Source organism: Pseudarthrobacter sp. PH31-O2 (assembly GCF_030063265.1).
Taxonomy (GTDB): Bacteria; Actinomycetota; Actinomycetes; order Actinomycetales; family Micrococcaceae; genus Arthrobacter.
Genome location: NZ_JASIST010000011.1, coordinates 57,672 through 113,773, shown reverse-complemented (window position 1 = coordinate 113,773; position 56,102 = coordinate 57,672). Strand labels below are relative to the sequence as shown.

Annotated in this window: 54 protein-coding genes and 3 pseudogenes (2 of these 57 cut by a window edge); 21 read left to right on the top strand and 36 right to left on the bottom strand. The window is 64.0% G+C overall.

What is annotated here, in order from left to right; translation table 11 throughout:
• The 3 genes in view from QMG72_RS15650 to QMG72_RS15640 are tightly spaced (at most 11 nt apart) and all read left to right on the top strand, a layout consistent with a single transcriptional unit that may run on beyond the window.
• On the top strand, nt 1–792 hold the 3' portion of the coding sequence (locus QMG72_RS15650) for a magnesium transporter MgtE N-terminal domain-containing protein (protein WP_226776114.1). The gene continues 492 nt to the left of window position 1, outside the view; only the last 792 of its 1,284 coding nucleotides appear in the window; its start codon lies beyond the left edge, outside the window; its stop codon occupies nt 790–792.
• Nucleotides 773–1,555 carry a DUF1003 domain-containing protein gene (locus QMG72_RS15645; RefSeq protein ID WP_226776113.1) on the top strand — a complete coding sequence of 261 codons (783 nt, stop codon included), beginning with the start codon at nt 773–775 and terminating at the stop codon, nt 1,553–1,555. The genes QMG72_RS15650 and QMG72_RS15645 overlap by 20 nt, the downstream gene beginning before the upstream one ends.
• Before the next feature lie 11 nt (nt 1,556–1,566).
• Nucleotides 1,567–2,736, top strand: coding sequence for an Mrp/NBP35 family ATP-binding protein (locus QMG72_RS15640; protein WP_283480988.1), 1,170 nt, complete (start codon nt 1,567–1,569; stop codon nt 2,734–2,736).
• On the opposite strand, the gene QMG72_RS15635 is transcribed toward QMG72_RS15640, so the two are convergent.
• The 3 genes from QMG72_RS15635 to sigE form a co-directional block, all read right to left on the bottom strand.
• The gene (locus QMG72_RS15635; protein ID WP_226776111.1) at nt 2,729–3,121 is read right to left on the bottom strand and encodes a twin-arginine translocase TatA/TatE family subunit; all 393 of its coding nucleotides are present in this window, start codon (nt 3,119–3,121) and stop codon (nt 2,729–2,731) included. The genes QMG72_RS15640 and QMG72_RS15635 overlap by 8 nt on opposite strands.
• Before the next feature lie 80 nt (nt 3,122–3,201).
• Entirely contained in the window at nt 3,202–4,317 is a 1,116-nt protein-coding gene (locus QMG72_RS15630; protein WP_282359645.1) for a hypothetical protein, read from the bottom strand.
• Nucleotides 4,318–4,325: 8 nt separating this feature from the next.
• Entirely contained in the window at nt 4,326–4,961 is a 636-nt protein-coding gene (sigE, locus tag QMG72_RS15625; protein ID WP_253032303.1) for an RNA polymerase sigma factor SigE, read from the bottom strand.
• 305 nt (nt 4,962–5,266) lie between these two features.
• Between sigE and QMG72_RS15620 the strand changes: the two genes are divergently transcribed.
• On the top strand, nt 5,267–5,899 hold the full coding sequence (locus QMG72_RS15620) for an O-methyltransferase (RefSeq protein ID WP_282359646.1): 633 nt from the start codon (nt 5,267–5,269) through the stop codon (nt 5,897–5,899).
• A 109-nt stretch (nt 5,900–6,008) separates the two neighbouring features.
• Here the strand turns inward: QMG72_RS15620 and QMG72_RS15615 are convergent, their stop codons facing one another.
• The 4 genes from QMG72_RS15615 to QMG72_RS15600 form a co-directional block, all read right to left on the bottom strand.
• The gene (locus QMG72_RS15615) at nt 6,009–6,176 is read right to left on the bottom strand and encodes a DUF3117 domain-containing protein (protein ID WP_160664543.1); all 168 of its coding nucleotides are present in this window, start codon (nt 6,174–6,176) and stop codon (nt 6,009–6,011) included.
• A gap of 232 nt (nt 6,177–6,408) precedes the next feature.
• Complete coding sequence (locus tag QMG72_RS15610; protein ID WP_502934667.1) at nt 6,409–7,656, bottom strand: putative hexosyltransferase; 1,248 nt, start codon at nt 7,654–7,656, stop codon at nt 6,409–6,411.
• Nucleotides 7,657–7,724: 68 nt separating this feature from the next.
• The gene (locus QMG72_RS15605) at nt 7,725–8,075 is read right to left on the bottom strand and encodes a DivIVA domain-containing protein (RefSeq protein WP_226776107.1); all 351 of its coding nucleotides are present in this window, start codon (nt 8,073–8,075) and stop codon (nt 7,725–7,727) included.
• Between the two features lie 47 nt (nt 8,076–8,122).
• Nucleotides 8,123–9,043, bottom strand: coding sequence for an LOG family protein (locus QMG72_RS15600; RefSeq protein WP_282359648.1), 921 nt, complete (start codon nt 9,041–9,043; stop codon nt 8,123–8,125).
• A gap of 225 nt (nt 9,044–9,268) precedes the next feature.
• On the opposite strand from QMG72_RS15600, the gene QMG72_RS15595 reads away from it, so the two are divergent.
• The 4 genes from QMG72_RS15595 (at nt 9,269) to QMG72_RS15580 (ending at nt 12,521) form a co-directional block, all read left to right on the top strand.
• Nucleotides 9,269–10,024, top strand: coding sequence for an amino acid ABC transporter ATP-binding protein (locus QMG72_RS15595; RefSeq protein ID WP_226776105.1), 756 nt, complete (start codon nt 9,269–9,271; stop codon nt 10,022–10,024).
• 59 nt (nt 10,025–10,083) lie between these two features.
• Entirely contained in the window at nt 10,084–10,971 is an 888-nt protein-coding gene (locus QMG72_RS15590; RefSeq protein ID WP_253032297.1) for a glutamate ABC transporter substrate-binding protein, read from the top strand.
• Between the two features lie 90 nt (nt 10,972–11,061).
• Entirely contained in the window at nt 11,062–11,712 is a 651-nt protein-coding gene (locus QMG72_RS15585; protein ID WP_226776103.1) for an amino acid ABC transporter permease, read from the top strand.
• A complete protein-coding gene (locus QMG72_RS15580; RefSeq protein ID WP_226776102.1) occupies nt 11,709–12,521 on the top strand; it encodes an amino acid ABC transporter permease in 813 nt (270 codons plus the stop codon). Before QMG72_RS15585 ends, QMG72_RS15580 begins: the two co-directional genes overlap by 4 nt.
• Nucleotides 12,522–12,602: 81 nt before the next feature.
• Here QMG72_RS15580 and dapE read toward each other — a convergent pair whose 3' ends face one another.
• A complete protein-coding gene (gene dapE, locus QMG72_RS15575) occupies nt 12,603–13,757 on the bottom strand; it encodes a succinyl-diaminopimelate desuccinylase (protein WP_282359649.1) in 1,155 nt (384 codons plus the stop codon).
• Between the two features lie 136 nt (nt 13,758–13,893).
• Between dapE and dapD the strand changes: the two genes are divergently transcribed.
• Both dapD and QMG72_RS15565 read left to right on the top strand, forming a co-directional pair.
• The gene (dapD, locus tag QMG72_RS15570) at nt 13,894–14,904 is read left to right on the top strand and encodes a 2,3,4,5-tetrahydropyridine-2,6-dicarboxylate N-succinyltransferase (protein ID WP_226776100.1); all 1,011 of its coding nucleotides are present in this window, start codon (nt 13,894–13,896) and stop codon (nt 14,902–14,904) included.
• Nucleotides 14,905–14,973: 69 nt separating this feature from the next.
• A complete protein-coding gene (locus tag QMG72_RS15565; protein WP_226776099.1) occupies nt 14,974–15,825 on the top strand; it encodes a hypothetical protein in 852 nt (283 codons plus the stop codon).
• Between the two features lie 42 nt (nt 15,826–15,867).
• Here the strand turns inward: QMG72_RS15565 and QMG72_RS15560 are convergent, their stop codons facing one another.
• The 5 genes from QMG72_RS15560 to fdxA form a co-directional block, all read right to left on the bottom strand.
• The gene (locus QMG72_RS15560) at nt 15,868–16,479 is read right to left on the bottom strand and encodes a hypothetical protein (protein ID WP_226776098.1); all 612 of its coding nucleotides are present in this window, start codon (nt 16,477–16,479) and stop codon (nt 15,868–15,870) included.
• Nucleotides 16,480–16,536: 57 nt separating this feature from the next.
• Nucleotides 16,537–17,175, bottom strand: a complete 639-nt coding sequence (locus QMG72_RS15555; RefSeq protein ID WP_226776097.1) for a TetR/AcrR family transcriptional regulator — start codon at nt 17,173–17,175, stop codon at nt 16,537–16,539.
• Nucleotides 17,176–17,350: 175 nt separating this feature from the next.
• Nucleotides 17,351–18,634, bottom strand: coding sequence for a citrate synthase (locus QMG72_RS15550; RefSeq protein WP_226776096.1), 1,284 nt, complete (start codon nt 18,632–18,634; stop codon nt 17,351–17,353).
• A gap of 228 nt (nt 18,635–18,862) precedes the next feature.
• A complete protein-coding gene (dapC, locus tag QMG72_RS15545) occupies nt 18,863–20,011 on the bottom strand; it encodes a succinyldiaminopimelate transaminase (RefSeq protein WP_226776095.1) in 1,149 nt (382 codons plus the stop codon).
• A gap of 11 nt (nt 20,012–20,022) precedes the next feature.
• Nucleotides 20,023–20,349 carry a ferredoxin gene (fdxA, locus tag QMG72_RS15540; RefSeq protein ID WP_226776094.1) on the bottom strand — a complete coding sequence of 109 codons (327 nt, stop codon included), beginning with the start codon at nt 20,347–20,349 and terminating at the stop codon, nt 20,023–20,025.
• A 167-nt stretch (nt 20,350–20,516) separates the two neighbouring features.
• Between fdxA and QMG72_RS15535 the strand changes: the two genes are divergently transcribed.
• The gene (locus QMG72_RS15535; RefSeq protein ID WP_226776093.1) at nt 20,517–20,768 is read left to right on the top strand and encodes a putative acetyltransferase; all 252 of its coding nucleotides are present in this window, start codon (nt 20,517–20,519) and stop codon (nt 20,766–20,768) included.
• A 150-nt stretch (nt 20,769–20,918) separates the two neighbouring features.
• Here the strand turns inward: QMG72_RS15535 and QMG72_RS15530 are convergent, their stop codons facing one another.
• The 3 genes from QMG72_RS15530 to typA all read right to left on the bottom strand — a co-directional run bounded on the left by QMG72_RS15530 (nt 20,919) and on the right by typA (nt 24,368).
• On the bottom strand, nt 20,919–21,728 hold the full coding sequence (locus QMG72_RS15530; protein ID WP_226776092.1) for a type IV toxin-antitoxin system AbiEi family antitoxin domain-containing protein: 810 nt from the start codon (nt 21,726–21,728) through the stop codon (nt 20,919–20,921).
• A 299-nt stretch (nt 21,729–22,027) separates the two neighbouring features.
• The gene (locus QMG72_RS15525; protein ID WP_226776091.1) at nt 22,028–22,405 is read right to left on the bottom strand and encodes a hypothetical protein; all 378 of its coding nucleotides are present in this window, start codon (nt 22,403–22,405) and stop codon (nt 22,028–22,030) included.
• Between the two features lie 34 nt (nt 22,406–22,439).
• Entirely contained in the window at nt 22,440–24,368 is a 1,929-nt protein-coding gene (typA, locus tag QMG72_RS15520) for a translational GTPase TypA (RefSeq protein WP_226776090.1), read from the bottom strand.
• Between the two features lie 269 nt (nt 24,369–24,637).
• On the opposite strand from typA, the gene QMG72_RS15515 reads away from it, so the two are divergent.
• Nucleotides 24,638–25,528: an SGNH/GDSL hydrolase family protein gene (locus tag QMG72_RS15515; RefSeq protein WP_283480978.1), complete on the top strand. Its 891-nt coding sequence runs from the start codon at nt 24,638–24,640 to the stop codon at nt 25,526–25,528.
• A gap of 81 nt (nt 25,529–25,609) precedes the next feature.
• Here the strand turns inward: QMG72_RS15515 and QMG72_RS15510 are convergent, their stop codons facing one another.
• From QMG72_RS15510 to QMG72_RS15490, 5 genes are all read right to left on the bottom strand, one after another.
• Entirely contained in the window at nt 25,610–27,322 is a 1,713-nt protein-coding gene (locus QMG72_RS15510) for a dipeptide ABC transporter ATP-binding protein (RefSeq protein WP_283480976.1), read from the bottom strand.
• 11 nt (nt 27,323–27,333) lie between these two features.
• Entirely contained in the window at nt 27,334–28,323 is a 990-nt protein-coding gene (locus QMG72_RS15505; RefSeq protein WP_283480974.1) for an ABC transporter permease, read from the bottom strand.
• Entirely contained in the window at nt 28,313–29,242 is a 930-nt protein-coding gene (locus QMG72_RS15500) for an ABC transporter permease (protein ID WP_226776086.1), read from the bottom strand. Before QMG72_RS15500 ends, QMG72_RS15505 begins: the two co-directional genes overlap by 11 nt.
• A 219-nt stretch (nt 29,243–29,461) precedes the next feature.
• Nucleotides 29,462–31,099 (bottom strand): peptide ABC transporter substrate-binding protein, encoded by a 1,638-nt coding sequence (locus QMG72_RS15495; RefSeq protein ID WP_282359654.1) that lies wholly within the window; start codon nt 31,097–31,099, stop codon nt 29,462–29,464.
• 249 nt (nt 31,100–31,348) lie between these two features.
• Nucleotides 31,349–33,178, bottom strand: a complete 1,830-nt coding sequence (locus QMG72_RS15490; RefSeq protein ID WP_226776084.1) for an ABC transporter ATP-binding protein — start codon at nt 33,176–33,178, stop codon at nt 31,349–31,351.
• Nucleotides 33,179–33,257: 79 nt separating this feature from the next.
• On the opposite strand from QMG72_RS15490, the gene QMG72_RS15485 reads away from it, so the two are divergent.
• On the top strand, nt 33,258–33,887 hold the full coding sequence (locus QMG72_RS15485; protein WP_282359656.1) for a PH domain-containing protein: 630 nt from the start codon (nt 33,258–33,260) through the stop codon (nt 33,885–33,887).
• 39 nt (nt 33,888–33,926) lie between these two features.
• Here the strand turns inward: QMG72_RS15485 and QMG72_RS15480 are convergent, their stop codons facing one another.
• The 6 genes from QMG72_RS15480 to QMG72_RS15455 form a co-directional block, all read right to left on the bottom strand.
• Nucleotides 33,927–35,015, bottom strand: a complete 1,089-nt coding sequence (locus QMG72_RS15480) for an ABC transporter permease (RefSeq protein ID WP_226776082.1) — start codon at nt 35,013–35,015, stop codon at nt 33,927–33,929.
• Nucleotides 35,012–36,553 carry an ABC transporter permease gene (locus QMG72_RS15475; RefSeq protein ID WP_226776081.1) on the bottom strand — a complete coding sequence of 514 codons (1,542 nt, stop codon included), beginning with the start codon at nt 36,551–36,553 and terminating at the stop codon, nt 35,012–35,014. The genes QMG72_RS15480 and QMG72_RS15475 overlap by 4 nt, the downstream gene beginning before the upstream one ends.
• Before the next feature lie 180 nt (nt 36,554–36,733).
• Nucleotides 36,734–38,518, bottom strand: coding sequence for an ABC transporter family substrate-binding protein (locus QMG72_RS15470; protein WP_282359657.1), 1,785 nt, complete (start codon nt 38,516–38,518; stop codon nt 36,734–36,736).
• A 523-nt stretch (nt 38,519–39,041) separates the two neighbouring features.
• Complete coding sequence (locus tag QMG72_RS15465; RefSeq protein ID WP_282359658.1) at nt 39,042–39,710, bottom strand: SDR family NAD(P)-dependent oxidoreductase; 669 nt, start codon at nt 39,708–39,710, stop codon at nt 39,042–39,044.
• 508 nt (nt 39,711–40,218) lie between these two features.
• Nucleotides 40,219–40,374, bottom strand: a complete 156-nt coding sequence (locus tag QMG72_RS15460; protein ID WP_226776078.1) for a hypothetical protein — start codon at nt 40,372–40,374, stop codon at nt 40,219–40,221.
• 31 nt (nt 40,375–40,405) lie between these two features.
• Nucleotides 40,406–40,567 carry a hypothetical protein gene (locus QMG72_RS15455; RefSeq protein ID WP_282359661.1) on the bottom strand — a complete coding sequence of 54 codons (162 nt, stop codon included), beginning with the start codon at nt 40,565–40,567 and terminating at the stop codon, nt 40,406–40,408.
• Between the two features lie 449 nt (nt 40,568–41,016).
• Between QMG72_RS15455 and QMG72_RS15450 the strand changes: the two genes are divergently transcribed.
• Nucleotides 41,017–41,379, top strand: coding sequence for a DUF488 domain-containing protein (locus QMG72_RS15450; RefSeq protein ID WP_282359662.1), 363 nt, complete (start codon nt 41,017–41,019; stop codon nt 41,377–41,379).
• A gap of 396 nt (nt 41,380–41,775) precedes the next feature.
• Here the strand turns inward: QMG72_RS15450 and QMG72_RS15445 are convergent, their stop codons facing one another.
• Nucleotides 41,776–42,219: a hypothetical protein gene (locus QMG72_RS15445; RefSeq protein ID WP_283480968.1), complete on the bottom strand. Its 444-nt coding sequence runs from the start codon at nt 42,217–42,219 to the stop codon at nt 41,776–41,778.
• A gap of 1,126 nt (nt 42,220–43,345) precedes the next feature.
• Between QMG72_RS15445 and QMG72_RS15440 the strand changes: the two genes are divergently transcribed.
• The 4 genes and pseudogenes from QMG72_RS15440 to QMG72_RS15425 form a co-directional block, all read left to right on the top strand.
• Complete coding sequence (locus tag QMG72_RS15440) at nt 43,346–43,759, top strand: hypothetical protein (RefSeq protein ID WP_282359664.1); 414 nt, start codon at nt 43,346–43,348, stop codon at nt 43,757–43,759.
• A 64-nt stretch (nt 43,760–43,823) separates the two neighbouring features.
• Nucleotides 43,824–44,015, top strand: a complete 192-nt coding sequence (locus QMG72_RS15435; RefSeq protein WP_282359665.1) for a hypothetical protein — start codon at nt 43,824–43,826, stop codon at nt 44,013–44,015.
• A gap of 170 nt (nt 44,016–44,185) precedes the next feature.
• Nucleotides 44,186–45,507: pseudogene (locus tag QMG72_RS17865) on the top strand (ISL3 family transposase).
• A gap of 27 nt (nt 45,508–45,534) precedes the next feature.
• Nucleotides 45,535–45,807: pseudogene (locus QMG72_RS15425) on the top strand (transposase); the annotation flags it as partial.
• Nucleotides 45,808–46,438: 631 nt separating this feature from the next.
• Here QMG72_RS15425 and QMG72_RS15420 read toward each other — a convergent pair.
• From QMG72_RS15420 to ychF, 5 genes and pseudogenes are all read right to left on the bottom strand, one after another.
• Nucleotides 46,439–46,828 (bottom strand): hypothetical protein, encoded by a 390-nt coding sequence (locus QMG72_RS15420; protein WP_282359666.1) that lies wholly within the window; start codon nt 46,826–46,828, stop codon nt 46,439–46,441.
• Between the two features lie 846 nt (nt 46,829–47,674).
• A pseudogene (locus tag QMG72_RS15415) lies at nt 47,675–48,220 on the bottom strand (transposase); the annotation flags it as partial.
• 423 nt (nt 48,221–48,643) lie between these two features.
• Nucleotides 48,644–49,093, bottom strand: a complete 450-nt coding sequence (locus QMG72_RS15410; protein WP_282359668.1) for a hypothetical protein — start codon at nt 49,091–49,093, stop codon at nt 48,644–48,646.
• 25 nt (nt 49,094–49,118) lie between these two features.
• A complete protein-coding gene (locus QMG72_RS15405; RefSeq protein WP_348774699.1) occupies nt 49,119–49,385 on the bottom strand; it encodes a DUF6507 family protein in 267 nt (88 codons plus the stop codon).
• Between the two features lie 309 nt (nt 49,386–49,694).
• A complete protein-coding gene (ychF, locus tag QMG72_RS15400; RefSeq protein ID WP_282359670.1) occupies nt 49,695–50,780 on the bottom strand; it encodes a redox-regulated ATPase YchF in 1,086 nt (361 codons plus the stop codon).
• 91 nt (nt 50,781–50,871) lie between these two features.
• Here ychF and QMG72_RS15395 point away from each other — a divergent pair, with 91 nt between their 5' ends.
• Nucleotides 50,872–52,152 carry a DNA recombination protein RmuC gene (locus QMG72_RS15395; RefSeq protein ID WP_282359671.1) on the top strand — a complete coding sequence of 427 codons (1,281 nt, stop codon included), beginning with the start codon at nt 50,872–50,874 and terminating at the stop codon, nt 52,150–52,152.
• A 21-nt stretch (nt 52,153–52,173) separates the two neighbouring features.
• On the opposite strand, the gene QMG72_RS15390 is transcribed toward QMG72_RS15395, so the two are convergent.
• Together QMG72_RS15390 and QMG72_RS15385 are read right to left on the bottom strand one after the other, a co-directional pair.
• Nucleotides 52,174–53,265, bottom strand: a complete 1,092-nt coding sequence (locus QMG72_RS15390; RefSeq protein WP_226776073.1) for a 4-hydroxy-3-methylbut-2-enyl diphosphate reductase — start codon at nt 53,263–53,265, stop codon at nt 52,174–52,176.
• 9 nt (nt 53,266–53,274) lie between these two features.
• Complete coding sequence (locus QMG72_RS15385) at nt 53,275–54,153, bottom strand: hypothetical protein (RefSeq protein WP_282359672.1); 879 nt, start codon at nt 54,151–54,153, stop codon at nt 53,275–53,277.
• Nucleotides 54,154–54,388: 235 nt separating this feature from the next.
• Here QMG72_RS15385 and xseA point away from each other — a divergent pair, with 235 nt between their 5' ends.
• A complete protein-coding gene (gene xseA / locus QMG72_RS15380) occupies nt 54,389–55,675 on the top strand; it encodes an exodeoxyribonuclease VII large subunit (RefSeq protein ID WP_282359673.1) in 1,287 nt (428 codons plus the stop codon).
• Between the two features lie 96 nt (nt 55,676–55,771).
• Entirely contained in the window at nt 55,772–56,008 is a 237-nt protein-coding gene (locus tag QMG72_RS15375; protein WP_226776070.1) for an exodeoxyribonuclease VII small subunit, read from the top strand.
• 15 nt (nt 56,009–56,023) lie between these two features.
• Here the strand turns inward: QMG72_RS15375 and QMG72_RS15370 are convergent, their stop codons facing one another.
• Nucleotides 56,024–56,102, bottom strand: the end of a protein-coding gene (locus QMG72_RS15370) for a PPK2 family polyphosphate kinase (RefSeq protein ID WP_226776069.1). The gene runs 776 nt beyond the window's last position; 79 of the gene's 855 nt are visible here — the last part of the coding sequence; the start codon falls outside the window, past its right edge; the stop codon is at nt 56,024–56,026.

Genomic DNA, 56,102 nt, shown 5'->3' with positions numbered 1-56,102 from the left:
GAACCCCAGGCAGCAACCCAGTTCGTCGCGACCCACGAGGACCTCAAGCCTGCCGACTTTGCCGAGGCGCTCCAGGAAATGAGCGACAAGCGCCGCTTCGAGGTCGCCAGCGAACTTCAGGACGAACGGTTGGCCGACGTCCTCCAGGAGATGCGCGAAGGCGACCAGGTCGAGATCCTCTCCGCCCTTGACGTGAACCGCGCGGCAGACGTGCTGGAGGAAATGGACCCGGACGACGCCGCCGACCTCCTCGCGGAGCTTCCCAGCGCCCAGGCCGAAGAACTGCTGCAACTGATGGAACCCGAAGGCGCAGAAGACGTCCGGCGGCTGCTTGAATACGACGAGGACACCGCCGGCGGCCTGATGACCCCGGTCCCGGTCATCCTGCCTCCCGAAGCCACCGTCGCGGAAGCCCTCGCCCATGTGCGCCGCGAAGAACTCTCACCCGCCCTGGCGTCGTCGATCTTTATTGCCCGGCCCCCGTTGGAGACGCCTACGGGCCGTTTCCTGGGCGTCGTCCATATCCAGCAGCTGCTCCGCTTTCCACCGCCCGAACCGCTGGGCAACCTCGTGGACAAGACCCTGGAACCGGTCTCGGACCTCGCGCACATCAGCGAGGTGGCCCGGACGCTGGCCACCTACAACCTCAACTCGCTCCCCGTTGTTAACAGCGACGGTCGGCTTGTAGGGGCGGTGACTGTTGACGATGTGCTGGATCATCTGCTGCCCGATGACTGGCGCGCCCACGAGGACGATGTCCCGATAAGGAAGCTTGGAGGCCGCATTGGCTGATATCAGCGCAGCACGGAACCCCCAGGCACGGCCGGGCAGCAAAGCCGACAGGGGCGGCCTCGATACGCCCCTGAGCGGCCGCCAGCGGATCCTGCCGAAGTTCTCCCCCAACCCGGACGCCTTTGGCCAGACCACTGAAGGGTTCGCCCGCTTTATGGGCACCCCGCAGTTCCTGGTCTACATGACGGTGTTCGTCGTCATCTGGCTGGGGTGGAACACATTCGCGCCCTCCGAATGGCAGTTCGACTCCCGGGCCCTCGGGTACACCCTGCTGACCTTAATGCTTTCACTGCAGGCCTCCTACGCCGCGCCGCTGTTGCTGCTGGCCCAGAACAGGCAGGACGACCGTGACCGCGTCTCCCTGCAGCAGGACCGCCAGCGGGCAGAGCGGAACCTCTCCGACACCGAATACCTGACCCGGGAACTCGCTTCGCTGCGGATCGCCCTGCGCGAAGTCGCCACCCGCGATTACGTCCGGGCCGAGCTGCGGAGCCTGCTGGAGGACATGCTGGAAGCACAGGAGGAACTGCGCACCCACGATCCGTCCGCAGGTGTTCACGAGTCGCCGCGGGACAAGGTCAAGGAAAAACTGAAGGAACGCCGCGACAAACAGCGCAGTCCCCGGACCCAGCAGATCCCCCGGGTCCGGTCTGAGAGCAAGCCCAGGGCAAATAAGAAGTCCGGCGCCTTGGCCGAACAGCAGAACAACGCCGGCGCGGACCATGCCGGCGCGCCGGCGCCCCCCGTACTCCCCGAGAACTGAGCACTTACCGCATGAACTTCAGCCAGGACAGCACCACCCCGGGCAGCGTCCCGGACTCCCCGCTGGCCGGGGCAGTGCAGGCCGCACTCGCCACCGTCATCGATCCCGAGCTCCGCCGTCCGATCACTGAACTGGGCATGGTGGAAGCGGTGGAGATTTCCGCGGCCGGGCAGGTACGGGTCGCGGTGCTCCTGACCATTGCCGGCTGCCCGCTGCGCGGAACCATCACCGCCGATTGCGAGTCGGCGGTGTCCGCCGTGCCGGGCGTCACCGGCGTCGAAGTCGAGCTGAAAGTCATGACCCAGGAACAGCGCGACGCCCTCAAGGACCAGCTCCGCGGTGCCGGCGGCCAGCGCGGCATCCCGTTCAACGACCCCGGATCGTTGACCAAGGTATACGCCGTCGCGAGCGGCAAGGGCGGCGTCGGCAAGTCCTCAGTGACGGTAAACCTCGCCTGCGCCCTCGCGGCACGTGGCCTGCGGGTGGGGATCGTCGATGCCGACGTCTACGGTTTCTCCGTCCCGGCGTTGATGGGCATCACCCAGTCCCCCACCCGGGTCGATGACATGATCCTGCCGCCGGTCGCCTACGGGGTCAAAGTCATCTCGATCGGTATGTTCGTCACCGCCAACCAGCCTGTCGCCTGGCGCGGGCCCATGCTGCACCGGGCGCTGGAGCAGTTCCTCACCGACGTCTACTTCGGCGATCTCGACGCCTTGTTCCTGGACCTTCCGCCCGGCACCGGTGACATCGCCATCTCCGTGGCCCAGCTGCTGCCCCAAGCCCAGATCCTCGTGGTGACCACTCCCCAGGCCGCTGCTGCGGATGTGGCCGAGCGGGCGGGTGCCCTCGCGACCCAGACCGGCCAAGTCGTCGCCGGTGTTGTGGAGAACATGTCCTACCTTGAAATGCCCGACGGCGGCCGGATGGAGCTGTTCGGCAGTGGCGGCGGCGCCATGCTGGCCGAGCGGCTCTCAGCGACTGTGGGAACTGATGTTCCACTGCTGGGACAGATTCCGCTGGACATTCTCTTGCGGGAGGGGGGCGACACCGGTGTCCCGCTGGTGCTGGGCAGGCCCGAAACTCCCGCCGCCGCGGCGCTGCTGGACATTGCCGGCAGAATCGGTGCCATCCCGCGCGGGCTCAACGGAAAGTCGCTGGGCCTGCAGCCAGTTAAGTAGCCTCCGAGTCGAAGGGCGCCTGCTCGCCGTCCGGGAGCCGCTCGACAATTCGGTCCGGCCGGGGAACCGACGCAGCTGCCGCAACGGTGGCTACTGCCGCCGCCGGGGCGCCGCCGCTGACCGGCTTGGTGTCATCGTCAAGCAGCGCCTCTTTGATGATCCGGCGCGGATCGTACTGCCGGGGATCGTATTTCTTCCAGTCAACGTCGTCGATGTCGATGCCGACTTCGTCCTTGATCTGCTCTCTGGCCCCCGACGCCATCCGCCGGACTTCCTTAACGATGTTGGCAAGTTTCTGAGTGTATTCGGGCAGCCTGCTGGGGCCAATCACCAGAAGGCCGATGATCAGCAGAAGGAGGAACTCCGGTCCATTGATTCCAAGCATTGTACGAAGATTACCCTCTCACGCGGGGCCGCGACGATTCGGCCGGAATACCCGGCGCGTGACCCCACCAAATCCGCACGTCACGGTGCCAGCAACTCCAGAATCCTGCCCATGCCCCGTTCCATCCGGCTGATGAAATCGTGCCCGGGCCCGGACTCCGGACCGCCGACGTCCGCCGTCGCAGGGCCGTGGATCGTTCCCTGCGGTTCCTGGCCCTGGCCGGCGGCCGTTCCGACGGCCAAGTTACGGGCCCGGACCAGGGCGGCCACGGCCTCGCCTGTCCGCTCCGCGGGCTGGTCCGAGACGTAGGTGAAGGTAGTTTGGTCCGCCTTGTAGATGGCAGCGAAGGGCGCGGCATGATTTACCCAGAGGCTGCCTTGGCTCGCGCCAACCCCTGGCTCCACGCCCGCTGCGGCGTTCCCCGCAGGCAACACCGCTGAGGTGAAGCCGTCCAGTGGTGCCGGGTGGCCCGTGAGCGGGTTCAGTGGCGGGGCGGTTTCAGGAAAGCCGGACTGCCCTGCCGGGCCGCGCTGCCGGTCCGGAGCGCCGTGCTGTTCGAGGATGGTGGTGAAATGCCGGCCGTCCGTGAGGCGCAGCTCCACAACGTCGCCGCCGGTCAGCACCCGGCCCCTGGCCCAGATCAGGTGGTAGCCGAGTTCACGGAGCACGGGGCAGGACCACCCCTCGGAGCGCAGCATGGTCAGCTGGGCCGTGCTCAGCGAGCCGGCCGGAGTGAAATCGGGTTCGCCGGTGAGGCTCCAGCCCGCTGGCGCGCCGGACGCTCCGTCCATGGCATCGGCCCCGAAACCAGCAGGATCCTGCTGGAAAAACGCTGTGGCGGGCGCGACGCCGGGCCGCTGGGCAGGGTCGGCGCCCATCAGATAGGCCGATCCGCCGAGCAAGGCCGCGGCGGCCGCAGCACTGCCGGCCGCGATCGCCGAGGCACGCAGCACGGGGCGGCGGCCAGGGACCGTTGACGGCGGACGGCGGTCCGGCTGCTCAGCGCTGGCGAGTTCCGCGGTGCGCGCCAGCAGTCGTGCAGTGAGGTCGCTGCTGGCCACGGGCACGTCCGCTCCGCGCAGCCGCTCCAGGTACTGCCGTTCCCGGCGCTTCTGCAGCTGGCAGTCCGGGCATGAGTCCCGGTGCCGGCTCCGACGCTTGTGCGGAAAGCGGAGCAGTCGCTGGAGCAGACGCATCGCCTGGTTCAGAGGAGGCCGGCAATGCGCGGCATCTTCAGCCGCGGCTTCAGCGACGCCTTGGCGGACTGCGGCGGCCTCGGGTCACGGTGGGCCAGCTTCTCCCGAAGCATGGTGCGCCCGCGGTGAATCCGGGAGCGGACGGTACCGAGCTTGATGCCCAAAGCGACGGCGACCTCGTCATAGGAGAGCCCCTCAAGGTCGCAGAGGACGACGGCGGCACGGAAGTCCGGCGGGAGTTCCTCCAGGGCAGCCTGCACGTCGACGTCCAGGTTGTTGAATTCAAAGCTCTGTTCCGGGCCGGGCTCTCGGCCGGGCAGGCGGGATTCTGCGTCGTCAGCCAGCGCGTCGAAGCGGATCCGGCTTTTGCGCCGCGCCTGGTCCAGGAACAGGTTCGTGGTGATCCGGTGCAGCCAACCGTCCAGGGTGCCCGGTTTGAAGTTCTCCAGCGAACGGAAGACCCGGACAAATACTTCCTGGGTAAGGTCCTCGGCGTCGTACTTGTTGCCGGTGAGACGATACGCGAGCCGGTACACCTTGGCGGAGTGGTTGGTCACCACTTCCTCCCAGGTGGGCCGGACCCATACGGCCTCCGCCGCGGCCTGGGACTCTTCAGCTACAGGGACAGCTGCCACTACCGACATTGTCCGCTCCCCTCGTGGATGGTGCTTACGCCGTGGACGGTGCTTGCGGCTGCAAGCTCCGGCATCCTTGATTCGGCGCCGATCACCACGCGGATGAGCGGATATCCATCTTTTCAAAATTTTCTGGGAATTTCCTGACGCCGGCCACCCTTCCGCCCTCGGCAGAACCGGCGGCCCGCGCCGGCCGGCCGTGCCCACGGCGGCGAGTGCACTGTGACCGCGCCAGCGGTGGCGCCTGCCTGCCGGGTCCCCCCTGACCCAGTACGCTGGAGGGAACTATCCCCTGCCGCCCAGAAAGCGAATCCATGAGCGCCGATAAGTCTACGAGCTGGTCCTACGCAGAAGATCTGCCTGCCGAGGATGAGGTCCTGTTGCACGCGCGCGAACGGTCCTTCGAATTGGGAGTCACCCCGGTCGGCCCCGGCGTGGGTGCTGTCCTGACCGTCCTGGCTGCCGCTTCCAAGGCCCAGACCGCCGTCGAAATCGGCACCGGCGCAGGGGTCTCCGGAGTCTGCATCCTGCGCGGGCTGGGTCCGCACGCCGTCCTGACCACCATCGACGTCGACGTCGAACACCTCAAGGCCGCGCGGGAGGCGTTCCAGGAGGCCGGCAGCCCGGCTAACCGGACACGGACCATCTCCGGCCGCGCCCGCGACGTCCTCCCCCGGCTGACAGACGGCGCCTACGACCTGGTCTTTATTGACGCCGACAAACCCAACTACCCCGGCTATGTGGAACAGGCAGTCCGGCTGCTCAAGTCCGGCGGATTGCTGATCGTCAACGATGCGCTGGACAAGGACCGCGTCGCCAACCCTGCCGCGCGTGAGGCCACCACCGTGATCCTCCGCCAGGTGGGCAAGTCCATCCGTGAGGACGACCGTCTCGCCTCAGCCATGCTCCCGACCGGCGACGGCCTGCTGGTCGCAGTCAAGAAGTAGCAGGGCAGCTCCACGGTTACGCGGCCGGCAGGTCCCGCACCACAACAGCGGGCGGGGTCCGCAGCCACCCGGCTGCGGACCCCGCCCGTTGTCAGAGCATTCAGCGAAGCTATTCGGTAACGCCGACGAGGCATTCCTTCAAATTGGCAGCTTCAGCGGAGTTGAGTTCGACCACGAGCCGTCCGCCGCCTTCGAGCGGCACACGCATGATCAAGCTTCGTCCTTCTTTGGTAACTTCCATCGGGCCGTCGCCGGTGCGTGGTTTCATTGCCGCCATAAGGAATATCCCCTCCATTAGTCCAGTGACATACCAGCCCGGCCGGGCTGCGTCCGCTTAGTCAATCAAGCTGCCCGGCAGCCGTGATGGGTACCACCAGGGCCACATACTCAGTTTGCTTCTTGTCCTTGCTTACCAGCTATTATCGCGTAACAACGCGGCTGTAGCTAATCGCTGGACTTTCCGACGCGCCGCGCCGCACCGGGCCGGCTGCGCCCAAAGGTGCTCCGCGTCACGGCGGATAGTCCCCTCCGCCGGGCAGTGGCGCCCAGGCCCACAGCCACACGATCCAGACCATCTGCAGCAGCAGGAACATAATCACCAGGGTGCCGCGGTAAGCGCGGGACCGGGAGATGAAGGCCGCGCTGAGGGCCAGCGGGAAGAGCGGCAGCAGCATCCGGAACGTACTGGTCTGGGGGTGCAGGAAGACCAGCAGGTAGCCCAGGTAACAGACACACCACAGCCGCAGTTCAGCGCCCAGCGCACGCACGGGGCGGGACATCATGGCCGCCGCGAACAGCGCAACGAAAGCGAAAGGCGCCAGCACCCCGATAACCGGGCCGAAGAGCAGAATTCCGGTGTCGAACCAGGGTTTTAGCGGCACCAATTCCTCGCCGCGCCAGACGGTTTCAGTTTTTGTATAGGCCTGCAGGTCGCCGGTAACGTACCAGGCGATTGCCGGCCAGGCGAGGGCGGCGATTCCGCTAACCGCCGTCAGCCCGCCGAGCGACCAGAGTTCGGTCCTGCTGTGGGTGGCCGCCAGGGACCGCGCCGCGGCGCCGGTCCCGGGACCATCCCCGAGGGCCGGCCGGCGGGTGCGGGGGTGGTGCTGCCACACCCGGAGGAGGAACAGCATCCCCAGCATCGCGGCGAACGGCACCCCGGTGGGCCGGGACAGGCACATCAGTACGACGGCCGGCATGGCCCACAGGTAGCGGCGCTCCATCACCAGCAGCAGGGCGGTGGACAGCAACAGCAGGTTCAGCGACTCGGCGTAGGGCACCTGGAGCACCGGCGACACCGGGAAGGTGGAAACCAACACCGTTCCCCACAGCGCGGCGCCGGGTGTGGCCCGGAGCCGGAAGAGCCGGTAGATGACAAGTGCCGCACCCAGACCGCAGAGCATGGCAATAAGCGTCAGGGCGAACGCGGGGGTCATTCCGGTCAGCCCGGCGACCACCCGGCCCAGCATGGGAAAGAGCGCGTAGAACGCCCACGCGTTCTCCTGAACGTTTCCGGCACCGTCCGTCGGCAAGACGTCCGGGTAGCCGTTTTGGAGTGCTTCGCCATACCAGCGGGCGTCCCAGATATTTATGAACGACCAATAGTCCGGCTTCGCCGGGAACCAAGGATTGGGGCCCTGGTGCAGGGCGGCGGCCGTAAAAATGCAGGCACTGATGAACCGGGCGGCGGCGTAGAGCCCGGCCACCTGGGCCCACCATGGCCAGCCCGCCAGCCGGGCAGCCAGCCCGACAGCCAGCCCGGCTACACCCCGCCTGGCCGGAACATGCTCGGCCGCCGGCGCCCGGGCCTGCGGCGGTTCACTTCTCACGGTTCCCGCCGACGGCGTGCGAGTTCAGCGCCAAGATCCGCGATGGTGCCGTCTTTGGCGGCGAGCTGGTCCCGCAACTCATCGAGCACCTCGTCCACCTGGTCCATCCGGTAACCGCGAAGGGCCACAGCAAAACGCAGCCGGTCGACGTCGGACGGCACGGCCTGGGCCGGAAGCAGCACCGGCGGAAGGTTGGCAACCGGCTGGTCGAAGCCGTCATCGAGGGCGTGCAGCTCGCCGGAGTCTGTGCCCCGGCGGCCGCGGAAGATCTTCGACGCGTTGCCGGTGCCAAGGAGGAACGCGGCGCCGGTCAGCGCGACCGCAAGAAGGACCAGGAAAAAACTCACTCTCCCATCGTGCCAGACGGGCGCTCCTCCGGCGGGCGGGCGGGCGGTCAGCCGCGCGTGCCGCCGGCTGTTTCTGGGCCGGAGCCGTTTACCGTTCCGCTGGAGGTGCTTGTCCCGTTGGGATTCCGGTGCCGTGCGGCGCCCTCCACAACCAGCGCGACCGCCAGGGCCGGGTCGTCCACGACCTGCAGCAGGTCCAGATCCTCCGCTGACATCATTCCCTCGGAGACCAGCGTGTTTTGAATCCACGCCAGCATCGGCGCCCAGAAGTCTGAGCCGATCAGGACAATCGGGAAGGAGGTGACCTTCCGGGTCTGGACGAGGACCATAGCCTCGAAGAGTTCATCAAGTGTCCCGAGGCCGCCCGGGAGCACAATGAACCCCTGGGCGTACTTCACGAACATGGTTTTGCGGGCGAAGAAGTAACGGAAGTTGATACCCAGGTCCACCCACTGGTTCATCCCCTGCTCGAAGGGCAGTTCGATGCCGAGCCCCACAGACACCCCGTTGCCCTGCACTGCGCCCTTATTGGCTGCCTCCATCGAACCGGGGCCGCCGCCGGTGATCACGGCCAACCCGGCTTCTGCCAGCTGACGTCCCACTTCGACGGCGAGTTCGTAGTTAGTGCTGCCGGGTACGGTCCGGGCCGAGCCGAATACGCTGACCGCCGGGCCCAGGTCCGCCAGCGCACCGAACCCTTCGACAAACTCGCTTTGGATCCTGAGGACACGCCACGGGTCGGTGTGGACGAACTGGCCCGGACCCTTCGTATCCAGCAGCGTGCTGTCGGACATCGTGACTTTGGCAGCTTTGCGCCGCAATTCCAGCGGACCCTTATGCCGGATCCCGGCGACCGGCGGCGCCTCACCAACGCTGGCTGGCGGCTGTCCGGCGCCTGCGCCGGGTGTGTTGCCGGCTGTCGTTGCGGCGCCGGCCGGCTGATCGTGCTGCTGCGAATCTGTACTCATGCCCACAGGGTAGCGCGGATGCCCCGGCCCACAGGGTAGCGCGGATGCCCCGGCCCACCGGCTCAGCCCGCGGGGACACCGCTGCGCGCAGTGCCGGTCCGCAGCGCCGGAGGTTACCCGAGGTTGCCCCAGAGTCTCTGACCTGCAGGTATCTCTTCAATTACGATCCGTAGGAAGTAGGAGTGATTGCGGTCATATGCCGCCGATGTTCGCTAGATTCTTCTTATGACTACTCAAGTGCCCGGCGATGCTCTCGTCTCCCTGAATGCCGTCAATAAGCACTACGGCCAGTTGCACGTGCTGAAGGACATCAACCTGAACGTCCGCAAGGGCGAGGTTGTTGTTGTCATCGGACCGTCGGGATCCGGCAAGTCCACGCTCTGCCGTGCCATTAACCGCCTCGAAACGATCGACGACGGCGTCATCACCATTGACGGGAAGGAACTGCCCGCCGAGGGCAAAGACCTCGCCAAGCTGCGGGCCGACGTCGGAATGGTGTTCCAGTCCTTCAACCTCTTCGCGCACAAAACGATCCTGGAAAACGTCACGCTCGGGCCGATTAAGGTCAAGGGCGAGTCCAAGGCGCAGGCCGACAAGGAAGCTATGACGCTGCTGGAGCGCGTCGGCGTCGGACATCAGGCCCCAAAACTCCCCGCCCAGCTTTCCGGCGGACAGCAGCAGCGCGTCGCGATCGCCCGGGCCCTGGCCATGAAACCCAAGGTTATGCTCTTCGATGAGCCCACCTCGGCCCTTGACCCGGAAATGATCAACGAAGTCCTCGACGTGATGGTCCAGTTGGCGAAGGACGGCATGACCATGATCGTGGTAACGCACGAGATGGGATTCGCCCGCAAGGCAGCGGACCGCGTGGTGTTTATGGCCGACGGTGAAATCATCGAGGACGCCACGCCTGAGGAGTTCTTCACCAATCCCAAAACCGACCGCGCCAAGGACTTCCTGTCCAAGCTGTTGACCCATTAGCCGACCATACGATTCGCATCCTGGCCGTCCACCAATGGCCCTCCAATGAAAGGAATGCCATGAAGGCATTTTTGACCCGTAGGAAATCCCTGTTGATCGCAGCATCCGCTGCAGTAGCCCTCGGCCTGAGCGCTTGCGGCGGCAGCAGCAGCACCACCACCAGCGCCCCGCCGGTCGCCGAGAAGCCGAGCTTTGCAGCCGACACCACCATGGCGAAGCTCTCCTCGGCAGGCAAGATCACCATTGGCACCAAGTTTGACCAGCCGCTCTTCGGCCAGAAGGGCCTGGACGGCAAGCCGGTGGGCTTCGACGTCGAAATCGGCAAGGCCATCGCCGGCAAGCTGGGCATCCCCGCCGACAAGATCGAGTGGGTGGAAACGGTGTCCGCCAACCGCGAGGAATTCATCAAGCAGGGCAAGGTCGACATCATCGTCGCTACCTACACGATCAGCGACAAGCGTAAAAACGAGGTCGACTTCGCCGGACCGTACTACGAAGCCGGCCAGGCGCTGATGGTGAACAAGGACAACACCTCCATCACCAAGCCCGAGGACGTCAAGGGCAAGAAGGTTTGCTCCGTGACCGGCTCAACACCGGCCGGCACCATCGTGGAGAAGTACGGAGCTGAGCTTGTCCCGGCAGCAACCTACTCCGCCTGCCTTGAGCCGCTGCGCAACAAGCAGGTTGAAGCCATCACCACCGACAACGTGATCCTCGCCGGATTTGTCGACAAGGAGCCGGAGGCCTTCAAGCTGGCTTCTGACCAGACGTTCACCAAGGAGCCTTACGGCATCGGCCTGAAAAAGGGCGACACCGCCTTCCGCGGCTGGATCAACGACCAGCTCGAAGCGTTTGCCAAGGACGACACCTACAAGAAGGCTTGGGAAGGTACCGCGGGCAAGGTCATCAAGACCGTCCCGGAACTCCCCGCCATCAACCGCTACTAGCCGGTGTGGCGGCGGCAAGTGCCTTGACCGGCGCGGGCCGCCGCCATTTCCGTCTTCCGCCTGGCCCCCTCAACGCAGCTGAAGGACCCTATGGACGTCATCATTGAAAACCTCCCGGCGTATTGGGACGGATTTCTCAGAACCCTTTTTCTTGCCGTCGTTTCCGGCATTATCTCCTTGATCGTCGGTACCCTGCTGGCAGCAGCCCGCGTCTCCCCGGTGGCGGCGTTGCGGGGGTTCAGCATGTTCTATGTCGAAATTGTCCGCAATACCCCCCTGACCATTGCCTTCTTTTTCGCCGCCATTGTGCTGCCGCGGTTGGGTGTGACGTTCCAGCAGTTCGAAGTTGCCGCGATCATCGCCCTGAGCGCTTACACCTCCGCTTTTATCGCCGAGGCCGTCCGGTCCGGTGTAAACAGCGTTCCAGTAGGCCAAGCTGAAGCTGCACGCAGTATCGGTATGGGTTTCGGCCAGGTGCTCTCCCACATTGTCCTGCCGCAGGCCCTGCGCACCGTGATTCCACCGATGATCAATATCCTGATCGCCCTCGTGAAGAACTCCTCGGTTGCCGGCGCCTTTTTTGTCCTTGAACTCTTCGGCGAGGGCAAGCAACTGGCGAACGCCAATGGTGACAAGGTTCTTTGGGTCCTTGCCGGAGTCGCTTTCTTCTACCTCCTGATCACTATCCCGCTCGGCATCTTTGCCGCCCGCGTTGAACGAAAGGTGGCGATCGCCCGATGACTTCCGTTCTCTACGACGTCCCCGGGCCCAAGGCCCGCCGCATCTCTTTGATCGCTTCTGTCATCGGTGCGCTCCTGATCGCCGGGCTGCTGGCCTTGGCTATCGCCACCCTTGCCTCGCAGGGGATCTTCGAGGCGCGCCGCTGGGAAATCTTCGGCAATCCCGACGTCTGGAAACTCATTGGCGACGGGCTTGGCGCCACCCTGACCGCAGCGGCCGTCGCTGCCGTCATTGCCTTCCCGCTGGGCCTGGTCATTAGCCTGCTGCGGATTTCCTTGGTACCGGCGATCCGGATTCCGATCCGGGTTGTCCTGGAATTCCTGCGCGGCATGCCAGTGGTGCTGATGATGTTCTTTGTACTGCTGGTGTTCGGGACCAGTTCCTACGTCGCCGTCGTTGCAGGGCTCGTGCTCTACAACGCTGCGATCTTCGCGGAGATCATCCGCGCCGGCGTCCAGTCGCTGCCTAAGGGCCAGCGTGAAGCAGGCCTGGCCATCGGCCTGACCAGCTTCCAATCCCGTATGTTCATTGAATTGCCGCAGGCGATCCGCCGGATGCTGCCCTCGCTTGTAGCCCAGCTTGTTGTGCTTCTTAAGGACACCTCGTTGGGGTACATCGTGGCGTACGGTGAGCTCCTGCGCGCCGTGCAGGTCATGGCGGACTTCCTCGGCCCGCAGTTCCTCTTCCCCATCTTCTTTGTGGCCGCGGCGATTTACATCCTGATCAACCTGGCAGTATCCCGGTTGGCCATCTGGATCGAACGCCGTGGCTCGAAAAAAGCAGCCGGCGGTATGGCCAAGGCCAGGTAACCGTCGACACCAAATAGTTCGCTCGCAGCACGAAAAAGGTCCGGAACCAGGGTTCCGGACCTTTTTTGCTGTTTGGCGGTGCTAGCCGGCGAGCCAGCTCCGCAGCGCACGCAGGCATTCGCGGATCGCATCGGCCTCGACATGCTCGTTGTCCTTGTGCGCCAGCAAAGCGTCCCCCGGGCCGAAGTTCACCGCGGGGATGCCCAACTCACTAAAGCGGGCGACGTCGGTCCAGCCGTATTTTGGTTTCGGCTCCCCACCCACGGCAGCCACGAAGGACGCGGCGGCCGCGTGGTTCAGCCCGGGCCGGGCGCCCGCTGCAGCGTCGGTGCGAACGACGTCGAATCCCGCCAGCAGCTTCCTGACGTGCTGTTCGGCGTCGTCCGGGGATTTGTCCGGGGCGAAGCGATAGTTGATTTCGACAACGCAGCGGTCCGGGATGACGTTTCCGGCGGTTCCGCCGTTGATTTTCACCGCGTTGAGGCTCTCGCGGTAGTCCAGCCCGTCCACGTTGATGGTGCGGGGTTGGTACTCGGCGAGCCGGGCAAGGATTGGCGCGGCTGCGTGGATTGCATTGCTGCCCATCCAAGCGCGGGCCGAATGCGCCGCTTCGCCAACGGTGGTCACCTCGAAGCGGATCGTGCCGTTGCACCCGCCCTCGACCGTCCCGTCCGTGGGTTCCAGCAGGATCGCGAAGTCCCCGTCCAGCAGGCCGCCGTGGTTACGGACCAAGCGGCCCAGTCCGCTCTTGACGGCCTCAACCTCTTCGTGGTCGTAGAAGACGAACGTCACGTCCTTGTCCGGCTCCGCGCCTGCGTCGAACAGCCCTGCCGCGAGGGCCAGCTGAACCGCGACGCCGCCCTTCATATCGGTGGCACCGCGCCCGTAGAGAATCCCCTTTCCGGGCGCGCCCGAGGGCCAGTAGGACGGTACGGTACCAAGGGAGCCGTCCGTCGCGGGCAGCGGCACCGTGTCCAGGTGCCCGGCCAGGATAACCCGTTCGGCCCGGCCCAGATTGGTCCGGGCAATGATTGCGTCACCGTCGCGGACCACGTCCAGCCCGTTGATGGCACGCAGGGCATGCTCCACCGCGTCGGCCAGTTCCCCCTCAGCGCCGGAAACACTGTAAATGTCGATCAGCTGCGCTGTCAGCAGGGCAACGTCCTGGTGCAGGTCCAGGCGGGCGGCAGCGTGGGTGCGGGCGTTTGGGTGCAGGTTCGGGTCCGGGGCAGTCACCCTCCCACTTTATCCGCTGGCCTCCCTGGCCGTCCCGCGTATGCGGCATTCCGGGTAACCCCGTCAGCGTCAACCACCCGGTCATGTGGAAGGTGCCGGTTTCGGCCACCGCAGCCGCCGTCGATACACTGGGAACATGACTGAAACCGCTTCTTCCGCCGTGCCCGCCGACGCCCGCTCCGCCTACGGATACGGCGTTGCCACGATCGCGACCGGCAACGGTGCAGCCACCGTGCTGGATGTCTGGTTCCCGGCCCCGGCCCTGGGGACTGCGGCCGAGAGCCTCCGGGATGTAGCCAACGCGGACCAGGCGCTCCTCGAGATCGCCTCGACCGGCGCTGACGCTGACCGCGGCACCGAGCAGAAGGTCGTGTTCGTCCAGATCCACCTTGACGAAGCGCCCGCCGATACCGCAGACGCCTACTTGCGCCTGCATCTGCTCTCCCACCGCCTGGTCAGGCCGAACAGCATCAACCTGGACGGGATCTTCGGCAAGCTCCCCAACGTTGTGTGGACCAGCTTCGGGCCGGCCGCCGTTGAGGGCTTCGAACTGACCCGCGCCCGGCTGCGCAGGCGCGGCGCCGTCACCGTCTACGGCGTGGACAAGTTCCCCCGCATGGTCGACTATGTTGTCCCCTCCGGCGTGCGGATTGCCGACGCCGACCGCGTCCGCCTCGGTGCGTACCTGGCTGAAGGCACCACAGTGATGCACGAAGGATTTGTGAACTTCAACGCCGGTACGCTCGGCAGCTCGATGGTCGAAGGCCGTATTTCGGCCGGTGTGGTCGCCGGTGACGGGTCCGACGTCGGCGGCGGCGCCTCGATCATGGGGACCCTGTCCGGCGGCGGCAAGGAAAAGATTTCGCTGGGCGAACGCGTACTGCTGGGCGCCAATTCCGGGGTGGGCATCAGCATCGGCGATGACTCCGTCGTAGAGGCCGGCCTGTACGTGACGGCCGGCACCCGCGTCCGCGTGGTCGGCGCCAATGACGCCGACGGCGAAGACACCAGCCGGATCGTCAAGGCCGTTGAGCTCTCGGGTGTGCCCAATCTACTGTTCCGCCGCAACTCCTCCACCGGCGAGGTTGAGGTCCTCCCCCGTAAGGGCCAAACCGTTGAACTCAACGAGGCACTTCACGCAAACTAGGCCGGGGTGCGCAAAGATAAAACCGTCGGCAGAATACCGCGGCCCCGGCAGGGCCTGAGGGAGTAGTTCGTGGCACGCAGAGGCAGCTTGCGCCGTCGGCTTGTGCTGCTGCTGACCCTCGCGCTGGTCGCCGGCGGGATCTACACGGCCGTGACCTTCCTGCAGCGCTCGGAAGTCCTTATCACCGAACGTTGTACAGCTGTGGGTGGCAGCAGCGATGATCTTGCCGCGGATCAGGCCGCCAATGCCGGCTTGATCGCGGCCGTCGCCGTCCGGCGGGGCCTCCCGGCCCGGGCGGCCAGTATTGCCTTGGCCACGGCAATGCAGGAGTCCAAGCTCCGGAACATCGGCCACGGCGACGAAGCCGGCCCGGACTCGCGTGGCCTCTTCCAGCAGCGCCCCTCGCAGGGCTGGGGCACAACGGATCAGGTGATGGATCCCCACCATGCGAGCAACGCCTTCTACGATGCCCTGGTGAAGATCCCGGGCTTCCAGAACATGGCCATCACCGACGCCGCGCAGCGCGTCCAGCGATCGGCCTACCCGAACGCTTACGCGGCGCATGAGCCGATGGCCCGTGCTTTCGCCTCCGCACTGACCGGACAGACCCCCGCGGGCCTCGACTGCACCCTGCGGGACCCCGATGCGGCGGGCGACCCGGCCGCCGTGCAGGACAGGCTGACCGCCGACTTTGGCGCAATTCCTGCCACCACGGAGGCCCGGAGCCTTGTACTGGAAACCGAAGGTGCCCAGGCGTGGGCCGTCGCCCAGTGGGCGGTTGCCAACGCCAAGGTCCTCTCCGTCACGGAAGTCCAGGTCGACGGGCGCCAATGGAGCAGGCAGAAGCGCAACGGCTGGCAGCCGGCGGAAATGCCGGCCGGGCTTCTCAGGATCACCGTCGCCGAAGAGCCGGCGCGCTAAGCGGTGAGTTCGGTCCGCATGCAGTGCACGGACCGGCGGAACTCAGACCAGCAAATCCACCACGGGCTGCACAAAGCTGCGGAACAGCTCCGGCTGGGAGAGCAGCTCAGAGCTCATCACGATCTTGTCCGGCTCCAGATACCAGGCCCGGGGTTCTGCAAGTGGAAGTTCAATGATGGTCAGGGTGAAATCCCTGGCGGCCCGGCCCACCTCGAGCAGCCTGTCATCCACCATGTCCTGCAGCAGCTGCACCGACCCAGCGACTTCACGTTCAGCTTCCAACGTCAGGTACTCGCCGCGGCGTTCCCGGGCCCAGGACAGCGCAGCTCCAAAATGCGCCTGGAGTACCCGCCGGAGGGCAGGGGAATTGCCGAAGTCACGGAAGCCGGGCGGACCCAGTTCCGGCGACATCTCGGGATGCGCTTTCAGGAGTTGTTCCCACCACGCCTCCCATTCCGTCCTCAGCGCGCTAACCCCGCCCACCTCCGCGATGAGGTGTGTGTGGTCAGCGGGCCGGATTTTCGGCGCCGCGTGGCATAGGGCTGGATGCCCGGCGCCGTCCAGCCCGGCCGCGTCGCGAAGGTACAGTGCAATGAGCATGGGACCCGAAGTATCCATGGTGATCCGCCAACCCGGCCCGCCTGTGTGGTGCATCCAATTGCCTCCTTGGCACGACGTACGACTCCAGTGTATTCCTCGCGTCAGCCCAGGTTAATGGCTGCCGGGGTGGCTGCCCAGTCCGGTGAGATGGGCCTCCAGCACGTCGCTGCATACCTGCGCGGTCATCCATTCGGGCTGCAATAACGCGTGCATGGTGAGGCCGTCGAGGGTGGCCAGCAGCCGCTCAGCTTCGGTGACCAAACGCTGCTCGTCCTGGCTGGCGTCGGTTCCGGCCGCGGACGAAAGATCCATCACGAGCCGTCCGACGATCGCGGCGACGGCCCGGTGGCTCCGGTCTGCCTCCGCGGCGAGGAAAGGCTTGGTCCGCGCTGCGTTCTTAAAAGCCATCCAGACGCAGGCGTCGACAGCGCGTTCCTCGTCGAGCGGAAGGAACTCGCCCAGCAGGGTTAACACGCCCCGATGGTGTTCCGGGGTCCCGGGCCGGGTCCCGGCGAGGCGCTCGTCGGCGGACTCCAGCCTGCCGACGACCCGGTCCACAACCACTCCGAACGAATGGGCCAAAAGTTCGTCGCTGCTGGCGAAGTAATGGCGGACGGATCCGACAGCCAGTTCGGCCTCGTCTGCGACTTCGCGCAGCGACGCCCGTTCAAGTCCATCGGCTGCGACAATCCGGAAGACCGCTTCGACAACTTCCTGGCGCCGGATTGCGGCGTCGACAAATTTGGGCATTATTCCTTTTTAGCACGAATGTGCCCGCACGACGCCGGGGCGCACCGGCAACCGGCGTCCCACCTCGGCAAATGGTCACCACCGGACCCATGGGCACCATCCCGAGGAGAGATATATACGACGCCGGCCGCTCACCTCGTGGGGTGAGCGGCCGGCGTCGTACTTCTTGAGTGCATTACACGGAGGGGTAGTTGCGCTCCGGCTCGCCGATGTAGAGCTGCCGCGGACGGCCGATCTTGGTGTTGGGGTCACTGATCATTTCACGCCACTGGGCGATCCAGCCCGGCAGACGGCCGATCGCGAAGAGCACGGTGAACATCTTCTCGGGGAAACCCATGGCCTTGTAGATCAGGCCGGTGTAGAAGTCCACATTCGGGTAGAGCTTGCGCTGGATGAAGTAGTCGTCATTCAACGCCTTCTCTTCCAGGCGCAGGGCGATCTCGAGGAGTTCGTCGTTGCCGCCGAGCTTCGTGAGGATCTCGTGCGCCGTCGCCTTCACGATCTTGGCCCGGGGGTCGTAGTTCTTGTACACACGGTGTCCGAAGCCCATCAGCCGGACGCCGTCCTCCTTGTTCTTGACCTTCTCCATGTAGTCCTCGGGCTTGGTGCCGTCGGCCTGGATCTGGCGGAGCATCTTCAGTACGGCCTCGTTGGCGCCGCCGTGGGCAGGGCCGAAGAGGGCGTTGATGCCTGCGGAGACGGAGGCGAAGAGGTTGGCGTTGGAGGAACCAACGAGCCGGACCGTTGACGTCGAGCAGTTCTGCTCGTGGTCCGCATGCAGGATCAGGAGCAGGTCCAGTGCCTTGGCGACGACCGGGTCCACCTCGTACTGCTCGGCGGGCAAGCCGAAGCTCAATCGCAGGAAGTTCTCCACTAGGTTGTGCGAGTTGTCCGGGTAGAGCATTGGCTGGCCGATGCTCTTCTTCAGGGCGTACGCGGCAATAACCGGCATCTTGGCCAGCAGCCGGTAGGTAGAGACCTCCACCTGCTCGGCATTAAAAGGATCCAGCGAGTCCTGGTAGAACGTGGAAAGTGCGGACACCGCGGAGGACAGTACCGGCATCGGGTGGGCATCACGCGGGAAGCCGCTGAAGAAGCCCTTGAGCTCCTCGTGGAGCAGGGTGTGGTGGCGGATCCGCTGGTCAAAGGCTTCCAGCTCAGTGGGGGTCGGCAGGTTGCCGTAGATCAGCAGGAAGGAAACTTCCAGGAAGCTGGAGTGCTTGGCGAGCTGTTCGATCGGGTAGCCGCGGTAGCGCAGGATTCCGGCATCACCATCGATGTAGGTGATGGCGGAGGTGGTTGCCGCAGTGTTCATAAAGCCGGGGTCAAATGCAACGGCACCGGTCTGCTTCAGCAGCTTGGAAACGTCGTAGCCTTCGTTTCCTTCTACAACCTGGATGCGCGGGAGTTCAAGCTCTCCGCCGGCGTGCCGCAGGGTTGCGCTGGTGGTCTCAGTCATGGAGTCTCCTCTGAGGCCTCGGGGCCCCTGTAGAAAGCTGGTCCAACTTCTGGTGAAGCTGCCCACGGAACCTGTTTTAGCCACGGATTCCAACGGCTGCGCTGCCTTCTTGTGGAAAGCCACCATTGATAGTCAGTTAAAAACTACCGGCAGATCCCGGGTGGCACTAATCCAAGGCCACCAGGGACCGACCTAAACGCACCGGATGTGGCACGTGTCACAGCATTCCTACGGCCCCACGGCCAAACGGGCGGCCGCCGCGTCGATCCGTTCGTCACTTGCCGTCAGCGCAACCCGGATAAATCCGTTGCCCGCGTCACCGTAAAACACGCCCGGTCCCACTACGATTCCGCGGTCAGCGAGACGGCCGACGGTCTCCCAGGTGGCCTCTCCGGCGGTCGCCCAGAGGTAGAGACCTGCCCGGGACTCGTGGATCGCCAGCCCAAACCGTTCCAGTGCTGGCACAATGCGTTCACGGCGGCCGCGATAAAGGTCCTTTTGCGCCTGCACATGGACGTCGTCGCCGAGGGCGACGCGCATGGCTTCTTGGACCGGGTACGGAACGATCATCCCGGCGTGCTTGCGGCTGTTGACCAAGTTCGCCACGATGGCGGGGTCGCCAGCCACAAAAGCCGCGCGGTATCCGGCCAGGTTGGACTGTTTGCTCAGCGAGTACACAGCCAGGAGTCCCTCATGGGAGCCCTCCGCAACCTGGGGATCCAGGATACTGGGGACCGGGGAGCCCCCGCGCTGAACGTCCCATTCGCCCCAGCCGAGTTCGGCGTAGCACTCGTCCGAGGCGACGACGGCGCCGAGTTCGCGGGCCTGGCGTACGATGCGGCGCAGTGATTCGGCATCGCGGACGCTGCCGGTGGGGTTCGCCGGCGAGTTGACCCAGACCAAGCGCACCCGTGCCCGGGTTCCGGCATCGAGTTGATCGAGGTCGTCGGCCGGGACGTGCTCTGCCCCGGTAAATGTGGCACCGATATCGTAGGTGGGGTAGGCGACTGTGGGTCGGACAACGACGTCGCCCGGCTTCAGGCCGAGCAGGAGCGGGAGCCAGGCCACGAGTTCCTTGGAGCCCACCGTGGGCATAATGTCCTGTGGATCCAGGCCGGGGACGCCGCGTCGGCGTTCGAACCATGCCGCGATGGCTTCCCGGAGCTCTGCGGTGCCGTGGACTGTCGGGTAGCCGGGAGCGTTTGAGGCTGCACGCAGTGCTTCCTGCACCACCTCGGGAGTGGTGTCCACCGGGGTTCCGATGGACAGGTTGGCGACTCCCCCGGGGTGTTCTGCGGCCCTGGCCAGATACGGTGCCATGGCCTCCCACGGATAGTCGGGCAGGCTGAGACCGAAGTTTCGCAGCGCAGGTGCCACCGGGAACCGCCTTAGTTCTCTTGGTTCTGCGGAGGCAGGACAGCGATCATCGGGTGGTCCGTGTGGGTATTTCCGACCTTTGCGGCCCCGCCCGGGGACCCCAGCTCATCAAAGAATTCGACGTTGGCCTTGTAGTAGTCCGCCCACTCCTCGGGAGTGTCGTCCTCATAATAGATGGCTTCGACGGGGCAGACCGGCTCGCAGGCACCACAGTCCACGCACTCATCGGGGTGGATGTACAGGGAGCGTTCACCTTCATAGATGCAATCGACTGGGCATTCTTCAATACATGCCTTGTCCTTGACATCTACACACGGCTGCGCGATTACGTAGGTCACGTCCCTGGCCTCTCCACGTTGGTTCCGGCGGCTGCCGGATTACTGCTCCCGGCCTGAGCGCCGGGCTGCTGACTTCTGAGCCTATTATCTCCCAGCCGGTTCCCGCGAACCTAGCCGGGCGTCACACGGGCCCGTCCGATTGAATCAAGCCACCCTAGGATGAACAAGTGAGTTCACCGATGCCTTCGCCCCAAGAGTTCCTGGCCACCGCCGAGCCCGGCACCCGGGTGGTGGTCCGATACCGGATTGAGGGCGGATTCACAGATGCCCTGGGCGAGCTCATTGCGCGCGACGACGACGCGTGCACCGTCCGGACCCGCCGTTCCGACGACGTGATCCCCTTTCGGTTGGTGGTGGCCGCCAAAGAGGTCCCCCCTGCACCGCCGCGCCGGACCCCAACCGGACATGCCCTCCCGTGACCGTGGCCACTGGACATATCACCACTATGCCCACGACGCGCCGCCTCCAGTGGACATGCCCACCGGTTCGGCCCGCGAAAAGTGCACATGTCCTCCGCTAACCCGACCGCACTTGGCCCGCACAATTCCCCAGGCAGGGCATGTCCATTGCTAGGCGGCGACGGACGACCTGTTCAACGCGTCCCGAACCATGCCGATGAATTCCTCGGGCCGGTTCAGGAGTAACGAATAGCTGACGACAAGGATCGGTATGCCCCGCCGGGTCATCACGTTCCACCGACGCCGGTCCTCCTCGAAGCTTGTCCGGTCCATGTGGAAGCCAGCGCCGTCCGTCTCAATGCCAAGCTTGCCGTCCACCATAAGATCGATATGACCCATTCCGGGGATATTGACCTGGGACTCGACATGGAATCCGGCGCTCCGCAGCCAGTACCGGGCCATGCATTCGATGATGGACTGCGACTGCGGGACGATGGCGGACACGATTCGGCGCTCCCTCTCATCGTTTCGGCCACTCAGCCTGAGCCGCAGCCCGGACAGCGGTACGCCTTTGAGGGCGACGGCCGACTCCGCAATCACCAGGCCGTCAAGGTCCGGCAGGCATCGCAGGCTTTGAACGACAGTGTCCACCAAAGTGGGCGGCGCAGCGGACCGGTGGCATACGAAACCGGAGTAGCTGCGGCTATGGGGAACCGCGACATGAGGAAGCACTGGCGTCTTAAGAACCCACAGACCATGGAACTGCGCGGCCGTTGCACACGCAGGCTCGGCCGGCAGCGACCGAATGGCGATAAGCCGGGCATCGGCGGTGGTAAGCGCGTAAACGCCGCGGGCCACCCGGGATACGGCACCCGAGCCGAGCGCAGACTCGAGCTGAAAGCTCGAGACACCGGCGGCAGCGAGGTGTTTGGCGCGGGCGACGCCGTCGTATTTTGCCAGAACATCTATGGCAGTGACCATAAAAAAAGCGTGGCACCCGAGCGAACGGTCGGAACAGTGCCGTTCAACGCCATGTGCAAAAGAACGGGTCAAGCGTTCCGGGCAATTGCCGAACTTGTTCTGCGGTCAAGAATGAGCATGTCCGCAGCCGAAGGGGTGCCCAAGGGGTACCGAAGGATGAGCATGTCCGCCGCCGCGGACGACGGATGGATATAGTGCCCTCATGCGCACGCGTGGCACCGAAGAATGGGCATGTCCGCCGCAGAAGGGCACCGAAGAATGGGCATGTCCGACGGGCGAGAGGGTGCCGAGCAGCGGGCCTACCCCTGGATGCGCCGGTAGCGCAGACCCCACACCAGCATGCCGACGGTGACCACCGCGATGCCGTAGATCCAGAGGCTGCCGGCCAGGTCGCCAATGATCAGCCGCCTGCCGTTCTCCAGGGTGGACCACCAGCCCGTCAGCGCGTAGCAGATGACTCCGCAGACCGCCGTCGGAAGGGCGGAACGAAACCTGGCGCTGAGCCACAGCTCGACGGCGCCAAGCAGGACCAGCGCCGCAACCGCGCCCCACGGCACCTCGACGCCGCCCACCAGGATGTCCTGCCCATGCAGCGCGGTGCCCGCGAGGGCAACAAAAAGAGCTGCCGGCACGGCGGCGGCAATACCGCCTGCCATGCCGGCAGCTCCATTATTCACAAACCATCCTTCGTGACAGCGACGGGCGCTGTGACTAGACCTTCGCGCGTGCCCGGTTGGACTTGGCGCGCTGGTTGACGTCCAGGATGAGTTTCCGGATACGGATGGATTCCGGCGTCACCTCGACACACTCGTCTTCGCGGGCGAATTCGAGGGACTCTTCGAGGGTCAGGTCGCGCGGCGGCGTCAGGTTCTCGAAGGTGTCGGAGGAAGCCGCACGCATGTTGGTGAGCTTCTTTTCCTTGGTGATGTTGACGTCCATGTCGTCGGCCCGGGAGTTCTCGCCGACGATCTGGCCTTCGTAAACCTCGGAGGTGGGGCGGACGAAGAATGATCCGCGTTCCTGCAGGTTGATCATGGCGAACGGTGTAACAACACCTGCGCGGTCAGCGATCATCGAACCGTTGGTGCGGTACTCGATCGGACCGGCCCAAGGCTCGTAGCCCTCGGAGATGGACGCCGCGATGCCGGCGCCTCGGGTGTCAGTGAGGAACTTGGTACGGAAGCCGATCAGGCCACGGGCCGGAACGATGAATTCCATCCGGCACCAGCCGGTGCCGTGGTTCGCCATGTTCGTCATGCGGCCCTTACGGGCGGCCATGAGCTGGGTGACGGCGCCGAGGTACTCTTCCGGCACGTCGATGGTCATGTGCTCCATCGGCTCGTGCACCTTGCCGTCGACGGTCTTCGTGACCACCTGCGGCTTGCCGACGGTCAGTTCGAAGCCTTCGCGGCGCATCTGCTCAACCAGGATGGCCAAGGCGAGCTCACCACGGCCCTGGACTTCCCAGGCGTCCGGGCGCTCGGTCGGGAGCACCTTGATGGAGACGTTACCGATCAGTTCCTTGTCCAGACGGTCCTTGACCTGGCGGGCCGTGACCTTGGCGCCCTTGACCCGGCCGGCCAGCGGCGAGGTGTTGATACCGATGGTCATGGAGATGGCCGGATCGTCAACAGTGATCAGCGGCAGCGGCTGCGGGTTGTCCACGTCGGTCAGGGTCTCACCGATGGTGATCTCCTCGATGCCGGCGACGGCGACGATCTCGCCGGGGCCGGCGGACTCGGTCGGGACACGGTCCAGGGCCTTGGTGGCCAGCAGCTCGGTGATCTTGACGTTCTTCATTTCACCGTTCGCGCGGGCCCACGCAACGGTCTGGCCCTTGCGCAGGGTGCCGTTGTAGATACGCAGCAGTGCCAGGCGGCCCAGGAACGGGGAGGCATCCAGGTTGGTGACGTGCGCCTGGAGGACACCGTTCGGGTTGTACGTCGGCGCCGGAATGTGCTCAATGATGGCCTTGAACAGCGGCTCGAGGTCTTCGTTCTCGGGAGCCGAACCGTCTGCGGGCTGTTCGAGGGAGGCGCGGCCAACCTTGGCAGCGGCGTAGACAACGGGGACGTTGAGGATCTTGTCCAGGTCCAGGTCCGGAACTTCGTCGGCGAGGTCTGAGGCCAGGCCCAGGAGGAGGTCCATGGATTCGTGGACAACTTCTTCGATCCGTGCGTCAGGACGGTCGGTCTTGTTGACCAGGAGGATCACGGGCAGGTGGGCCGCGAGCGCCTTGCGCAGGACGAAGCGGGTCTGCGGCAGCGGGCCTTCAGAAGCGTCAACGAGGAGGACGACGCCGTCAACCATCGACAAGCCGCGCTCAACCTCGCCACCGAAGTCGGCGTGGCCGGGGGTGTCGATGACGTTGATGGTGATGGTCTCGCCGTTGGAGGACGGTCCGTTGTAGGCCACCGTGGTGTTCTTGGCCAGGATGGTGATGCCCTTTTCGCGCTCGAGGTCACCGGAGTCCATCACACGGTCTTCGAGGTGGTTGTGTGCGGCAAAGGAGTTGGTCTGCTTGAGCATGGCGTCGACCAGAGTGGTCTTGCCGTGGTCAACGTGGGCCACGATCGCGACGTTGCGCAGGTCACTGCGCGATGCAGTGGCTACCGCGGTGTTGGTGGTGGTTTCAGACATGCGTAATTGCTCGATTCAGTGGTGAAGTCAGCTGTTGTATCGCGACATTTCCAACCGGAACGCACGACGGATGCGCCCCTTTGGCACAGGGCACCTTCTTCCATTCTAAACGCTTGGGCATTTATTGGCCTAAAAACCGTCATTCCGGCTGGAAGGCCGGGTCAGGCACCACGGGAAATCGAGCGTTGACTGTGAGTAAAGTCACTGGCTTTTCCGTCCCTGATGCCCCATGCTTGCTCTGACAGCAGCAGCCAGCTCGGAGACATCAAATGCGCATCGCCCCGGCCCTGTCCCGCTTGGTTGCCCCGATAATCGCCGTAGGCGTCTTGGTGGGTGGCTGCGGGCAGATTTCCCCCGCCACTACCGCCAGCCCCGGCGCGGCAGCCGTCACTGGCCTTTCCGTCCGGAACGCCCAATCGGCAGTTCCGGGCAGCCTGCGGCCCGGAACCGTCTACCGAAATCCGGCCAACGGCCGCAATGAGATGGTCGTGGCGGACATCTCCCGGACCGCGGTGCTGATTGGTGATTCACAGTCCGAACCCACATCGTCCTGGCCCCGGAGAGCACTGGCCAGCCTGGGATACGAGGTCCATTTCTGCGGCCGCGGCGGCACCGGCTTTGTCGCATCCAACGGAGCGACCGGTAACTACATCGACGCCCTGCAGCACGGCGACTGGCTGCTGCCCTACGGCTCACCGCCCCTTGTTGTGATTGAAGGCGGCGGCAATGATGCCTCCCGCGGGGCAAGCGATGCGCAGATTTCCGCCAACGCCGAGCGGCTGATCGCCAGCATCCGGCAACGCTACCCCGAAGCACGGCTGGCCATGGTGGGGACCCTCGCCCGTGGGGCAGCCAACGGCGGAGGACGCCGCAGCGAAGTCAACACGCTGCTGGGCACTGTGGCGGCCAGGAATTCAATCCCCTTTGTGGGCGTCGGCGACTGGTTGACGCGTTACAACCTCACCAATTCCATGGCCGACGGAGTCCACATGAACCCCGCAGGGCACACGGCACTGGGTCTTCTGCTGGCCGGCCGGCTGGACGACCTGGGGTTCAGGTCCGCGGGCAACGGGCAGGCGGGCTCCGGGCAGGCGGGTTCCGTGTCAGCGGGTTCAGTGCAGGCGGAATCCGGTTCGACCGAATCCGCCGCCGGCCGCTAAGAACGCAGGCGTTAAACGGCAGGAGCCGGTGACCGCCCGCAGGCGGACACCGGCTCCTGCCGTGTGCTTCGGTCAATCAGCTCATGCCACTTCCGGAGGCAGCATCAGCCGCGCACCCGGGATGGCGTTGAGCAGCGCCTTTGTGTAGTCCTGCTGCGGCGCGTCGAAGACCTCATCCGTGGAGCCGGTCTCGACCAGCCTGCCCTTCTCCATGACGCAGACGTGGTCCGCGATCTGCCGCACCACCGCGAGGTCGTGGGTGATGAACAGGTAGGTCAGACCCAACCGTGACTGCAGTTCCGCGAGCAGGTTCAGCACCTGGGCCTGCACCAGGACGTCGAGGGCCGAGACGGCCTCGTCGCAGATGATGACCTCGGGGTCCAGCGCCAGGGCACGCGCGATCGCCACGCGTTGACGCTGCCCGCCGGAGAGCTCGTTCGGATACCGCTGCATGGTGGACTGCGGCAGTGCCACCTGATCCAGCAACTCCCGGACCTTCTTCTCGCGGCTGGCCTTGTCCCCGATCTTGTGGGTCCGCAGCGGCTCCTCAATGGTCCGGAAGATGTTGTACATCGGGTCCAGGGAACCGTACGGGTCTTGGAAGATCGGCTGCACCCGACGGCGGAAGGCGAAGATTTCCTTGCTGTTCAGCGTGGAGGTGTCCACGCCGTCGAAGATAATCTTCCCCGCCGTGGGCTGCAGCAGGTTCAGCACCATCTGCGCCACCGTGGACTTGCCGGAACCCGACTCCCCCACAATTGCCGTTGTGGTTCCGCGCCTGACGCTGAAGGAGACATCGTCGACGGCGGCGAAGTCCGTCGACTTCCCGAAGCCGGAACGCAGTTTGAAGACCTTTGTCAGGTTTTCAATCCGGAGGACTTCCTCCGTCATGGCCGGCTCCACCACAACGTCCGTTGCGGGCGACAGGACGTCAGCGCTTTCGACACCCAGTTCCTTCGCGACCTGGATGCGCCGGGATGCGAGTGAAGGAGCCGAAGCCACCAGCCGCTGGGTGTAGGGGTGCTGCGGGTTCTGCAGCAGCTCCAGTGACGGCCCGGATTCCACGACCTGGCCGCGGTACATCACCACGACCTTGTCGGCGCGTTCGGCGGCGAGGCCCAGGTCGTGGGTGATGAGCAGAACGGCCGTTCCGAGTTCGGTGGTCATCTTGTCCAGGTGGTCCAGGATCTGGCGCTGCACGGTCACGTCCAGGGCCGACGTTGGCTCATCGGCGATCAGCAGCCGCGGCTGGCAGGACAGGCCGATCGCGATCAGCGCGCGTTGGCGCATGCCGCCGGAGAACTCGTGCGGGTATTGCTTGGCCCTGCGGGCGGCGTCGGGCAGCCCGGCCTGCGAGAGGACCTTGGCGACGTCGTCCGTACCGCTGGGCAGGCCGTTGGCCTTGAGTGTCTCCCGAACCTGGAAACCGATCTTCCAGACCGGGTTCAGGTTGGACATCGGGTCCTGCGGGACCATGCCGATGCTGCTGCCACGCAGTTCGATCATCCGCTTCTCGCTGGCGTTGGAAATGTCCTCGCCGTCGAAAAGGATCTGCCCGGCCGAGACCCGGCCGTTGGAGGGCAGGAGCCCGATCGCGGCCAGTGCGGTCGTCGACTTGCCGGAGCCTGACTCACCGACGATGGCGACAGTCTCGCCGGGCGTCACGGTGAGGTGCGCGTTCCGGACCGCATTGACGTCACCGTTGCTGGTCGCGAAGGTGATGGCCAGGTCGCGGATTTCCAGCAGCGGCCGCACAACGGTCTCCGCTTCGTGAATTTCGACAGAGGCGTTCATGGCGTCCCCTTTCATCGCTTGCGCGCTTTCGGATCCAAGGCATCACGGAGGGCATCGCCCAGCATGATGAAGCTCAGGACGGTTATGGACAGGGCGATGGCCGGGTAGAGCAACGGCATGGGGTTGGAGCGCAGCGATGACTGCGCCGACTGGATGTCGTTACCCCAGGACATAACGCTCGGCGGCAGCCCGATGCCAAGGAAGGACAGCGTGGATTCGGCCACGATGAAGGTGCCAAGCGAGATCGTGGCCACCACGATGATGGGGGCGAGCGCGTTGGGCATCACGTGGCGCAGGAGCGAGCGGAACCGGGAAACGCCCAGCGACCGCGCAGCCGTCACGAAGTCCGCGTTCCGGACCTCGATCACGGCACCGCGGGTGATTCGGGCGATCTGCGGCCAGCCGAAGATCACCAGGATTACCACCAGGGACCAGACGTTCCGGTTGGCCCGGAAAACGGGCAACTGGGTCAGTACGATGGCGCCGAGGATCAGCGGAAGGGCAAAGAAGATGTCATTGATGCGCGCCAGAATAGCGTCCACCCAGCCGCCGTAATAGCCGGCCAACGCGCCCATAACGCCGCCAATGACAAGCACGCCGATGGTGGTGAACAGCCCCACGATCACCGAGGACTGGGTCCCGTAGATCACGCGGGCATACACGTCGCAGCCCTGCCGGGTGAACCCGAGCGGGTGGCCTGCAGAGGTACCACCGTTGGAGTTCGCCAACTGGCAGGGCTCCGACTGCGGATTGATCGGGGAAAACAGCCCCGGGAAGACGCTGACCAGGACAACAACAACTATCAGGAACGCGGAAATCAGGAACAGCGGCTGGCGGCGGAGGTTTTTCCAGGCCTCCCCCCAGAGGCTCAGCGGCGCATTCTCGTCCTTGACCTTGTCGGTGACCTGGAGCGGGGTCTCGTCGAGGTCTGCGACGAAGTGTTCAGCCTCGCGGCCGGGCTGCGGCTTCCGGGCAGCGGGAACGATGTTCTCAGGAGTCATAGCGGATCCTCGGGTCAAGCCAGGCGTAGAGCAGGTCAACGAGCAGGTTGGACACAACGTAGATCAGGACCAGGACGGTGACGATCGAGACCACCGTCGGACCCTCACCGGTTGTGACGGCCCGGTAGAGCCGGTTTCCGACGCCGGGAACGTTGAAGATTCCCTCAGTCACGATCGCGCCGCCCATCAGCGCGCCAAGATCAGCACCCAGGAAGGTGATCACCGGGATCAGCGAGTTGCGCAGGATGTGCACACGAACGACCCGGCCGCGGGACAGGCCCTTGGCGGTGGCTGTCCGGACGTAGTCCGCGCTCATGTTCTCGATCACGCTGGTCCGGGTCAGCCGGAGGACGTAGGCAAAGGAACCCAAGCCCAGCACGATGGCCGGCAGGATCAGGTCCTGGACGGTGGCGGCGGAGCTGACAGTGGGTTTGGCCCAGCCCAGCTGGACACCGATGAAGAACTGCATCAGGAAGCCCAGGACGAAGATCGGAATGCCGATCACGATCAGGGAAGCGACGAGCACCGTTGCGTCAAAAAGCTTGCCTTTGCGCAGGCCGGCCAGCAGGCCGAAGGCGATGCCGAAGACAGCTTCGAAAATGAGGGCCATCACGGCAAGCCGGGCTGTAACGGGGAAGACCTCGCCGAGCACGGTGGCGATCGGCCGGCCGGAGAAGTCCATGCCGAGGTCGAACGTGAGGATGCTCTTGAGGTACAGGAAATACTGGATCCAGAAGGGCTGGTCCAGGTTGTACTGGGCCCGCAGCTGGGCTGCCACGGACTCGTTGACCGGCTTGTCACCGAAGAGGGCGACGATCGGGTCGCCGGGAAGGCTGAAGACCAGGAAGTAGACCAGGAGGGTCGCTCCGAGGAAAACCGGGATCAGCTGCAGGAATCGCTTGAGAACATACGTCGCCATTAGCGGAGTACACCCCCGTCAGCGGGCATCCCGTTCAGGAATGCTGTGGAGTTGTTCATCAAAGAACCTTTTCACTATGAATACATGAGGGCGGCAGTGTCGTCCGTTGCCGGGGCCACGAATGGCTGCGCCCGGGAGCCGCGCCGTCAGGAGAGAAAGTTGTGGAAGCAGAACGACGGCGGAGGTGCCTTTCCAGGCATCCCCCGCCGTCGATCAGATTTACTTGCCGGTAATCGCGTAGTACAGCGGGACGCCGTCCCAGCCGTAGTCAACGTTGGTGACCTTGTCGCTCCAGCCGCCCTGGGCGACCTGGTACCAGAGCGGGATCGCCGGGAGGTCCTGAAGCAGGATCTCCTGCGCCTTGTTCATGGCCTTGTTGCCGTCGGCAACCGTGGCTGACTTGAGGCCGTCGGAGATGGCCTGGTCAAACTTCGTGTTGTTGTAGCGGGCATCGTTGGAGCCTGCGCCGGTCTTGTAGATCGGGCCGAGGAAGTTGTACAGCGACGGATAGTCGGCCTGCCAGCCGGCGCGGATCGCACCGGTCAGGGTTCCGGCGGTGGCGTCGTTGCGGACTTCCTTGAAGGTGGCGTAGGGCTTGCCTTCGATCTTGATGCCCAGGGTGTTCTTGACCTGGTTGACCAGAGCCTCGACCCATGCCTTGTGTCCGCCCTTGTCGGCGTTGTAGGCAATCGTGAAGGTCTGGTTGGCATCCCACTTCTGGATGGCGTCGGCCTTGGCCCAGGTTTCCTTGGCCTTGTTGGCGTCAAACTTCAGGACGTCGGAACCCGGGATGGAGTCGCTGTAGCCGTCCAGCACCGGAGCCGTGAAGTCCTTGGCCGGCTGGCGGGCTTCGTTGAAGATCACCTTGGTGATCTCTTCGCGGTTGATGGCCATGGAAATGGCCTGGCGGCGCAGCTTGCCGGCCTCGCCGCTCCACTCCGGCAGGTACTCCGGGATGGCGATGGTCTGGTTACCGGCGTACGGCTTGTTGATGGTGCGGTCGCCGAGGTCCGACTTGAAGTTCAGCAGGGCGCTGGTGGGGATGGTCTGGAGGATGTCCAGGTTGTTCCCCAGCAGGTCCTGGTAGGCGGCATCGTCGTTCTGGTAGATCTTGAACGTTACGCCGGCGTTCTTGGCTTTTCGCGGACCGTTGTAGTCCGGGTTCGGCACAAGCTGGATCTGCACGTTGTGCTGCCAGCCGCCGTCGGCCAGCTTGTAGGGACCGTTGCCGACCGGCTTCTCGCCGAAGCCCTTAGGGTCCGCGAGGGCGCCGGAAGGAACCGGCACAAACGCAGTGTAGCCAAGACGCAGCGGCCAGTCCGACTCGGGCTGCTTCAGTTCCACGGTGAACGTCTGGTCGTCAACGACCTTCAGCCCGGACATGGTCTCAACCGTCGAGCCTTCAGCGCTGGCCTCGTCGTAGCCCTTGATGCTTTCGAAGAAGCCTCCGCTGAGCTGGGCGTTCTTGGCGGCTGCACCGAAGTTCCAGGAGTCAACAAAGGACTTGGCCGTGATGGCCTCGCCGTTGGTGAACTTCTGGTCCTTTTTGATCTTGATCGTGAAGTTCTGGCCGTCCTTGCCTTCAATGGACTCGGCGAGTTCGTTGACCGGCTTGCCGCTGGGGTCGTAGCTGACCAGCCCGGCGAAGATCATGTCGATGACCTTTCCGCCGCCGACTTCGTTCGTGTCGGCCGGCATCAGCGGGCGCTGGGGCTCCGAGCCATCGGCCATGATGACCTTGCTGGTATCGCCGCCAGTGGTGCCGCCGCCAGCGGTAGTGCTGCCGCCGCATCCGGTCAGGGCGAGGGCGGCGATGGCCACCATGCCCAGTGCTTTGGAAGTGCGCGAAAAACGCATTCCGCCTCCTATGAGTTGTGGGAGTTCTTGAGGGAAAACTTGTGTTTCCCCGCGGCCCAGGCACAGAAATATCCTGTGACGTGGGCTACATATGGCACTAGCCTAACCCCACACTGTCCAGATGATGGAACTCTGTTGCCAAACCGTGACACAACAAAAGCGTGACTTCTACCGTCACGCGCCAGGTATTTCAAGTCACACGCTACTGGCTGGTACTATTCGGCGCCGGGCGATCTTAGTTATCGTCGATTAACTCTGTTCAGCTGCCAGCAACTGGGCCCGCAGCTCGCGGCGTTCCCGCTGTTTTTCCGGATCCGGCAGCGGAACTGCGGCCAGGAGCCGCTGGGTGTAGGATTCCTGCGGGTTCCGCAGGATCTGGTCCCGGGTGCCCTGTTCGACAATACGGCCGCGCTGCATCACGCAGATCCGGTCCGCGAGCACGTCGACGACGGCGAGGTCGTGGGTGACAAAAAGACAGGCAAAGCCAAGCTCCTGCTGCAGGGCCTGGAAGAGCTCGAGCACCTTGGCCTGGACGGAGACGTCAAGTGCAGACGTCGGTTCGTCGGCGACCATCAGTTTCGGCTTGAGCGAGAGCGCCCGCGCGATGCCAACGCGCTGCTTCTGGCCGCCGGAGAGCTCGTGCGGGTAGCGGTTGCGGTAGTTCCTCGGGAGTTCCACCTGGTCAAGCAGCGCCTCGATCCGCTGCTGCAGACTGGCGCCCTTCGCCACCCCGGCAAGGAACATCGGCTCGCCAATACTCTCGCCGATCGGAAGCCTCGGGTTCAGCGACGACGACGGATCCTGGAACACCATGCCAACGTGCCGACGCATCTCGTGAAGCTGCCGCCCGTTGCGCTTGGCGGCAGAAATGTCCTGGCCAACAACCTTCATGGTGCCGGCAGCCACCGGCAACAGCCCGACGGCGGCGCGGCCGATGGTGGTTTTCCCGGAGCCGGACTCCCCCACCAGCCCGACGACCTGGCCCGGATAGATCACCAGGCTGGCGCCCTCTACCGCACGGAATGCCGGCACCCGGCCCTGTTTGGGGTATTCGATGGCCACGCCAGTCAGCTCCAGCACGGGCTCGGCCTGGGGTTTGATGGCTTCCGCGGCGGCCAGGGCAGCCGCGTTGTTGTGCTCGCGTTGCCGGCGCAGCTCTTCCGGCACGGAAGTGAGCTCAGTATGGGTGGCGGCGGCGAGCGCTGCGGTGACGTCCACCGCCCCGGTGGTGTCTGCGCCGCCCTGGCCGAGGTGCGGGACGGCGGCCAGCAGTGCCTTGGTGTACGGGTGCTGCGGGTTATGGAAGATCTCGGCGGCTGTGCCTGTTTCCACGATCACTCCCCCGCGCATCACGGCGATCCGGTCAGCCAGGTCGGCCACCACACCCATATCGTGGGTGATCAGGACGATGGCGCTGTCCAGCTTGTTGCGCAGGTTACGCATCAGGTCCAGGATTTCTGCCTGCACCGTCACGTCCAGGGCAGTAGTGGGCTCATCGGCGATCAGCAGCTTTGGGTCGCAGGAGAGCGACTGGGCGATCATGGCGCGCTGGCGCTGGCCGCCGGAGAGCTGGTGGGGGTACGACCGGAACGCCTTTTCCGGATCCGGCAGCTCCACAAGTTCAAGCATACGCAGCGCCCGCAGCCGGGCTTCGTCGGGTGATACTTCGCTGTGAAGCCTCACCGTCTCAACGATCTGGGCGCCGACGGTATAGACCGGATTCAGTGCCGTCATGGGCTCCTGGAAGATCACGGCAACGTCCTTGCCCCGAACCGACCGGATGTTCGACTCGCTGATCCCGAGGAGTTCCTTCCCGGCAAGCTTTACGCTTCCGGTCACGCGGCTGTTATCGGGCAGCAGGCCGAGCAACGCCATTGAACTGGCGCTCTTACCGGAGCCGGATTCCCCCACGATGGCCAGTACTTCGCCGGCACGCACCTCATAGTTCAGCCCGATCGCTGCCGGAACCCACTTTTTGTCCACGCCAAAGTCGACACTCAGGCCGCGGACTTCCAGGACGGGCACCCCTTGGCCTGGTGCCGGATCAGCGGCCGGGCCGAGGGTGATGAAGTCAGTCATGATGGAGCCTTCCTTCCGCACGGGCGCCGGGGTCACCAAAAATTAGTGCTGGGGCCCGGAGTGCTGAATTATGGGGAGCATGAGCTCTGCGCCGTATGCCGGTAAAGTCGAAATCTTCAAAGCCCGCACCAACAAGTGGTTTGCGCTGCTGGCCTGGATGGTGGCCGCCGCCGGCATCGTCGTTGCCGTGGCCTCCGGGGGGCCCGGCGCCCTGGCCGGTATCGCCCCGCTGGTCCTGGTCGCTTTTCTTGGCTGGCAGCTGTTCTGGCGGCCCGCCGTCGTGGTCGACAATGCCGGGATCAGATTGGAAAACCCGTTCCGCACCATCGTGGTGCCGTGGGCGGCCCTGGTGCATGTGGACACCCGTTTCGCACTGACCCTCGTCACGGCCAAGAGAAGCTACACCTCCTGGGCCGCACCGGCGCCAGGGATCTGGGGCGGCCGGAACGCCCGCCCGGAAGATCTGCGCGGGCTCCCGGGAACAACGTACGGTCCCGGCCGGTCCGTCCGGCCGGGGGATCTCAGGAGCACCGATTCCGGTCAGGCCGCCCGGCTCGTGCGAGCACGCTGGGATGAGCTGGTCGAGTCCGGCCGGCTCGCGGCCGGGGACGCCGCCACCACACCGGCAAACGTGACATACCGCTGGCCGGCTGTCGGCGTCGACGTGCTGCTCCTGACGGCCAGCTACTGGGCTGTCGCCGGGTCCTAGCGGGTTGCCCGGCCTCCGGGACCGGAACGGGACCATGGTCTAGTGGCCCTTGGTTTCGTCAAATGCCGTCACCGGAACGGGATCCACAGTGGTGTCGGCCGCTTTCCTGGCGTTGAACTTCCTCTGGCGCGGATCGAACGCGTCGCGCAAGCCGTCGCCGATGAAGTTGATGCTGAGGCAGATCAGCACGATAAACAGGCCCGGGAACCAGAAGAGCCACGGCCGGGTGGCAAAAGCCTCCTGATTTTGCGAAATGAGCAGGCCCAGCGAGGTGTCCGGAGCTTTGACGCCGACGCCGAGGTAGCTCAGGGCAGTCTCCAGCAAGATGGCGGCTGACATGGTCAGGGTAACGTTGACGATCAGCACCCCGATGGCGTTGGGCAGGATGTGCTTGAAGATGATCCTGCCGTTGGACGCCCCGGAGATCCGCGCCGCATCGACGAACTCGCGCTCACGGAGGGTCAGAAACTCCCCGCGGACCAGACGAGCCAGCCCGACCCAGCTAACCAGGCCGAGGAAGACGCCCAGTACGAGGATCCCGTTGGAGTTCGCAAAGGCGGAAAACAAACTTCCTTCGTCCCGGCGCCCGGCAATCTGGGCGACGACAGCGGCGAGCAGCAGGACGGGAATGATGATAATGACATCCGTGATGCGCATTAGTACCGCTTCTACCCAGCCCCGGAAGTAGCCGGAAAGGCCGCCGATCACGGCGCCTAGAATCCCGGCGATCAAGCCGATCAGGACCATGATGGTGATGGACTGCTGCGCCCCGCGCATCGTCATGGCAAACAAGTCCCGGCCGATTCGATCCTGCCCGAACGGGTGTTCCCCCCAGGCAGGAGGCCACAGACCAGCGGTTGGAGCGCCGTCGTTCACCAGCGGGGAGACATCCAGGTGGTTGTACTTCCACCAGCCGGGTATTCCCGCGACACCAACGGAGGAGAAAGACAAGATGAAAATCAGCGCAAATACGGCCAGCCCGAGGAGCGCGCCGGTGTGACCGAAAAACCTCTTCCGGACAATCTGTCCCTGGCTGAGTCCAGACGGTTCAGGCTCGGACGACGCTGTTTCCTGGTCGCGAAGAGCCTGCTGTGCCAGGATCTGTTCCTCTTGCGTTGGCTGGCTCATGCTTTTATCCTCACGCGCGGATCGAGTGCGGAATACGCCAGGTCCGCAATTAGGTTGAAGACCATGGCGGTCACAGCGACGCAGACAAAAACGCCCATCACCGGGTTCGGGTCGATGTGGGTAATTCCGTCCAGAAAAAGGAATCCCATGCCCCTGACGGAGAACACACTCTCCGTGATGACGGCGCCGCCGATCAGCGCGCCAATATCGAAAGCGACAATTGTGGCAATCGGAATCAATGCATTGCGGAACGCGTGCCCCATAATCACGGACCGTTCAGAGAGCCCCTTGGCCCGCGCGGTGCGGATGTAATCCATGTTCATGATTTCGAGCATCGAGGACCGGGTAAAGCGGGTGTAGCTGGCCAGTGACACGAGGATCAACGCCACGGTCGGCAAAATCAGGTGGGTGAAGGTGTCAAGGCTGAGCACCCAGAAGTCCCCTTCGATATTTGGGGTACCGGCGCCGATCGTGGCGATCGGGCGCCCCCTGACCCGACTGTTGCTGAAGTAACTGGGCCACGCCTGCATAAAGCGGTCCAACACCACAAGCGCTCCCACCAGGAACGCGGTGATACCCGCCGCCCGCATTGACTGTCCGCGGTCGTATCCGCCCATAAAATAGCCGACGGCGACGCCTACCAGGACCGTGGCGAGAGCCAACAGGGCGATCATCAGCGCCGTTGCCTGGTCGAGCAGCGGTTGCACGGCGAAGTAGGAGATGACGCCCAGCGCCACCACAAGCAGTGCTGCCCGCAGGGCCCGGCGGTTCCGCAGGCCCGAAACCAGCACCGTCACAGCAACTGCGATGCCGGCCCCGGCGACCGCGATCACAACAGGCCCCAGCCCCGGCGTCTTGAACCATTCTGTGGCGGAAAAATAGATGAGGACGAGAGTAACAGCCACAAAAACGGTGCCGCCCGTCACGAGCCTGCGCCGCAGCTCCCCTCCGACGGCGACCGCAACGATCACGCCGGCGACGGCGCCGATCCCCAAGGCTGTGGGGATCGGTATTTCGGGGTTTCGCAGGAAGTCGTTGAAGCCGATCGCGCCGTACTCCTTCAGGAGCACCGCTACCCAGAAGATCGGCAGGGAAAAGAACAGGAAGGCCATAAAGGTCACACCGTAGTCGAGCGCACTGTACTGCCGAAGTGCCGTAATGATGCCCAGCGTGATACCGATCAGGATGGCCAGGATGGTCGCTCCGGTGACAAGTGTCAGCGTCTGGACGAGTGCTATGCCGAGGGCTTCGGTAATGGGTTGACCCGAAACGCTTTTGCCCAAGTCGCAGGAACCGGCAAAAGGAACGAGGCACTGGGCGGCACCGGCCAGCCATTTGAAATACCTGACAGGGGCAGGGGTGTCGAGGTCCAGCAACTCCGTGCGGGCGTTCATCAACTGCTGCTTGTTGGGGGCGTTGCTGGCCCGCAGATCAGCCAGCGGATCACCTGAGGACGCTGTCAGGAGATAAACGAGAAAGGACGCTCCCAGAAGAATCAGTGCGGCCGTGACCAGCCGTCTGACGATATAGGTCACCATTATGTATAAGCCTCAGGATCCAGGTCCGGGTCAGTCCGGGCCAATCGCAGAATCGCGCCGTGCCCCGGCCTTCAAATGCCAGTGGAGCCGGCAAAGTGCCGGTGGGTAGTCAGAAGGCGCCGGGGCCATAAAACTCGGCCCCGGCGCCCCTGCTAGGCGATTTGTTCGCTCAGCGTTGGATTACTTCCGGGACCAGTCCCAGACATTCCACCAGACGCCGGTCTGGTTCGGCATTGCGGTCACCCCGGTGATCTGGTCAGAGGATGCCTTGACATCCGGTGACTGGAACAGCGGAACGCCATACGCGGACTTCCAGATGGCCGCGTCAATTTTGGTCTGAAGCTCATCCTGCTTCGATTTATCCGTGGTGACGATCAATTCGTCCATGGCTTTGTCGGCTTCGGGATCAGAGAACAAGTTGAAGTTCGATCCACCTCCGGTTTTGAAGATCTGGGGAGTCCCCGAGACACCAACACCGGAGTTGATCCACCCGAAGATGGTCGCATCATAAGAGCCGTCGCCAAGGCTTGAGCTCCAGTCCGCTTTTCCGAGGCCGCCGTCGACAATCTTGAATCCTGCCTTCGTGGCGGACTCACGGATCAGCGAATAAGCATCCACCCGGTTGGGGTTGTCCTTGTTGTACATGATGCGGATCTCCGGCGTAGCACCGTTGAGGAGCTTTTTGGCACCGTCAATATCGACATCCTGGTACATCGACGACCCGTTCTTGGCAGCCGAGTCAGCGTAGGCGGCCTGGGCCGGCACAAAGATCTGCGAGTCGAGCGGCTTGGCCTGCGGATCGATCTTCTTGATGATCTTGTCCACAATGTCCTTGCGCGGAACTGTCTTCAAAAACGCTTCGCGAACGCTCTTCTCCGCCAGGGGGCCGGAGAAGTTCAGGTCAAGGTGATCGTAGGAGAGCTGGTTGCCCAAGAGCAGGTTGACCCCGCTGAGGGCCTTGATCTGGTCCACGGTGTCCGCTGAAGCCTGCGGATTGATAATGTCCACTTCGCCGTTTTTCAGTGCCTGCACCTGGGCCGGGGCAGCGCCGATGGTCCGGACCACGATTTCGTCCAGCTTCGGAGCGGGGCCCCAGTTGTAATCCTTGTTGCGGACCAGGGTGACTGACTGTTCCGGCACCACGGATTTGATGATGTAGGGACCGTTGGAGAGGTACAGGCTCGGGTCGCTGGGCAGCGTCTTCGACTCAAACCCGGTGCTCCAGAAATCAGCGACGGCCTTCAAGCCCTCGTTGACCGGCTGCGGTGACTTGCTGTCCCCGCGCTTAAGACCCTTGAGCAGATCCACCAGGGCCTGTGCGTCTTTCAGGCCCGCTTGCTTGGCCACTACATGGGCGGGAATATCGACGCCGCCGTTACCCGGGAAGCTGTACGCCAGTTCCCAATCGGAAAATGGCTTGGAATACTTGAGCGTCAGGCTCCGCCCGTCACTCCCGAGCTCGGGGAAGTCCGTCAGGTTCAACCCGGAAGTATCGGCCGCCGTCTTGAAATAGGTGGTGCCTGTCTTGGCTTCAGCATCGGCGTCGTCGTAGTATCCGGAACCTGAGGCCCAGGAAAGCAGAAGATCGGCGGCGCTCACCTGCGTGCCATCCGACCACTTCACCCCTTCGTTGACGGTGTACTTGACAGTCAACGGATTGTCGGAGAGTTTCTCGTACTTGCCGAACTTTTCGTTTTTGACGATGTTCAGTTTGTCGTCGATGTAAATGAAGCTGGAGTGGGTGGCGTAACCGACGTGTCCGTTCACGTCGGAGTTGCCATCCGCCGTTCCGGAGTTGAAGCTGCTGAAGCCGTTGGTTTCGGCAACAGCAACAGAGCCGCCCTGCTGGCCTCCAGCCGCAGCACTGGTGGGGGTTGTCCCGCCGCTGTTGCCGGCGCAGGCACTGAGTGCCAGCGCAGCAGCTGCTGCCACGCCCACTGCTTTGGAAATACGACCGAAGCGCATTCCGCCTCCTTGTTATAGGTGTGGTGGTGATCGGCGCCCGAGGCACCGGTCAGACGTCCGCACTCCCCCAGCGGCAGTGTGGTTCGTCTCACATGGGATGAAGCGTAAACCCAAAACCAGGCAAAGGGAGGGAAAGTTGACCACCAGTAAAGTTCGTTATCGAGCTGCAACAATCTGCTCCGCGCCAAGGCCGGAATTCCACCATTTCCTTGACGCGGTTTGTTCTCGCCGCTAACGTGCACGGGCACAAAAGAAGCCCCGATTCTGAAATCGGGGCTTCTCAAGTTAGACCTGCTGACCTGATGAATTCACCAGGCCATCACACGTTGAAGCTGAACTCCACCACGTTCCGTAAGCGAATATCTCCTGCTCGGAGCGGTTCCGAGCAGGAGCCAGGTGGATTCCATGCCCCGGCCGTCAGCAATGAACCCACTTCAGAATCCATCCGACTCTCTAGCGCTGTATTCGGAAGGCCAGGCTCGCCTACTTGAGCCGTGGCCTTCGCATTCAGCGCTCAGTTTCATCATCTCGGCCGCGTCTGGAAGGCGGTGCTGGGCAGATCCTTCTCGCCATCGACGATCGCGTTGATGATCCGCGCTGCAACGAGGTCTGGATCCAGCGGCGCTCCGAATCGCGGCGCTGACCCGGCGATCGGGTGCTCGGACAGCGCGGTGCCTGTGTGGCCTGGGCGGGCATCCACGAGTCGGATGCCCGCGCGACGATACTCGCGCGCCGCTGCGACAACAAAAGCCGCGAGCCCAGCTTTCGACGCCGAGTATGCTGCCAGACCGGCGACGGGTGTCTCAGCGACAACGCCGCTCAGTGTTACCACGAAGGGCTCCCGGCCGTCATGTGCCGAGGCCGCGAGGTAGGGCTGGCTCTGGGTAATGAGCTGGATCGCACTGGTCGTGTTCACAGCGAACAGTTCGTCCACCGTGGCGGGTTCAAGGTCTGATGCGGCGCCGAAGGCGACGACCCCGGACGCAACCACCAGCCCGTCGAGACGTCCGTGCTGCGCATTCGTGGCATCCAGCACCTCCCGAATCACAGAAGGTGAACGTAGATCGTGCCCAGCAGACTTTGACGACCGGGCAACAATGGCGCCGCTACTCTCCAGCTGATCGGCGATCCGCGAGCCGAGCCCGCCGGTGGCGCCGACTACCAGAACAACCGCACCCTGAAGATTCGTCATGGGGTAGATCCTAAATCACGTGCGGCAGGCAGCCCAGCCCGAGTCGGTTTGCTGAGGTTGGACGACTGCGGTATTCCCCAGACAGCGAGGCAAGCTTCACGCGCACCCCGGCGTGAAGCGCCCCAAGTTTCATGCCACAGCCTTGAGAGTTGGAGAGATGTATGTCATGCCCCGCGGCCGCGCACCCCTTGGTGCTGCAATTTATGGGCATCCGCGGCACCGACGCACACCCGCGTGTTACACAATAAGTACACCGAACCCACGGGTGCTCAAATCGCACAAACACAATCGGCCCCATGCCGAAGCAGCGTGGCAGTCTCAATAATTCATTGAGCTGTGCAAGGTAAATGATCCATCGGGGGCATCCGGCTCCGGCTCGGTCCGGATAGGCATGTCCTTGAGAACCCGATTGAACCAACTTCGTTATTGGAAGGGACACAGTGGTACCTCTTCTTTTCGACGGCGGCCGCTGAATGTGACCGCCCAGACGGCAGCCAGCTGCTCCGCCCTATCGTGCGATGGGGAGGATCGGGTATGAATAGCCGCCCCACCAGTAGGGGGCAAAGCCGAAGTAGCTGTACGAGTTCTGGTGGTACTTTTTGTCGTTGACCAGTTCTGGGTCGTACGGCGGTGCACCGGCCACCCGCTCCTTAGTTTGTGCCATTAACGCCGGCCGTGACTGGGCACGCGGGCTCTTAGCCGAACGCTCCGACTCCGTCGATCGACGGAGCGGGCTCCTTGAGGTCCTTGACGGGCTCGGTTTCGACCCGGCGCCGGACGGCGATGTCGTCCAGGTGCGGCGGTGCCCATTCCGCGATGCTGCACGGCGTCACCCGCTGGTGGTCTGCTCGGTCCACCTTGGACTCGTGCAACAGTTACGCGACGGCGACGGCGACACGCCGCCGGACGTGCGTCTGCTCCCCTTTGTTCAACCAAGTCTGTGCGTCATTACCCTGACCTGATTCGTCCACCGCCACCGAACCGATTGATGTTAGGCTCCGGGCTTGGATCGATAGCGGTGACGGTGCCGCCCTGTCCTTCGACCATTAGCGGACGACCACACCCGATGCAAGGCGCCGCGCAGCAAGGAAAGAGCGGTTGGCACCCGAGGGTCTCGGCGACCAGGTCACTCTCGCAAGCCTGCTGAGCGGTCCGGTGCATCCTCATGGTGATGTGGCTCCTGCAGGGATCGGGAGAGCATAATGTCACCGAGGACAAAGACCCACAGGGTTTTTGGCCGCTTCCGGCGTCGCTTTCCCAAGAAAGGTATCGGTGCCGTGCCGCAAGTCAGCGAGGAGGCTGGGGAATGTCGACTACAACTGATGTTCAGGTGCGCCGGGTCTATGATCCGATCAGGGACGACGACGGCGTCCGGGTTCTGGTAGACCACATCTGGCCCCGCGGGATGACCAAGGCCAAGGCGGCACTGGACGAGTGGTGCAAAGACGTCTCCCCGTCAACGGAGCTGCGCAAATGGTACGGCCACGACCCTGCCAAGTTCGACGAGTTTGCCAAGCGCTACAAGGCCGAGCTTAAAGAACCCGCCCGGGCGCAGGCGCTTAACCATCTGAGCGAACTCGCCAAGGACCAACGGCTGACGTTGCTGACGGCAACCAAAGCCGCCGACATCAGTGAAGCCCATGTCTTGGCCGACCTGATCGGACGGTAGCCAAGGTGCATCCGGCGCACCTCAGGAGAAGGAATTCCGGAAGGAACCGATCCATGACTTGGAACCGGACAACCACTGACGCGTCCGGAGCTGGAGACTGACCCGGATTTCGTTGACTCGAGACCTTAGACCGACGAGGGGACGTCCGGTTAATTGGTTCTGGGACTTGACCTTGGGCCGTCATTCTTTGTACGGCAAACATGCTGACAACATCGGTGGCAACGGGTCTCAGAAAGCGCATGGCCGCCAAGAACATGTGTTCTTGGCGGCCATCGCAAAAGGTCTCGTGAGGTCAGGAACTACACATTGAACCTGAACTCCACCACGTTCAGCAGTCGAACAACGTCACGGGCGGCCTTTCGTGCGTCTCAGAACGGGATGTCGAGGATGACGGCTTCACTGGACGGGGCGCCTAAATGGGTCGGGCCACCACCAACGATGCCGCGACCGGCGCTCAGCCCTGCGGCGGGCCGCGTCGAGATAGTCCTTGAGCGCCGGATCAAAGACCGACTGAGGCAGATTCAGCGTCGCACGGCTCAACTGGCATCCTGCCAGCAGATCGCTGATCTCCCCCGGGATCATCCGCATCCCCTGACTACCTTTCACGGACCGCCTGAGCCGTCCGCCCTGCTCCGTGAGCCGCATCCCCCAGGACGAGTCGACCTCAGCAAGGCCGGAACCGACCAGGATTGCTATTGCCGTCTCTACCCGTTCCCTTGAAGGGACGTCGGCCTGCAGCATGTCCCACCCCGGCAGCAGCGTACTGAGCGTCGAGGAGCGCTTCGCATCACGTAGCAGGGTCATGAGCGTCGCAGCGTCAGACATTTCCATGCGATTCATGCCGTTCAGGCTAGCGCACTCCGAGCAACCCCTCCTCGGGAGCGATCTCCATCTCGGAAGAACGCTACGTTCCCCAACGCAGATTGGCTCCTATTTCTCAGTCGATGTGACCGAGCGACTCGCTTGAAACCACAATGGCGGTCCCGTACTCAACCCACTCCTCCCGGCGGCCCTCCCGAAAAAGTCGGGAGGCTGTTCGCTGACACTCCTGCAAGTCGTTCCACGGACCACGGGGGCTACCTCCCATAGCATCCGCGAGGCGTTTCGCCTCAACAACACGGGATTCTCCTGGCTGGGTATGCACTTGGTACATGTAATCAGGCTCTTCAGAATTGAGAGTGTAGTCAGCGCTGCCGCGTGAGAGGTGCGGGGCGGGGGTGAGGGCCTTGGGAGAGAATCGGATTGTCTAGATCGTAATTTTTAAGGGCCTGCTTCTACGCGTCGAAACCGGCGAAACCCTCAGCGGCTGCCCGGAGTGCGGCGTCATCGCGATCGGCCACGGCCGCCGTCAATATGAACCGGGTCTGGAAAGATGCAGCTATTGGTGCTGTCGGTGGTGGGCTTGGTGGCACCGCGGGGGGATTTCTGGCGCGGGGGGCGAACGCTGCCCGCGTGGCGACGTCGGCGGGTTCAACCTCACGCGTGGTGACCACGAGCAACGCTGTATTGCGTAGCTCCGTGGTCCGGTCCTCCCTGGCCGCAGGCACGGGCGGTTCAGGCAGCAATGTGGTGTCTTACGCTTTGGACGATAATGAAGTCCAGACGATCAATGGTTATTTCGCCACGGCCGGCACCGGTTTCGTGACCGCAGCTGGCGGCTCTGCTGTGTTCAGTAAGCTTGGATAATCATTCGGAACAGTGTTGCCAACCGCCTTCCGGGGTCGATGGGTCCAGTCTCAAGCGGTCAGCACGCTGGCGCACCCGATAACTGGGGATCAATTTTGACGGAGGACCTAACGAATCGGTTAGGTGGGTCTGTCGTTGGTGCGGTCAATACGGGACTGCAGCCAGGTGATGCTAGGCGCGAGGATTTGTTAAACGGCGCGGTCCAGGGGTTTGCCAACGGTTCCGCTGGGCCCGGGAGTGGACGTCGTGCGAGTGGCTGGTGATCGGAATGGGAGATGGAATGGTTAAGACGGACGACGGTTCGGGGCGTATACCCAAGCGGCCGACGTTGAAGTGGTATTGGAACGTGCTGGGAGTCTTAGTTCTCGGGTTCGGTGCTTTTGTTTTGCTGCTTTCCGTATGGGATTCGATCGGTGTCGAGACTATCCGTTGCGAAATACTCACCGCGAAACCGGAAACGAGTTCTGGCGGATCTAGGGGTTCGGCATCGACGGCGGGGGTTTTCGTTGAGACGGCGAACTGCGGAAGTATCTATGTGTCTCCGAGGGTGACTTTTGACAATCAAGACGAGGTTGCTGCGTCTTTCAAGCCTGGCAGTGAATACGATTTTGATATTGGCTGGTTCTCGCGAGTACTGACTAAGGGAATCCGGAATGAAACCCCATCTGTGCAGGATTATCGGATGGTGAAATGAGAGCCGTTGTTTAGCGACTGACGGTCGAGAAGCGAGTGCCCATGATGTCATGTCGGGCATTTGAATGACGCGGGGGAGCGTACCCGGCGGGGCCGGTCTGAGTGTGTTGTCCGGGCTGGCGGGTGTGTTGCTGACCGGGATCACCCTGACCGGCAACGGCGGCCTTGACGTCGCGGGTCTGGAAAGCTCGGGGCGCGGGCGATTGACCCAGTACGACAGCTCCTTCCGGGGAGCGTTCGCTGCGGCCGGTCACTGAATGGACCAGCAGGCATATCTGGTCCTTCGCAGATGAGCGTGGTTAGAGGGTTCTGAGACTGGCGCCGTGGCGTAGGCCGTTCCGGGTGCGGCGTGGTGCGGCGGGAAAGAGGTCAGGGCCTCTTTGAATTGGTAGCGACCAAGCAACCAATACCCAGAAGAGACCCTGACATGAATAACTCTATGTCTTGCTCCGACGGCCGGTGGCGCACGCGCGCGGATGCGCTGCTCGGTGTCGAGGGCATCCACGTCAACTCCGTCACGACATCCGGGACCGGCCTGGTGCTGCGCGTTGAAACCGGGGAGGACGTCACTGGCTGCCCGGACTGCGGTGTTGTTGCGGTCGGCCATGGCCGCCGGCAGGTCCGGCTCCATGACATTCCCTGTTTCGGCCGTCCGGTGCGGCTGCTGTGGGCCAAGCGTCTCTGGCGGTGCCCGGACCCGGACTGCCCGAAGACCACGTTCACCGAAGAGCACCCACTGGCCGGTCCCCGGGCGAAACTCACCAACCGTTCCGTGAACTGGGCGACCGATGCGCTCCAGCATTTCGCCACGTCGGTCTCGGCCCTGGCCCACCAGCTCGGCGTCTCCTAGCACACGGTCTGGCACGGGATCAGGGCAGAGGCCGCACGGCGGATCGCTGACAGGGGCGACTGAAGGGTGTGGATGCGCTGGGCGTCGATGAACATGTCTGGGCTCATACCGGTCCGCCCGGCACGGGGATGGTCACCGGGATCGTGGACCACACCCGCGATGCTGACGGCGTTGTTCACGCCCGGCTGCTGGACCTCGTTCCGGGACGTTCCGGAAAGGCCTACGCCGACTGGCTCAAAGACCGCGGTACCGGGTTCACCGCCGGGATCAAGACAGCCGCGCTGGATCCGTTCCGCGGCTACGCGAACGCGATTCGCGACGAACTGCCCGAAGCCATCACGGTTCTGGATGCGTTCCATGTCGTGAAGCTGGGTTCGGCCATGGTGGATGAGGTCCGCCGCCGGGTCCAGCAGGACACCCTGGGACACCGCGGCCGCAAGGGCGATCCGCTCTACGGGATCCGCCGGACCCTGCAGATCGGCGCCGAACACCTCACCGAGAAACAGGCTTCACGGCTCGACGCGAAACTCTCCGCCGGGGACCCGGACCACGAAGTCACCCTCGCCTGGCAGTGCTACCAGAAGCTCCGCAATATCTACCACGCCCGCCCGGAACACGGCAGGGCACTCGTGGCTGAGGTGATCGCGTCGTTCCTGACCTGCCCCCTCCCGGAAGTGGCCCGGCTCGGCCGGACCCTGCGGGCCTGGAAAGCCGCGGTCCTGGCCTACTTCGACACCAACGGCGCCTCCAACGGCCCCACCGAAGCGATCAACGGCGTCATCGAAACCACCCGCAGAATCGCCCGCGGCTTCCGCAACTTCACCAACTACCGGCTCAGATGCCTGCTCGCCGCCGGCGGACATCGCCCCTACCGGGCGAAACAAACAAACCATGCCTAAATGCGAAGGGCCACCAAAGGCCGGGAGATGATGCAAGCTGTCATTGACTCCCTAAGCGCTGGCGTCCCCGCCGCGTTGACCGAGCTCAGGACTCTCGGGCGAACCCTCAAACGCAGCGCCCGAGACGTGCTGGCCTACTCTGACCGACCCGGCACATCGAACGGCCCCACCGAAGCCATCAATGGCCGGCTCGAACACCTCCGCGGCTCCGCCCTCGGCTTCCGCAACCTCACCAACTATGTCGCCAGGTCACTGCTGGAATCCGGAGGATTCAGACCGAAACTACACTCTCAATTCTGAAGAGCCTTATTTCCGTGCTTGAGATCATTCTCAGTAAGTGAACCACAAGATTTATTCGCCACTTCTCGGGAACTCGTATCTTCGCTCAATGCGGCAACCACCCCTGTTCTTTTCCAACGGCGTTTGCCAGTTCAGTCAACGTCCCTGCGTAGCTTGGAGGGAGATCAGGTTCCAGGACAGTCACCTCCCACACCCGAGTAGAGCGACCCGCTTCAAACGCCGGGCTCGGCGACGACGAAGCCAACTAGTACGCCTTGCCACCACGCGGTCTAGCCACACCAAGCTGTGGGGCTTGGGAGTCTCGCACCAACAGGATTCGGGGGCTCGCGAGCAAAGTAACTGCTCGACGTTCTTCTGTCGCGGCTTTTATACGCTATTCAAATCGGAAACGACCGTCCCCCACGGGTACCAAACCCACCCCGACTGGCTATTATTGAAGAGCTTCTGGGCGCGGCTGATGCAATCGTAGGCATCTTGACGTGCGTCATCCTTCCCAGGGACAAGTTCCCTGAGTAATTCCTTCGTACCCAGTCTTTTTTCCTGCATCCCGGGTTTTATAAATTCGTATGTCCACCGGTTCGTCAGTCCAAAAATGCCAACTTTTTCATACTCGACAGCCCTTAAAAAGATCTTAGGATAAGACATTTTGTTCCTTCAAGTCCCAGGCGGGCTGGTGGTCTCTTGTGTATCGCTGATATCCTGAAACGCGACGGAATTTCATGTTGTAATACGGACTAGATTCTAGGGGGTCGAGAAAGTCGGGCCGAAGACTTTCGTCCGGGGATCCGATGTCTACCAAATTTTTGCCCTGCATCATTTGATAATCGATCCACTTTTTATTCGCCCAAATATGTATACCGTCTCGCACTTCGGGGGAAAAGTGGGCATCCGTAAAGTCGTAGCCTGATGCACCTTTATAATATCCCATTCCATGCGCATCAGTGTAAGGCGCCACACGGTATTTCATGACTCTGCCCATGGCCATCGTTCCAGCGTCGGGACGGGCGGTGACTGCCCTCATCACCTTCTGCCCAATCTTATGTCCGGCGGCGCCACCAACACCGCCAAGGCCCGCTCCGCACACTGCTCCCTGCGTAGTCGCGCCGAATGCACCTGTGACAGTGTGGGGGCCGGGGCCCGTGCAGTAACCATAGGTACCTTCGACACTGCCACTGATGCCCCCTGAACCTGCCGCGGCCGCAACCACGCTCTACATCCCTGTAGGGCCGGCTCGAGATGCCAATGCTGCGGTGCCGACCCCCCCCGAACCCGCCCAAGACAGCGCTGAACCCGACCTGCAAAGGGTCTACCTCACCAGTTGTGGCCTTTTGAATGATCATGTCGGCACCGGCACCGACGAGCATCATTCCCACGGGCCCGCCCACGCCGGTGGCGATCATGACGCCACCGGCAATGACCATGGCACCCCCGGCCAGATACTCCCAGTTCTCGCCGAGCCAGTTCCCGGCGGCGGCGAACGCTCCCCGGGAGGAGCCGTCGTAGGCCTTCAGCTCCTCACCAGTGAGCGGACGCAGCCCGGTGGGGTCGGTGGACAGGAAACCCCGGGTTGCCGGGTCGTACGCCCGCGCCCCGAGCCATTCCAGACCCGCGACGTCCAGTCCGCCGTTGCCGGTCAGGGTGATCCCTGCCGGCAGCGTACCTGCCAACCCGGATACAGCACCCAAACCAGCGGCATCAGCACCGGCAGTGCCACCCGGACCCGGGGCAGGGGCTGTCGGCGCGCCGATAACAGCCCACGGGTCGGTCTGGTCGGTGGGCCGGGCGGCGCGCCAGCCCGGCGCGGTCCAGGCGTCGCCGATCCCGGTGACACCACCAGGCAACGACAGAACCTGCCCGCCACCGATACCGGTGACGGTGGGGATCGGGCGTGCGGTCGGCAACGCTGCCGCACCAGCTCGGCCGAGCACTCGGTCTGTTCCGCGGCGAGATCGGCGTGGATGCGCCGGTAGCCGTAGGTGCCCTCGGACTCCTCGAAGAAGTGCTGGATCCGCTCGGTCAGGCCCTGCCGGCGGGCCGAGGTGGCCGATTGAGGACGGGCGGCCCAGACCGAATTCAGGTTGGCGGGCTCACTTTTCTGGGAGTCGATGTATTCGTACTTGCTCACTACCGCTGCTCCCGCGCGAAGTAAGCGGTGGCTTTTCAGGAAAGCAGTCTCCGCCCGTAGCTCCTGATTTCCCCTCTCGAGCTCCTTCAGCCGGGCCCGTTCCGGCACTGTCAGATCCGCCTCCGTGCCGCCGTTGGCCTCACGGTACTTGACCAGCCAGTTCCGGAGCGTCTCGGGGCCGACACCGTACGCGGTGGCCACGTCCTTGATCGGCTTGGACGTGTTGATCACCTCCCGGCACAACTCGTCCCTGAACTCCTGGGTAAATCGCTTCCGTGATGCGGTCATGCTGATCTCTACTTTCGGTAGACCCCCATTTTAAGAGGGCCCACTGTCCGAGATCTCCGCGGCAGCCCAGACACTGTGTGTTACAGGAGGCGATTTAGCTCCAGCAGGCGCCCGCTGGGCGAACACACCGGCCGCAACGGTATCGGGGCCAGAAACGCTCACTATCGACCCGGTTCGGACCGCAGCCCGGCTCCGTCGCACAGCAAGGGTCCTGGACATCAACTCTTAGGTGGAACAACTACGATGCCTGGGGCGCATTGGGATAGGTCCCGCAACCGAGGGAGCATTGTCTCACACTCCTGCGCAACGGCTACCGGTTCTTCACGAGTCCGCCAACGCCGTGGCAAAGGTGTCTGGCAAGTATCCGAAATGATTTATTCAGATAACTTGTGCAGCTGATAAAGTCGCCGAACGGCGGTCTAGCTACACATTGAATATAAATTCCACCACGATGAGCTGGTCCTTGACCATAGTTTTCTTCTCGACCGATGTCGGGAACGCGTCAATGTCTGCATCCAGTTGCTGCACTCCGCGGCCATAGGCCTCCAGCCGCTGCCGCAGGTCCCGGCAGGTTGACGAGAAAGCCCTCAGAGACTGGGATGTCTGCTGGGCGTCCTCCGCGACTCGTGCCGCCAGCGGTGAAACCCTGGAGAAGGCCGCCAGAACGGTGGGGGACTCCTCGGAGGCATAGGAGGCGCCTAATCCCGTCCAGGTCTGCGCCGCGGTGTCCATGCCATTGCGGAATGCCGCAGCGTGGATGGTGAGATCGGCGGCTGCGGAGTCGAGCGAATCGGAGTCGGGCAGACGGAACCCCCCGGAGGGATCCAGTCCGGAGGCTCCGACAGCTGTGCAAACCTCTGGCGCTAAGACCACGTCGCTAACCCTTCAACTTCGGCGATTACTGGGGCAGGGGCCGGTGACGAGTGCCCGGCATTTCAGTATCGGAGCCGGCCATAGCCGCGCTTCGCTGGGCCCCGGCGGCCATATCGAGGTCGCCCTGAGCGTAGAAACTAACTGCCTGCACCGTCGACGAGACGATCGTCCCGGTCCGGGCCAGCGCTTCCCTGGTGTTCGGGCCGAGAGTGTTGGTAACAACGTCGTTCAGGGCCGCTACAACGACTCCCCCGGGGATTGATGACGCGGCGAGGGCAACTGCCTGCTCCATACCGGAAACCGCCGGTTCCACCGCCTCAGCCCTGGCCCCATAAGGAAACGACCGAGATGGCCCCCTCCCCGGTCGGCATCAAGGGGTTAGCTGTGAAATGACTCGTGAGCGCTGGTAAGGGAAAGACCCGCATCGCCTCGCGTTGGAGTCGCAGGTCATTGGGTATCCGAGGAAAAAGCCCGAAATTTCCTATGCACCCGGACTCCGTCCGAAGGTCCTTGACGCTACGACTATCAATTCTGTTACAAGAAATGCCGCCCTCGTTCGTTTTCACGGAGGGCGGCATTTCAACTGATTCAGGCGAAGAATCTACACATTAAATCTAAATTCAACCACGTCGCCGTCGGCCATCACGTATTCCTTGCCTTCTATCCGGACCTTGCCCCGGGACTTCGCCTCGGCCATGGAACCGGCTTCGATGAGATCGTTGAAGGAGACGACCTCGGCCTTAATGAATCCGCGCTGGAAATCAGAATGGATCACGCCGGCGGCCTGCGGGGCCGTATCACCCTGGTGGATGGTCCACGCCCGGGTTTCCTTGGGGCCGGCCGTCAGGTAAGTCTGGAGTCCAAGGGTGTGGAAGCCGACGCGCGCCAGCTGGTCGAGTCCGGATTCTTCCTGGCCGTTCAGTTCCAGCATCTCGCGGGCTTCCTCCTCGTCCAGTTCCACGAGGTCGGACTCGAGCTTGGCGTCGAGGAAGATGGCGTCTGCCGGGGCAACCATGGCCCGCAGTTCTTCCTGCTTCTCGGGGCTGCCGAGGATACCTTCGTCCGCGTTGAAAACGTAGATAAATGGCTTGGCCGTGAGGAGGCTGAGCTCCCTGAGGTGTTCCATCTCCAGCTTGTCGCTCTTGACCGAGGAGAAGATGGTGTCGCCGCGTTCCAGGACGGCCTGGGCCGCCTGGATGGCTGCAAGTTCAGCCGCTTCCCGCTTCTTGATCTTGACTTCTTTTTCGATCCGGGGAATTGCATTTTCAATGGTCTGCAAGTCAGCCAGGATCAGTTCGGTGTTGATGGTCTCCATGTCGGAGCGGGGATCCACCTTGCCGTCGACGTGGATGACGTCGGGATCAGCGAACACACGGACAACCTGCGCGATGGCCTCGGCCTCGCGGATGTTGGCAAGGAACTTGTTTCCCAGGCCTTCGCCCTCCGAGGCGCCCTTGACGATACCGGCGATGTCCACAAACGACACCGGAGCCGGCAGCAGACGCTGGGACCCAAAGACGGCGGCCAGCTTGGCGAGCCGCGGGTCCGGCAGGTTGACCACACCAACGTTGGGCTCGATCGTGGCGAACGGGTAGTTCGCTGCGAGCACCTGGTTGCGGGTCAGTGCGTTGAAAAGAGTTGATTTGCCGACGTTGGGCAGTCCGACGATGCCAATAGTAAGAGCCACGAGGACCAATTCTACCCGCTTGCGGCCCGGGACCGGGACCGCTGCCGGGAGTCGGACGCAAACTGTCACAGGGGCATGCCAGAGTGAAGGCATGGACGCTTTTGCACTGATCCTTTCACTTCTGATGCTTCTCATTGGCGCCGTCGCCGGCGCCGTCGTGGCCTACCTGCTGGTGCGGCGACGAACCGCCGCGGTGGAGCACGACTTCGACGCCGTCTCGGGCCGGCTTGCCGAGGTCAGCGCCCAGTTCGCCGCGGCGGACGCCGAGCGGCGACTGCTGGCAGCCCAGAACCGGGAACTCGGCGAATCCCGGAACCAGGACGGCAGCGTACTGCGGGCCCTGGCCCCGGTGGCGGAGAAGCTCACGGCCGTTCAGCGGCAGGTTTCGCTCCTGGAACGCGACCGCCTGGAACAGTACGGGCAGCTCGCGCAGCAGTTGCAGGAAGCCCGCCTTTCCGACGAACAGCTGCTGCGCTCAACGCATGCCCTTGAGTCCGCGCTGCGGTCCAACAGCGCCCGCGGACAGTGGGGTGAGGTCCAGTTGCGCCGCGTGGTCGAGGCCGCGGGGATGCTGCGCCATGTGGATTTCCACGAGCAGGTCCACAGCGGGCAGGCCCACGGCGCAACCGAGGCCAGTGTCCGGCCAGACCTGGTGGTGCAGCTTCCCGGTCAGAAGCAACTCGTCGTCGACGCGAAGGTACCGCTCACGTCATATCTGGCGGCACAGGAGCTTGGTGCGTCCGCCGCGGGCCCGCCCCACCCACAGTCGCTGGGCGGGCAGCAGGCTCATCTCCTGGCCCATGCCAAGGCCTTGAAGGCCCATGTGGACGCGCTGAGCGGGAAAAAGTACTGGGACATTCCGGGCAACTCCCCGGAACTTGTGGTCTGTTTCCTGCCGGCCGAATCGATTCTCGCGGCCGCGCTGTCCGCGGACCCGGCCCTGCTGGACTATGCCCTGTCCAAGAATGTGGTGCTGGCATCGCCCTCAACCTTGTTGGCAGTGCTGAAATCCGTAGCCTTCACCTGGCGTCAAGACGTCCTGACGGACAGCGCCCGGGAGCTGTTCGAACTTGCCCGCCAGCTGTACGAACGGATGGGAACGCTCGGTGAGAACGTCACCAAGCTCGGCTCCTCGCTGAAAACCTCCGTGGAACGCTACAACTCCCTGGTGGGAACCCTGGAGGCGCGGGTGCTGCCGACGGCCCGGAAGCTCAATGCCCTGGACGCCGCAGGTCTGGTCACACCTGCTGCCGTGGAGGTGACGCCGCGTTCCGTGGCCGCCCCCGAACTCCAGCCCGGGAACGGTTCCGGGACCTCGGCCGGGAACCCCGGCAGCGACTCGGGCGAGGAGGTCCGGGAATCGGCAGCCTAGCCGGCCCGGGGCCGGGAGTTCCTAAGAGGTCTGGGTGGTGCGTGCCCCGCGGCCGCCGAGGGCACGGGTGACGTCCCCGGCCTGCTTCAACGTGGCGCGAAGTTCTTTCGGCAGCGAGAAAAGCAGGTCTTCCTCGGCCGTGACGACTTCCTCGACGGTGCCGTAGCCGTAGTCAGCCAGCAGTCGCAGGACGTCCTTGACCAGGACTTCCGGAACCGAGGCGCCCGAGGTCACACCAACGGTCGCCACCCCTTCGAACCAGGATTCGTCGACCTCGTTGGCGAAATCCACCCGGTAGGAAGCCTTCGCGCCGTACTCCAGCGCCACTTCCACGAGCCGGACAGAGTTCGACGAGTTTGCCGATCCGACGACGATGACCAAGTCGGCCTGGGGTGAGATCTTCTTGATGGCGACCTGTCGGTTAGTTGTCGCGTAGCAGATGTCGTCGCTGGGCGGATCCTGCAGGGTGGGGAACCGTTCCTTGAGGAGCCGGACGGTTTCCATCGTTTCGTCAACGCTGAGCGTGGTCTGGGAAAGCCAGATGACCTTTTCCGGGTCCCGGACCGTAACCTTGCCGACCTCGTGCGGGCCGTTGATGATTTGGATGTGCTCGGGAGCCTCGCCTGCCGTTCCCTCGACTTCCTCATGGCCGTCATGGCCGATTAGGAGGATGTCGAAGTCGTCCTTCGCGAAGCGCACGGCTTCTTTGTGCACCTTGGTGACGAGCGGGCAGGTCGCGTCGATGGTCCGCAGACCCCGGTCCTCGGCAGACTGGACCACAGCCGGCGAGACGCCGTGGGCAGAGAAGATCACCAGGGCACCCTCGGGGACCTCGTCGGTCTCGTCAACGAAGATTGCCCCTTTTTCCTCCAAGGAGCTCACCACGTGCACGTTGTGGACGATCTGCTTGCGGACGTAAACCGGAGGGCCGTAGTGCTCCAGCGCTTTTTCCACCGCGATGACTGCCCGGTCGACGCCGGCGCAGTAGCCGCGCGGCGCGGCGAGCAGAACCCTTTTGGGGCCCGCTACGGCGGCTGCCGCCAGCACTTCCTCCGGCGAACGCCGACGGCGCGGGACGGTTGGCATCGGAATGGACACGGCTGTGGAGGTCATGCCCCAATGCTACCGGTGTTGAGGGACCTGCTGCTGTGCCAGCGGTTGCGGCACCCGGCGGTGGGGGCGGGCGCGCAGGATCAGGCCGGCCGCGAGCAAGACGCCGCCAGCCGCCGCTGCCGCCAGGATCCACTGGCCGAAACTTGAGCTGGCAGCGGAGACGAACTCGCTCTTGAAGATCTCCGCGACCGCGTTGCCGCTGGACGTTCCCTTCACCGCACTCCCGGCTGCGCCGGCAGCAAGCTGCCAGGCTCCGGCCAGCACGAGGGCACCGAGCCCGATCCCGGCGAGGACTGTGGGGCGCCGCCGGGCGGCCACGAAGGCCAGCGCGAAGGAGATGAGGGCGCCGGCGGCGAGCGGGTAGCCAATCGGAGCGACAGCGGAGACCCGGTCCAGGATCTGCCGGTGCTTCGGTTGCCCAAGGGTAATCGGCAGCTGGTCAGGGGCCGTCAGCTGCAAGGAGGTGGCTTCCGCCACCTGGTTCGCCACCAGACCGACGAGTGGGGCGAGGTCCAGCGTCAATGAGGTTCCGGTGCCCGTGCCGGCGGGACGAGCCTTGGGGTCGGCGAAATTCAGCCGGTGGCTCTTGCGCAGGGTTTCGGTCCAGGCCTCGGGATAGCCGGGCATGGCCGTGAGGGACTTGGCGGCACGTTGCAAGACTGGCGTAACGAGTCCACTGATCGCCGGGGGAATTTGATCCGCGCCGAGGCTGCCGACCGCGGCGCCGGCCAGCCGCTGCTGGAACGCCGGGTCCTTGCCCAGCGGGGCGGCGAACGCCACAAAACCGTCCTCCTGCACGATATTCCGATCCACCCACATGGCTGGAATAGCGACAGCCGTAAGGACAAGACCGATGATTACCGCTACGGCCGAAACAAAAGTGCGCACAAGGATTCCTAGGAAATTGACGGGTAGTGCCATCTTACGGGGGGCGTCCTGCCGAACAATAAAGTCGCGCCCCCATGGTAGGCCTATGGATAGAGTTGAACCCGACACATTCGAGTTGTCCGCCGCTGGCCCTTCCTGATGCGCAATCGCCGAGAAGGACCCGTGCGGGCCGCCCCGCCCCGGCAAAGGACACCTATCCATATGCACCAGGCCATCCCCGTACCGGGGTACCGGCATGTCTGAGGACGCCGCAGCAGCCACGACCGTTCCGGCCACGGCGGCAGAAACCAGCCCCGACAATCCTTGGCCCTTGCAGCTGTTGTCCCAAAAGCTCAAGACGCACATTGACCGCGCCCCGTCCGCCTGGGTCGAAGGCCAAGTGATCGAACTGAACCGGCGGGGCACCAACGCCTACCTCACGCTGCGAGACATCGACGCCGAAATCTCCCTGCCTGCGTCGGTCTGGACTAATGTGCTGGACCGGCAGGAAAGCCCGCTGGAACGAGGCTCCCGGGTCGTAGCCCTGCTCAAGGCGGAATTGTGGCTCAAGACCGGCAGGTTGAACATGTCGGTAAAGGACATCCGGCCGGTTGGCCTTGGTGACCTGCTCGCACGGATCGAGCGGCTCCGGCATGCCCTGGCGGCGGAAGGGCTCTTCTCCGATGCCCGCAAGAAGCGCCTGCCGCTGCTTCCGCACCGGATCGGCCTGATCACCGGGCGCAACTCGGACGCCAAGAAGGATGTGCTGCGCAACGCAGCACTGCGCTGGCCCGCTGTGGAATTCGAAGTCCGAGAGGTGGCTGTCCAGGGCAACACTGCGGTCGCACAGGTCATCGCCGCACTCCGCGAACTGGATGCGGACCCGGCGGTGGACGTCATCGTGATCGCCCGCGGCGGCGGTGCGTTGGAGGATCTGCTGCCGTTCAGCAACGAGGAACTTATCCGTGCGGTGTCCGTCGCGTCCACACCGATAGTGAGCGCGATCGGCCACGAGGCGGACCGGCCGATTCTTGACGATGTCGCGGATCTGCGCGCCTCCACCCCGACCGACGCTGCCAAGCGGATCGTCCCGGACGTCGTCGAGGAGCTCGCCCGGGTCCGTCAGGCCCGGGAGCAGCTTCGGCGCGGTGTCACCCGACTGGTGGAACGCGAAACGGACCGGTTGGCGGCGTTGAGATCCCGTCCTGTGCTGGCGTCCCCCGACGTTATGGTCAGGAGCCGGTACGACGACGTCGAACGGCTCACCGGCCGTTCCCGGGCCGCGGTCACCACCGCCGTCGTGCGGGCGTCCGACCAGCTGGTGCACCTGAAGGCCCAGGTCCGGGCCCTCTCGCCGCAGAAAACCCTGGACCGGGGATATGCGGTAGTGCAGCTCGCCGTCGGCGGTTCGACCCCGGGCACCGGGCACGGCGTTGTGCGGCACCCCGAGCAGGCTCCGCCCGGCACTCCCCTCACCGTTCGCGTGGCCGGTGGCCGGTTCACCGCAGAGTCGACCGGTGGCCAGGAACCCGCCGAAGACTAAGTCCGGTGCCGGCAAAGCGGGTCACCGCAGAATCAAAACCCCGCCCGGCCAGCCCCGATCAATTCCTTCCCCCGACGCAACAAGGAGCAGCACACCATGGCAGCAGAAACCACGCCCGGCAACGACATTGATGCCCTGAGCTATGAGGAAGCCCGCGAGGAACTCGTCGGGGTCGTCAGCAGACTCGAGGCAGGCGGCGTAAGCCTTGAGGAGTCGCTGTCTTTGTGGGAACGCGGCGAGGCTCTGGCCAAACGCTGCGAACAATGGCTCGAGGGTGCCCGCAAGCGCCTGTCCGCGGCCCGGGACCTAGCCGCCCGGGACAGCCCGGAGTAGTCCCGGCACGGCCGCTCAGGAGCGCTCCACAAGGTCCCGCTCCAGTGCGACGTCAAGCTCGGGAACCGGCCACTCCAGCTTCAGCCCGTCCATC

What these genes read in the sequence shown, in the direction of transcription:
- QMG72_RS15640 (WP_283480988.1), top strand. Translation starts at nt 1,567, where the DNA reads ATGAACTTCAGCCAGGACAGCACCACCCCGGGCAGCGTCCCGGACTCC.
- QMG72_RS15635 (WP_226776111.1), bottom strand. Translation starts at nt 3,121, where the DNA reads ATGCTTGGAATCAATGGACCGGAGTTCCTCCTTCTGCTGATCATCGGC.
- QMG72_RS15630 (WP_282359645.1), bottom strand. Translation starts at nt 4,317, where the DNA reads ATGCGTCTGCTCCAGCGACTGCTCCGCTTTCCGCACAAGCGTCGGAGC.
- sigE (WP_253032303.1), bottom strand. Translation starts at nt 4,961, where the DNA reads ATGTCGGTAGTGGCAGCTGTCCCTGTAGCTGAAGAGTCCCAGGCCGCG.
- QMG72_RS15620 (WP_282359646.1), top strand. Translation starts at nt 5,267, where the DNA reads ATGAGCGCCGATAAGTCTACGAGCTGGTCCTACGCAGAAGATCTGCCT.
- QMG72_RS15615 (WP_160664543.1), bottom strand. Translation starts at nt 6,176, where the DNA reads ATGGCGGCAATGAAACCACGCACCGGCGACGGCCCGATGGAAGTTACC.
- QMG72_RS15600 (WP_282359648.1), bottom strand. Translation starts at nt 9,043, where the DNA reads ATGAGTACAGATTCGCAGCAGCACGATCAGCCGGCCGGCGCCGCAACG.
- QMG72_RS15595 (WP_226776105.1), top strand. Translation starts at nt 9,269, where the DNA reads ATGACTACTCAAGTGCCCGGCGATGCTCTCGTCTCCCTGAATGCCGTC.
- QMG72_RS15590 (WP_253032297.1), top strand. Translation starts at nt 10,084, where the DNA reads ATGAAGGCATTTTTGACCCGTAGGAAATCCCTGTTGATCGCAGCATCC.
- QMG72_RS15585 (WP_226776103.1), top strand. Translation starts at nt 11,062, where the DNA reads ATGGACGTCATCATTGAAAACCTCCCGGCGTATTGGGACGGATTTCTC.
- QMG72_RS15580 (WP_226776102.1), top strand. Translation starts at nt 11,709, where the DNA reads ATGACTTCCGTTCTCTACGACGTCCCCGGGCCCAAGGCCCGCCGCATC.
- dapD (WP_226776100.1), top strand. Translation starts at nt 13,894, where the DNA reads ATGACTGAAACCGCTTCTTCCGCCGTGCCCGCCGACGCCCGCTCCGCC.
- QMG72_RS15560 (WP_226776098.1), bottom strand. Translation starts at nt 16,479, where the DNA reads ATGCACCACACAGGCGGGCCGGGTTGGCGGATCACCATGGATACTTCG.
- QMG72_RS15555 (WP_226776097.1), bottom strand. Translation starts at nt 17,175, where the DNA reads ATGCCCAAATTTGTCGACGCCGCAATCCGGCGCCAGGAAGTTGTCGAA.
- QMG72_RS15550 (WP_226776096.1), bottom strand. Translation starts at nt 18,634, where the DNA reads ATGACTGAGACCACCAGCGCAACCCTGCGGCACGCCGGCGGAGAGCTT.
- QMG72_RS15530 (WP_226776092.1), bottom strand. Translation starts at nt 21,728, where the DNA reads ATGGTCACTGCCATAGATGTTCTGGCAAAATACGACGGCGTCGCCCGC.
- typA (WP_226776090.1), bottom strand. Translation starts at nt 24,368, where the DNA reads ATGTCTGAAACCACCACCAACACCGCGGTAGCCACTGCATCGCGCAGT.
- QMG72_RS15515 (WP_283480978.1), top strand. Translation starts at nt 24,638, where the DNA reads ATGCGCATCGCCCCGGCCCTGTCCCGCTTGGTTGCCCCGATAATCGCC.
- QMG72_RS15510 (WP_283480976.1), bottom strand. Translation starts at nt 27,322, where the DNA reads ATGAACGCCTCTGTCGAAATTCACGAAGCGGAGACCGTTGTGCGGCCG.
- QMG72_RS15505 (WP_283480974.1), bottom strand. Translation starts at nt 28,323, where the DNA reads ATGACTCCTGAGAACATCGTTCCCGCTGCCCGGAAGCCGCAGCCCGGC.
- QMG72_RS15500 (WP_226776086.1), bottom strand. Translation starts at nt 29,242, where the DNA reads ATGGCGACGTATGTTCTCAAGCGATTCCTGCAGCTGATCCCGGTTTTC.
- QMG72_RS15495 (WP_282359654.1), bottom strand. Translation starts at nt 31,099, where the DNA reads ATGCGTTTTTCGCGCACTTCCAAAGCACTGGGCATGGTGGCCATCGCC.
- QMG72_RS15490 (WP_226776084.1), bottom strand. Translation starts at nt 33,178, where the DNA reads ATGACTGACTTCATCACCCTCGGCCCGGCCGCTGATCCGGCACCAGGC.
- QMG72_RS15485 (WP_282359656.1), top strand. Translation starts at nt 33,258, where the DNA reads ATGAGCTCTGCGCCGTATGCCGGTAAAGTCGAAATCTTCAAAGCCCGC.
- QMG72_RS15480 (WP_226776082.1), bottom strand. Translation starts at nt 35,015, where the DNA reads ATGAGCCAGCCAACGCAAGAGGAACAGATCCTGGCACAGCAGGCTCTT.
- QMG72_RS15475 (WP_226776081.1), bottom strand. Translation starts at nt 36,553, where the DNA reads ATGGTGACCTATATCGTCAGACGGCTGGTCACGGCCGCACTGATTCTT.
- QMG72_RS15470 (WP_282359657.1), bottom strand. Translation starts at nt 38,518, where the DNA reads ATGCGCTTCGGTCGTATTTCCAAAGCAGTGGGCGTGGCAGCAGCTGCT.
- QMG72_RS15465 (WP_282359658.1), bottom strand. Translation starts at nt 39,710, where the DNA reads ATGACGAATCTTCAGGGTGCGGTTGTTCTGGTAGTCGGCGCCACCGGC.
- QMG72_RS15460 (WP_226776078.1), bottom strand. Translation starts at nt 40,374, where the DNA reads ATGGCACAAACTAAGGAGCGGGTGGCCGGTGCACCGCCGTACGACCCA.
- QMG72_RS15450 (WP_282359662.1), top strand. Translation starts at nt 41,017, where the DNA reads ATGTCGACTACAACTGATGTTCAGGTGCGCCGGGTCTATGATCCGATC.
- QMG72_RS15445 (WP_283480968.1), bottom strand. Translation starts at nt 42,219, where the DNA reads ATGAATCGCATGGAAATGTCTGACGCTGCGACGCTCATGACCCTGCTA.
- QMG72_RS15440 (WP_282359664.1), top strand. Translation starts at nt 43,346, where the DNA reads ATGGTTAAGACGGACGACGGTTCGGGGCGTATACCCAAGCGGCCGACG.
- QMG72_RS15435 (WP_282359665.1), top strand. Translation starts at nt 43,824, where the DNA reads ATGACGCGGGGGAGCGTACCCGGCGGGGCCGGTCTGAGTGTGTTGTCC.
- QMG72_RS15420 (WP_282359666.1), bottom strand. Translation starts at nt 46,828, where the DNA reads ATGAGGGCAGTCACCGCCCGTCCCGACGCTGGAACGATGGCCATGGGC.
- QMG72_RS15405 (WP_348774699.1), bottom strand. Translation starts at nt 49,385, where the DNA reads ATGGAGCAGGCAGTTGCCCTCGCCGCGTCATCAATCCCCGGGGGAGTC.
- QMG72_RS15395 (WP_282359671.1), top strand. Translation starts at nt 50,872, where the DNA reads ATGGACGCTTTTGCACTGATCCTTTCACTTCTGATGCTTCTCATTGGC.
- QMG72_RS15390 (WP_226776073.1), bottom strand. Translation starts at nt 53,265, where the DNA reads ATGACCTCCACAGCCGTGTCCATTCCGATGCCAACCGTCCCGCGCCGT.
- xseA (WP_282359673.1), top strand. Translation starts at nt 54,389, where the DNA reads ATGTCTGAGGACGCCGCAGCAGCCACGACCGTTCCGGCCACGGCGGCA.
- QMG72_RS15375 (WP_226776070.1), top strand. Translation starts at nt 55,772, where the DNA reads ATGGCAGCAGAAACCACGCCCGGCAACGACATTGATGCCCTGAGCTAT.